Annotated in this window: 52 protein-coding genes, 6 tRNA genes, 2 rRNA genes and 2 pseudogenes (1 of these 62 only partly in view); 22 read left to right on the top strand and 40 right to left on the bottom strand. The window is 59.4% G+C overall.

The window, feature by feature from the left end; translation table 11 throughout:
- Positions 1-1,414: 1,414 nt before the first annotated feature.
- A complete protein-coding gene (locus AB5975_13590) occupies positions 1,415-2,605 on the top strand; it encodes a reverse transcriptase family protein (protein XDR22729.1) in 1,191 nt (396 codons plus the stop codon).
- A 189-nt stretch (positions 2,606-2,794) separates the two neighbouring features.
- Positions 2,795-3,328, top strand: a complete 534-nt coding sequence (locus tag AB5975_13585; GenBank protein XDR22967.1) for a retron Ec48 family effector membrane protein — start codon at positions 2,795-2,797, stop codon at positions 3,326-3,328.
- A gap of 281 nt (positions 3,329-3,609) precedes the next feature.
- Here the strand turns inward: AB5975_13585 and AB5975_13580 are convergent, their stop codons facing one another.
- Complete coding sequence (locus tag AB5975_13580) at positions 3,610-4,386, bottom strand: hypothetical protein (protein ID XDR22728.1); 777 nt, start codon at positions 4,384-4,386, stop codon at positions 3,610-3,612.
- Between the two features lie 89 nt (positions 4,387-4,475).
- Positions 4,476-6,245 (bottom strand): hypothetical protein, encoded by a 1,770-nt coding sequence (locus AB5975_13575; protein ID XDR22727.1) that lies wholly within the window; start codon positions 6,243-6,245, stop codon positions 4,476-4,478.
- A 517-nt stretch (positions 6,246-6,762) separates the two neighbouring features.
- Between AB5975_13575 and AB5975_13570 the strand changes: the two genes are divergently transcribed.
- The gene (locus AB5975_13570; protein XDR22726.1) at positions 6,763-7,383 is read left to right on the top strand and encodes a hypothetical protein; all 621 of its coding nucleotides are present in this window, start codon (positions 6,763-6,765) and stop codon (positions 7,381-7,383) included.
- Positions 7,384-7,466: 83 nt separating this feature from the next.
- Here the strand turns inward: AB5975_13570 and AB5975_13565 are convergent, their stop codons facing one another.
- From AB5975_13565 to AB5975_13505, 13 genes are all read right to left on the bottom strand, one after another.
- On the bottom strand, positions 7,467-8,321 hold the full coding sequence (locus AB5975_13565) for a hypothetical protein (GenBank protein ID XDR22725.1): 855 nt from the start codon (positions 8,319-8,321) through the stop codon (positions 7,467-7,469).
- A 95-nt stretch (positions 8,322-8,416) separates the two neighbouring features.
- Entirely contained in the window at positions 8,417-11,293 is a 2,877-nt protein-coding gene (locus AB5975_13560) for a DUF927 domain-containing protein (GenBank protein ID XDR22724.1), read from the bottom strand.
- Positions 11,290-11,574 carry a DUF3077 domain-containing protein gene (locus AB5975_13555; GenBank protein ID XDR22723.1) on the bottom strand — a complete coding sequence of 95 codons (285 nt, stop codon included), beginning with the start codon at positions 11,572-11,574 and terminating at the stop codon, positions 11,290-11,292. The genes AB5975_13560 and AB5975_13555 overlap by 4 nt, the downstream gene beginning before the upstream one ends.
- Positions 11,571-11,858, bottom strand: a complete 288-nt coding sequence (locus tag AB5975_13550) for a hypothetical protein (protein ID XDR22722.1) — start codon at positions 11,856-11,858, stop codon at positions 11,571-11,573. Before AB5975_13550 ends, AB5975_13555 begins: the two co-directional genes overlap by 4 nt.
- On the bottom strand, positions 11,855-12,019 hold the full coding sequence (locus tag AB5975_13545; GenBank protein XDR22721.1) for a hypothetical protein: 165 nt from the start codon (positions 12,017-12,019) through the stop codon (positions 11,855-11,857). Before AB5975_13545 ends, AB5975_13550 begins: the two co-directional genes overlap by 4 nt.
- A gap of 379 nt (positions 12,020-12,398) precedes the next feature.
- Positions 12,399-12,731 (bottom strand): hypothetical protein, encoded by a 333-nt coding sequence (locus AB5975_13540; GenBank protein ID XDR22720.1) that lies wholly within the window; start codon positions 12,729-12,731, stop codon positions 12,399-12,401.
- Positions 12,728-13,324, bottom strand: a complete 597-nt coding sequence (locus AB5975_13535) for a hypothetical protein (protein XDR22719.1) — start codon at positions 13,322-13,324, stop codon at positions 12,728-12,730. The genes AB5975_13540 and AB5975_13535 overlap by 4 nt, the downstream gene beginning before the upstream one ends.
- Positions 13,321-13,650: a helix-turn-helix transcriptional regulator gene (locus tag AB5975_13530; GenBank protein XDR22718.1), complete on the bottom strand. Its 330-nt coding sequence runs from the start codon at positions 13,648-13,650 to the stop codon at positions 13,321-13,323. Before AB5975_13530 ends, AB5975_13535 begins: the two co-directional genes overlap by 4 nt.
- The gene (locus tag AB5975_13525) at positions 13,650-13,883 is read right to left on the bottom strand and encodes a helix-turn-helix domain-containing protein (protein ID XDR22717.1); all 234 of its coding nucleotides are present in this window, start codon (positions 13,881-13,883) and stop codon (positions 13,650-13,652) included. Before AB5975_13525 ends, AB5975_13530 begins: the two co-directional genes overlap by 1 nt.
- 740 nt (positions 13,884-14,623) lie before the next feature.
- Complete coding sequence (locus tag AB5975_13520) at positions 14,624-14,821, bottom strand: hypothetical protein (protein XDR22716.1); 198 nt, start codon at positions 14,819-14,821, stop codon at positions 14,624-14,626.
- A gap of 313 nt (positions 14,822-15,134) precedes the next feature.
- The gene (locus AB5975_13515; GenBank protein XDR22715.1) at positions 15,135-16,463 is read right to left on the bottom strand and encodes a tyrosine-type recombinase/integrase; all 1,329 of its coding nucleotides are present in this window, start codon (positions 16,461-16,463) and stop codon (positions 15,135-15,137) included.
- 161 nt (positions 16,464-16,624) lie between these two features.
- Positions 16,625-16,700 (bottom strand) — tRNA-Thr (locus AB5975_13510).
- 71 nt (positions 16,701-16,771) lie between these two features.
- Positions 16,772-17,182 (bottom strand): pilin, encoded by a 411-nt coding sequence (locus AB5975_13505; GenBank protein ID XDR22714.1) that lies wholly within the window; start codon positions 17,180-17,182, stop codon positions 16,772-16,774.
- A gap of 215 nt (positions 17,183-17,397) precedes the next feature.
- Here AB5975_13505 and AB5975_13500 point away from each other — a divergent pair, with 215 nt between their 5' ends.
- The 4 genes from AB5975_13500 to yacG are packed head-to-tail and all read left to right on the top strand — an operon-like array spanning position 17,398 to position 20,295.
- Positions 17,398-18,606, top strand: coding sequence for a type II secretion system F family protein (locus AB5975_13500; GenBank protein XDR22713.1), 1,209 nt, complete (start codon positions 17,398-17,400; stop codon positions 18,604-18,606).
- Positions 18,607-18,608: 2 nt separating this feature from the next.
- On the top strand, positions 18,609-19,475 hold the full coding sequence (locus AB5975_13495) for an A24 family peptidase (GenBank protein ID XDR22712.1): 867 nt from the start codon (positions 18,609-18,611) through the stop codon (positions 19,473-19,475).
- Positions 19,475-20,098 (top strand): dephospho-CoA kinase, encoded by a 624-nt coding sequence (gene coaE, locus AB5975_13490; protein ID XDR22711.1) that lies wholly within the window; start codon positions 19,475-19,477, stop codon positions 20,096-20,098. The genes AB5975_13495 and coaE overlap by 1 nt, the downstream gene beginning before the upstream one ends.
- Complete coding sequence (yacG, locus tag AB5975_13485; GenBank protein XDR22710.1) at positions 20,095-20,295, top strand: DNA gyrase inhibitor YacG; 201 nt, start codon at positions 20,095-20,097, stop codon at positions 20,293-20,295. Before coaE ends, yacG begins: the two co-directional genes overlap by 4 nt.
- A gap of 211 nt (positions 20,296-20,506) precedes the next feature.
- On the opposite strand, the gene AB5975_13480 is transcribed toward yacG, so the two are convergent.
- The gene (locus tag AB5975_13480; protein XDR22709.1) at positions 20,507-21,190 is read right to left on the bottom strand and encodes an energy-coupling factor ABC transporter permease; all 684 of its coding nucleotides are present in this window, start codon (positions 21,188-21,190) and stop codon (positions 20,507-20,509) included.
- A 97-nt stretch (positions 21,191-21,287) separates the two neighbouring features.
- Between AB5975_13480 and AB5975_13475 the strand changes: the two genes are divergently transcribed.
- From AB5975_13475 to AB5975_13465, 3 genes are all read left to right on the top strand, one after another.
- Complete coding sequence (locus AB5975_13475; protein XDR22708.1) at positions 21,288-21,917, top strand: DUF1780 domain-containing protein; 630 nt, start codon at positions 21,288-21,290, stop codon at positions 21,915-21,917.
- Between the two features lie 132 nt (positions 21,918-22,049).
- The gene (locus AB5975_13470; GenBank protein ID XDR22707.1) at positions 22,050-22,223 is read left to right on the top strand and encodes a DUF3094 domain-containing protein; all 174 of its coding nucleotides are present in this window, start codon (positions 22,050-22,052) and stop codon (positions 22,221-22,223) included.
- A gap of 84 nt (positions 22,224-22,307) precedes the next feature.
- Positions 22,308-23,603 carry an NAD(P)/FAD-dependent oxidoreductase gene (locus tag AB5975_13465; GenBank protein XDR22706.1) on the top strand — a complete coding sequence of 432 codons (1,296 nt, stop codon included), beginning with the start codon at positions 22,308-22,310 and terminating at the stop codon, positions 23,601-23,603.
- A 111-nt stretch (positions 23,604-23,714) separates the two neighbouring features.
- On the opposite strand, the gene AB5975_13460 is transcribed toward AB5975_13465, so the two are convergent.
- The 8 genes and pseudogenes from AB5975_13460 to rluD all read right to left on the bottom strand — a co-directional run bounded on the left by AB5975_13460 (position 23,715) and on the right by rluD (position 28,961).
- Positions 23,715-23,790, bottom strand: a tRNA-Lys gene (locus AB5975_13460).
- A gap of 5 nt (positions 23,791-23,795) precedes the next feature.
- A tRNA-Pro gene (locus AB5975_13455) sits at positions 23,796-23,872 on the bottom strand.
- 46 nt (positions 23,873-23,918) lie between these two features.
- Positions 23,919-23,994: transfer RNA gene (locus tag AB5975_13450), tRNA-Lys, on the bottom strand.
- Between the two features lie 5 nt (positions 23,995-23,999).
- Positions 24,000-24,076 (bottom strand) — tRNA-Pro (locus tag AB5975_13445).
- Positions 24,077-24,080: 4 nt separating this feature from the next.
- A tRNA-Asn gene (locus tag AB5975_13440) sits at positions 24,081-24,156 on the bottom strand.
- 402 nt (positions 24,157-24,558) lie between these two features.
- Positions 24,559-27,123 carry an ATP-dependent chaperone ClpB gene (gene clpB / locus AB5975_13435; GenBank protein XDR22705.1) on the bottom strand — a complete coding sequence of 855 codons (2,565 nt, stop codon included), beginning with the start codon at positions 27,121-27,123 and terminating at the stop codon, positions 24,559-24,561.
- Between the two features lie 139 nt (positions 27,124-27,262).
- Positions 27,263-28,002, bottom strand: a pseudogene (pgeF, locus tag AB5975_13430) (peptidoglycan editing factor PgeF).
- A complete protein-coding gene (gene rluD / locus AB5975_13425; GenBank protein XDR22704.1) occupies positions 27,999-28,961 on the bottom strand; it encodes a 23S rRNA pseudouridine(1911/1915/1917) synthase RluD in 963 nt (320 codons plus the stop codon). The pseudogene pgeF and the gene rluD overlap by 4 nt, the downstream one beginning before the upstream one ends.
- Before the next feature lie 147 nt (positions 28,962-29,108).
- Here rluD and AB5975_13420 point away from each other — a divergent pair, with 147 nt between their 5' ends.
- The 10 genes from AB5975_13420 (at position 29,109) to AB5975_13375 (ending at position 38,790) form a co-directional block, all read left to right on the top strand.
- Complete coding sequence (locus tag AB5975_13420) at positions 29,109-30,128, top strand: outer membrane protein assembly factor BamD (protein XDR22703.1); 1,020 nt, start codon at positions 29,109-29,111, stop codon at positions 30,126-30,128.
- A 93-nt stretch (positions 30,129-30,221) separates the two neighbouring features.
- Positions 30,222-30,452, top strand: coding sequence for a PP0621 family protein (locus AB5975_13415; protein XDR22702.1), 231 nt, complete (start codon positions 30,222-30,224; stop codon positions 30,450-30,452).
- 184 nt (positions 30,453-30,636) lie between these two features.
- Positions 30,637-31,401: a FadR/GntR family transcriptional regulator gene (locus tag AB5975_13410; protein XDR22701.1), complete on the top strand. Its 765-nt coding sequence runs from the start codon at positions 30,637-30,639 to the stop codon at positions 31,399-31,401.
- Between the two features lie 90 nt (positions 31,402-31,491).
- Positions 31,492-32,694, top strand: a complete 1,203-nt coding sequence (locus AB5975_13405) for an ABC transporter substrate-binding protein (GenBank protein XDR22700.1) — start codon at positions 31,492-31,494, stop codon at positions 32,692-32,694.
- A gap of 65 nt (positions 32,695-32,759) precedes the next feature.
- Positions 32,760-33,620 (top strand): branched-chain amino acid ABC transporter permease, encoded by an 861-nt coding sequence (locus AB5975_13400; GenBank protein ID XDR22699.1) that lies wholly within the window; start codon positions 32,760-32,762, stop codon positions 33,618-33,620.
- Between the two features lies 1 nt (position 33,621).
- On the top strand, positions 33,622-34,641 hold the full coding sequence (locus AB5975_13395; protein XDR22698.1) for a branched-chain amino acid ABC transporter permease: 1,020 nt from the start codon (positions 33,622-33,624) through the stop codon (positions 34,639-34,641).
- Positions 34,641-35,393 carry an ABC transporter ATP-binding protein gene (locus AB5975_13390; protein ID XDR22697.1) on the top strand — a complete coding sequence of 251 codons (753 nt, stop codon included), beginning with the start codon at positions 34,641-34,643 and terminating at the stop codon, positions 35,391-35,393. Before AB5975_13395 ends, AB5975_13390 begins: the two co-directional genes overlap by 1 nt.
- Entirely contained in the window at positions 35,393-36,088 is a 696-nt protein-coding gene (locus tag AB5975_13385; protein XDR22696.1) for an ABC transporter ATP-binding protein, read from the top strand. Before AB5975_13390 ends, AB5975_13385 begins: the two co-directional genes overlap by 1 nt.
- 13 nt (positions 36,089-36,101) lie before the next feature.
- Positions 36,102-37,379, top strand: coding sequence for a Zn-dependent hydrolase (locus AB5975_13380; GenBank protein ID XDR22695.1), 1,278 nt, complete (start codon positions 36,102-36,104; stop codon positions 37,377-37,379).
- A 1-nt stretch (position 37,380) separates the two neighbouring features.
- Positions 37,381-38,790, top strand: coding sequence for an amidase (locus tag AB5975_13375; GenBank protein ID XDR22694.1), 1,410 nt, complete (start codon positions 37,381-37,383; stop codon positions 38,788-38,790).
- A 113-nt stretch (positions 38,791-38,903) separates the two neighbouring features.
- On the opposite strand, the gene thiO is transcribed toward AB5975_13375, so the two are convergent.
- Genes thiO through AB5975_13350 form a run of 5 tightly spaced genes read right to left on the bottom strand, consistent with a single transcriptional unit; the run spans position 38,904 to position 41,707 of the window.
- On the bottom strand, positions 38,904-40,001 hold the full coding sequence (thiO, locus tag AB5975_13370) for a glycine oxidase ThiO (protein XDR22693.1): 1,098 nt from the start codon (positions 39,999-40,001) through the stop codon (positions 38,904-38,906).
- A 54-nt stretch (positions 40,002-40,055) separates the two neighbouring features.
- A complete protein-coding gene (locus AB5975_13365) occupies positions 40,056-40,445 on the bottom strand; it encodes a type IV pilin protein (protein ID XDR22692.1) in 390 nt (129 codons plus the stop codon).
- 1 nt (position 40,446) lies between these two features.
- On the bottom strand, positions 40,447-40,890 hold the full coding sequence (locus tag AB5975_13360; protein XDR22691.1) for a hypothetical protein: 444 nt from the start codon (positions 40,888-40,890) through the stop codon (positions 40,447-40,449).
- Complete coding sequence (locus AB5975_13355) at positions 40,887-41,528, bottom strand: PilW family protein (GenBank protein ID XDR22690.1); 642 nt, start codon at positions 41,526-41,528, stop codon at positions 40,887-40,889. The genes AB5975_13360 and AB5975_13355 overlap by 4 nt, the downstream gene beginning before the upstream one ends.
- Positions 41,525-41,707, bottom strand: a complete 183-nt coding sequence (locus tag AB5975_13350; protein XDR22689.1) for a prepilin-type N-terminal cleavage/methylation domain-containing protein — start codon at positions 41,705-41,707, stop codon at positions 41,525-41,527. The genes AB5975_13355 and AB5975_13350 overlap by 4 nt, the downstream gene beginning before the upstream one ends.
- A gap of 109 nt (positions 41,708-41,816) precedes the next feature.
- Between AB5975_13350 and AB5975_13345 the strand changes: the two are divergent.
- Positions 41,817-42,301: pseudogene (locus AB5975_13345) on the top strand (GspH/FimT family pseudopilin).
- On the opposite strand, the gene ispH reads toward AB5975_13345, so the two are convergent.
- The 6 genes from ispH to murJ form a co-directional block, all read right to left on the bottom strand.
- On the bottom strand, positions 42,302-43,249 hold the full coding sequence (ispH, locus tag AB5975_13340; protein ID XDR22688.1) for a 4-hydroxy-3-methylbut-2-enyl diphosphate reductase: 948 nt from the start codon (positions 43,247-43,249) through the stop codon (positions 42,302-42,304).
- Positions 43,250-43,263: 14 nt separating this feature from the next.
- Positions 43,264-43,701: an FKBP-type peptidyl-prolyl cis-trans isomerase gene (gene fkpB / locus AB5975_13335; protein ID XDR22687.1), complete on the bottom strand. Its 438-nt coding sequence runs from the start codon at positions 43,699-43,701 to the stop codon at positions 43,264-43,266.
- Positions 43,694-44,209: a signal peptidase II gene (lspA, locus tag AB5975_13330; GenBank protein ID XDR22686.1), complete on the bottom strand. Its 516-nt coding sequence runs from the start codon at positions 44,207-44,209 to the stop codon at positions 43,694-43,696. The genes fkpB and lspA overlap by 8 nt, the downstream gene beginning before the upstream one ends.
- The gene (gene ileS, locus AB5975_13325) at positions 44,202-47,033 is read right to left on the bottom strand and encodes an isoleucine--tRNA ligase (GenBank protein XDR22685.1); all 2,832 of its coding nucleotides are present in this window, start codon (positions 47,031-47,033) and stop codon (positions 44,202-44,204) included. The genes lspA and ileS overlap by 8 nt, the downstream gene beginning before the upstream one ends.
- Positions 47,030-47,980 carry a bifunctional riboflavin kinase/FAD synthetase gene (gene ribF, locus AB5975_13320; protein ID XDR22684.1) on the bottom strand — a complete coding sequence of 317 codons (951 nt, stop codon included), beginning with the start codon at positions 47,978-47,980 and terminating at the stop codon, positions 47,030-47,032. The genes ileS and ribF overlap by 4 nt, the downstream gene beginning before the upstream one ends.
- Before the next feature lie 118 nt (positions 47,981-48,098).
- On the bottom strand, positions 48,099-49,637 hold the full coding sequence (gene murJ, locus AB5975_13315) for a murein biosynthesis integral membrane protein MurJ (protein XDR22683.1): 1,539 nt from the start codon (positions 49,635-49,637) through the stop codon (positions 48,099-48,101).
- Positions 49,638-49,887: 250 nt separating this feature from the next.
- Here murJ and rpsT point away from each other — a divergent pair, with 250 nt between their 5' ends.
- Positions 49,888-50,166 (top strand): 30S ribosomal protein S20, encoded by a 279-nt coding sequence (rpsT, locus tag AB5975_13310; protein ID XDR22682.1) that lies wholly within the window; start codon positions 49,888-49,890, stop codon positions 50,164-50,166.
- Between the two features lie 153 nt (positions 50,167-50,319).
- On the opposite strand, the gene AB5975_13305 is transcribed toward rpsT, so the two are convergent.
- From AB5975_13305 to AB5975_13285, 5 genes are all read right to left on the bottom strand, one after another.
- Complete coding sequence (locus tag AB5975_13305; protein ID XDR22681.1) at positions 50,320-52,620, bottom strand: MlaD family protein; 2,301 nt, start codon at positions 52,618-52,620, stop codon at positions 50,320-50,322.
- Complete coding sequence (locus AB5975_13300; GenBank protein XDR22680.1) at positions 52,613-53,236, bottom strand: paraquat-inducible protein A; 624 nt, start codon at positions 53,234-53,236, stop codon at positions 52,613-52,615. The genes AB5975_13305 and AB5975_13300 overlap by 8 nt, the downstream gene beginning before the upstream one ends.
- On the bottom strand, positions 53,223-53,882 hold the full coding sequence (locus tag AB5975_13295; protein ID XDR22679.1) for a paraquat-inducible protein A: 660 nt from the start codon (positions 53,880-53,882) through the stop codon (positions 53,223-53,225). The genes AB5975_13300 and AB5975_13295 overlap by 14 nt, the downstream gene beginning before the upstream one ends.
- A 168-nt stretch (positions 53,883-54,050) precedes the next feature.
- Positions 54,051-54,166: ribosomal RNA gene (rrf, locus tag AB5975_13290) — 5S ribosomal RNA — on the bottom strand.
- 136 nt (positions 54,167-54,302) lie between these two features.
- Positions 54,303-56,030: ribosomal RNA gene (locus tag AB5975_13285) — 23S ribosomal RNA — on the bottom strand (it continues 1,165 nt past the right edge of the window).

Here is a 56,030-nt window from a genome sequence, read left to right as displayed (position 1 = left end):
TGCCATTTTCAACGCTGTCAGAACGGGAGGCCGATGACTGGCAAGCCATTCCCGAAAAATGCGCGTATGCAGTCCTCGAGATAGATTTTCGAAGATTTGCCCTGAAAGGTCAAACCACCTGTTTTCGCAAAGTCGTTTCAGTAGGCGGCCAAGACCATCAATGTTTTCCAGGCACAAAAAAGGCCTGCATCGCTGCAAGCCTTGATGTGTGGTGCAAGGACAGAGATTTTGGTAGCCGTCACTGGAACCTGAACTGGTGCGGAGACAGGAGTCGAATAAGGCACACATAGACCCCGTATTTATTGACCTCTAGCCTCTATATTTCCAAACCGTATACCTAACCATATACCTAAAACCCAAATCACCCTCCCCCACCTCGGCGGCATCGCAAGGCACAACCCGCCGAGCAGCAACTCTGCCTGCCTTCTGACCGTTTAGCTGGCCGGCCGGCTAACGGCTGAGATGCAGCCGCGCCCTGGCAACAAGCGGCAGGTCAAGTTTTCGGGATCGTTTGAGCATCAGCCGAATGAAACAGAAGACGGACATCCCAAGGAAAATCTCAGCTGCAGGGAAACCGCGAGTCCCCGTACCCGTGTAGGGAGGGGGTATGGGGAGGACCCAAAAACGGCAAATGCACGACGCCCCACCCTGCTATCTAGTCAGTGAGGGGGCGCAACGATGAGCTACAGACTTCGTGGTCCCTAACCCGGCAAAGCGGTCAGTTCGGGAAGTCTAGGGGGTTGCCTCGCTGCTGGCTTCAGCCCTTTTTGGGGCGTGGGGAGTGTGACCATTAAGAACTGGTGTTCTTGGTGTTCTTGGTGTTCCAAAAACGCTGGAAGCCAGCAAACAAGGGACCTATAGCTAGGGAACACCATTGAGAAATATGTGGAACACGAAGGCTCAGTAACACAAAAGGTGTTCCGTACCTCCAAGACTCGAGTGGAGCAATCTGGATGGGCTTGAGGTAGATCTAGGGCATGCCAGAGTGGTACACCGCGACGGTGCAAAGCCCGATGAGCAGGTGAGGGGCTGGAATCTTTACCCCTAGGAAAAAGTGAAAAAAACGGCCTTAGACCATAGATTTTCCGGATGGTTCAGCACGCCTTCTCAGCAGGCATTGCATTTAATTTTTGGCGTATGTAGATTAGCGTTGCGTAAGCGTACCGCTTATGTGCTGCAATCGATTGCTTATAGATCCTGGGTTTTGCTCGTACGAGCGTCTGAAGTTTTTGACTTTGGACTTGTCCGGAGGCTCGCACCTCCGATCCCCTCCGAGAAACGTGGAGGAGACAGGGACGGTAGGTTTGGCCATGTGAAGGATGGCAGCTGCCAGCGATCTGATCGATGAATGCATCATCCTTCACTGCACCCTTGAGTATGGGTTGGTCAAACCTATTTTTAATAGGATTTAAAAATGGCGCTACTCAATCCTAGAAAAGTTTCAACGGGCTCGATTTCAAGTATTGAGAATCTTTGTAGCGCGCTTTCTGTATCGCTCGCCGAAATTTACGCGGCGCTGTCTCTTCCTGATGAGGAAAAATACGCTGTTTCCCAAGTGTTCAAGAGCGATGGCAGCGTTCGACTGGTCCACAATCCGCATTTCTTGCTCAGGAAAATTCAGCGAAGAATAAACAAGCGTATATTTTCCAGACTCAGCATTATTGAGTGGCCAGACCATCTTTATGGTTCCGTACCAAATCAACGAGAGCAAGATACTCAACGGCTGATTAACAAAGACTATGTGTCGTGTGCCGCCAAACACTGTGGCGCGAAGAGCTTATTGAAAGTCGATGTCAAGGATTTCTTTGATAACATACACAAAGACTTAGTGCTCGATATATTTAGCAATTTCATGAAATTTGACAGAGAAGTTTCTGAATTGCTTGCAGAGATTTGCTGTTTTAGGTCCCATGTAATCCAGGGAGCCCTGACCTCAAGCTATCTGGCCAGTTTGTGCCTCCATGATATTGAGGGCGCCGTGGTTCATAGATTGTCGCGAAAAGGTCTTGTATATACGCGCCTCGTAGATGACATAACGGTTTCGTCAAAGATATCAAACTACGACTTCAGTTATGCTCTGGACATTATTAGGGCGATGCTTACTAGTAAGGACCTCCCGCTTAACGTTGTTAAAACCCGATCTATTTATGTTTCCAGCGAGCCTTTGACTGTCCATGGTCTAAGGGTCGCATTTCCTCAGCCTCGCCTTCCATCTGGAGAGATCGCTAGGATCAGGGCAGCCGTAAAAAATATAGAAAATTTAGCATCAGAGCGTGGCTATAGAACAACTCACGCTTACCGACACGATTTCAATCGCTGTATGGGGCGAGTAAACAAATTAGTTAGGGTGGGTCATGATCGATACGACTCGCTGCTCGCTCGACTCAAGAAAATATTTCCTTTACCTTCTAAAAAAGATATCGAGCGTGCGCGTGCAATGCTGGACCGCCTGGCTCGTGACTGTGCTACTAAACGTAGCACCTATTGGTACGCAAAGCGATATTATAAGCTTCAAGAAAGATTGATTATCCTAAAACGTTCATTTCCAGCTGTCACGAAAGAAATCAGAAAGTCGCTAAAGGGTTTGAAGCCTGATTATGAATAAAAAACTTGGCGAAATTTGGCACGACTACCCATATCTAAACTATCTTGTCGCCGGACTATTATTGGTCGCCGCAACAGGCATAATACTGAGCACTATAACCATAATTATCACCGGCATTGACGGTGAGTTTGCCAGGCCTCTTTGCTTTAACAACGAATGCATTAAGAAGTTTTTACAAATATATGACCAATCCTTTTTGATACTCATAGCAACTCTGAATTTGCTTGTAGGGCTTGCGACGATTGGGGGATAATAGTTGCGCTCATGAGTTTTTTAAACAGCGCAAACGCCACAGCACTATCAAACCATATCTCACATTTCTCTATATTTCAAAACTACGTAGCATTAGAGATCTCCAAGCGCACCCGTATATCTCCTTCATCTGTAGATACATTTGTTTGGTATAATTTAATTTTCTCCAATTCGCGAAATGGGAAAACTTCAATTTCCGATGATTACTGCGCCGTCATCTCAGCTTTAAATAGCGAAATACTTTTTTCTAATGAACAAGCAAGGACTGCGCTTCAAGGCTCATTTCGATACATGCCACATCAGAAAAGAATCATCGACGCTCTAAACTGTATGGGGGTCGCGTTAGGCCATCAGCCTAGAAATGAATTTTACGAGATTGAAGATCAAATTTTTTCTTTGATATCTAGCTTAAATAAATCTTTTTGTTTCTCGGACAAAGTACCTGAGCTAGTGAAGAGGCAATACGTTTAATTTATCGAAATGTAGTATTTATCTTTCCGCCTCCATGGCAATTTCAGCGGAATTTCCACGTTCACTATGCCTCAGAGAAAACATTTCAATATTTCCGCTGCTGGGGGGTACCGGGTTATCTCGAATGACTGAAATTGGCAGTTAACTTCCCTCCGCCAAGGGCCGCTCTGGGTCGAAAGCCCCATGGTGATCGTCCGTAAACCCATAGGAGCCCTTGGCGGAGGATAGCTAACGGCCAAAAGCAGATATTCAATCCATCAGCAAAACTAGAGACAACTCAATTAACCTTCATCCAACTTCAGCTCAAATGCTATAGGAGCACTTCTTAGCAACTGACCTGGTCCTGGACCAAAGCGTCTGGGTACTGTTTCTTTTTCCAATGATGTCGCCCAAATATCGCAAACTTTGGCAGAATCAAGTTGCTGACTGTTTTCGGCAATCGTGATAAATCTTTTGATCAATGCTGCGATTATTGCATACGAAAGCGATATGACGTGCGGAAGCACTCTGAAACCGGTCTCAGAAAATCCATCATAAGCAATTTTGTTACCCCTACCCAGCAGGTAGCTTTTGGTTATCGCACTATATGTCCGATGTGTATACTTGCTGAGATCACTATAAAGATTGCTTAAGTTTTGGGCTTTATCTTGGCACTCAAATTTTCTTATGAATTCTCTAAAAACCCTATGCGGAATGACTTCGTTATTATACCATTTAGCGAGATCTTTCCTGGCCCCATCACCAGCCAAATAAAAGTAGGCCGAAATATCCATTGTTTCAACTGCATCACGAAATAAGCGCGAGGCAATTCGATGCCTCTTTTCCTCTGTTAATTTTAAGGCATCTATTAGCGCCTCTAAGGCATCTATCTGTATTAGCCAGATCGCCTTGTCGAGAGTTCGTTCATCTCGATCAAAGTGCATGTCCTTTTCTGCATAATGAAGCTTTATTGACGATAGAACCTTATGAGCTTCTCGATGAAATTGCTCTTGCCCACCATACTCATACGGCTCATTCCACGCATCTTCTGTGTCTCTGTCCCATACAAAACTTGGCATAAGTCTCGCCCATAAATTCAACTGTCATTGATACGTCATGTCGCAATTTCCATTGCGATGGCGTGCCGCATAATGGTCTTGTCGATATCTTACTCGTCTTGACCATCAGGCTCGCCGAACAAGTACTTACCTGTATACCAAATTGACCGCCCAACGTTGTGAATTAGCTGCTCTCCTTGCCGTATGGGCGAGCTATCTTCATTGACGCCCGCGAGCTTGATCGCATCTGCAACCTTTGAACCTGTAGGATGCGCATCTCCCAATCGCATGTCATAAGCACCGGCAATTTCAGCAAATATCCGTTGGGCGCCGTCGATTCCAATACTTTGAGCCAGGATACTTTGTAGCAATTTATTCGAACCAAGCTTATCCTTCTCCGCGTGCGTAGAAAGCTTGCGTAGTTCGCGCACGTTGAGTCTGTCCGAGAACACTCGAATAATATCTTTGGCCAATCTGAGTAGAGTTGGTCTATCCTTGCTCGAAAATCTAGATACTTGTTGCCCTGCCTCGGCGTCATCAATGTCATGGGTGAATAAGGATATATTGTATTTTTCCCGAAACCCATCTTCTAGAAGCCTCATGCTTCCAAAGAATAGTTCTTCAACTGCATATGTAGATGCTGGTTTTGCCTTAACCTGCGATTCTAGCAACTCGCTTGAAACTTTACCTTCTGGAGCAGTGTTATGTGCGGCCCAAACATGTTGTTCCCAGGAGGCCAAGCGTGCGACGTCATAGGCGTAGACAGTAATCAGGTCAGAGCTATTGATCCCAAAGTGAGTTTTATACCCTGATGTGGACTGTATGGCCCCAGTTTCGCCAGTGTACCAGGTCAACTTAAAGCCGCGATTATTCAGAAGCTCAGTGACAACGCTCGCCCGAAACCATAACCAACGACCGATGTCCTCGTTCCTAAGTGCCCGTGATGGCATTCGAGTACCATCAGTTTCCACGATGAATTGAGGGAGGTTCGGATCAGTATCTCCACGAACCCGCTGGCTTTTTGATTGGTGGTCGACCCACTCCTCCCGCCAAAACTCACCCTCGACCCGAACACCTGCATAGCCTCCTCGTTGCCCATTGGAGCTTTCATGGCCTGTGTTAGTATCATTTTCCGGCCCCATTACCGGAGCGTCTTCTTCCTCATCGACGTCCGTCCTCCAAGCACGAAACATCGCCCAGCTTCCTCCGAACACGTCATTGAGATCCCTAACGATTAGCTCGAACCTGCCGTTATCTCTTTCCTCACTTCGTGTTTGCAAATTTGAATAAGCACTATGCTGCAAAGCGGCAACATTTTCCACTCTCTGTCGATAATACGACAGACGAAGCGACAAATTTCTAGCTGCTAAATAATCTATTAGAAACTCCCTTTTTATTTCAATAAGACGATGTTCGCCGTTCGCGTCGAAGGTTTCGCGAGCTACTACTACGAAGTTTTCTTCAGGTCTAACCCAGTTATCACCTTCTTTGATGAGACCCAGCGCCACGATGAGATCCGGACTCAATATCCATTTGTTGCCACCTATGACGGGCTGCGGCTGCACATAAACTAAGTTAAAGCCTATCGGCTCTTTATCGTTATATTGATATTGATCGATTGACGAATAATATCCATCTTCGTACGCATACGGGGCGACGGTATGCCCTATTCCTATGTCGCTCCACCCAAGGCGCTCTTCGACAAAGACTCGATGTTCTGGCGGGAATGCAACGGAGCCACATCCAAAATACTCACTGACATGACCTATCTCTTTCAAATCTCCTTTCTTGTCTTCTACAGACGCTCCCAAAGGAATCCATGCCGCGTTAGAAAATACTCTGCGAGTTTCCTTGGTTTGGAGAATCCACTCTTCATTCATGGTTGAACTTCCGGTATTCATGATAGCGCTTGGTAATAAAGGACTGCCCTTCGTCCTGTTTACCATATTAGCTCGCGATTGGGCGGCGTCGGTGCACAGGCTACTCAGGATGCCAGGGCTGAGGATGGAGTAGCAACGCGCCTAGCTTTCGAGGGCTAACGGCTGTATGCATCTGCTGGTGCTCAAACGGGGGAGGAACCGCGTTCAACGGTAGCCCGCTTTTGGCCGCTTTCTGCCTGTCGCGAAAGGCAGAAAACGGCCGAAAGCGGTCTTTCAGGAGCCTCAGCCGGTCGCTCGTCCAAACCGTCCTGTGGGTAGCACTACTGATAGGGTGTCTTACAGGAATTGTCATGAAAGACATCAGCTAAGGTTGATGCCTAATAGCCATCAAGCCTAAGATGGGCTTCCCTTACCCCCAATGGACGAGCCGTAGATGAAGCCAAAATCTACCTAACAAAAAATTGGTCAAGAACTGCGAATGCCGCATCGGCAGATACCAGACCCAGGAGAGTCACTATTGACCATTGCAGCGCGAATTCAGGAATGCACAGCTAAGCTCGCTCTAGGGGATGCCGAAAATGCGTTCATCCAACTTGCAATTGCCATCGACGGCACAGCCAAGCTGCTTTATCCAGGAAAGAAGACATCTGAGCGCTGTAAAAAATTCTTGAAAGACAGCCTGCCGTTCATTCTCTGGTCACTAAGCAATGGAACACCAGCTAAAACAACTAGCCTATCATTCGAAGTTTCGAGTTCCAGCGATTCAGGGACATGTATTGAATTCGAAGATCTTGTCTACAAAGTCATGCGCTGCTCCATACTCCATGAAGGCGAACTCTCGGAGAAAGTGGAATTTGTCAACGCCCCCTACGTTGGCACGCTCAATGGCAGAGTACAGTTCCCTTTGGCATTACTTGGATCGTTGCTCTTCGCAGTAATCGCCAGCCCCGTGAACGAGCGTCAAATAGTTCATGAATCAACTTCATTCATCTTTGGCAGCACCAAGGTCCCTGTAAATGACATGCTTGGAAATTTGGAAAAGACCAAAAAAGCAATCCGAAACGGTTTCCTATATGACGTAGAGCACTTGCTTCAGAATTTTAATACCGAAGACAATCATGAACGACAAAAAAATTAATACACATACATCAAAACACCACCACCTATTACTCTGAGATGGTGTTTTGACAATTTGATAATGACGGATTCGGCAAGCTGGAATTAAATGTCTGTCAGCTGCTCCAGCTGGATAGTGCTGCGTCGTTCCAAAACCCTACGATGTGAAATGAAATATCCCTTTTGGGGAGAAATAGCTGGAACGTAGAAATCGCTCAGGCTATCACCGTACCCAAGTAGTTTTTCAGCTGCTGCAACATGGGCCGCCAGGGTTGCCAGTTCTTGTGCAGCCCTCTCAAAGCGGTCTGCCCAATAAAATCGAGCAGCCTGAAGAACTTTTGAGCTCAGACTGTCAAGCTCTGATTGCTTCTGCTGAATAACAGCATCAAGCTCCGAGAGCTGTGTGCAAAGTGCAGACGAGACTGTATTAGCACCTTGAAGCGTCTGTTTGATTATCGCCAACGCGTGGGACGCCTTCTGCAACAATCCCTCTGCCTTGCGCTCAACCCCGCTATCGTTCTCCCCCATCGCCTGGGCATAAGCTTGGGCGGCTTGATGTTCATCGCGTTCTGCAGCTTCAAATTCACGCTCGTGCTTCGTAACAAGACCTGCCCTTTTGAACTCCAGCATCTCTCGCTTTTCGCGTAGGCTTTTAATTTCGCTTTGAATCTTGGCTATATCTTTTTTTGCCTGCCGCACGTTTTCAGAGGCAAACTTTACACCATCTTCCCAGCTAACCAAGCCCTGAAGTCTTGGAATCTCTCGAGATAGCTCATCAATTTTAGCTTTAGCATTGGAGTAAGGCGCGATCTGATCCCGAGGATAAACAGGCCTTCCCTGACGGCTATTAGCGAATGTTTTCTCTGCCTCGTCAGCGACGGCTTTTAGCCGAGGAAGATCTTTCTTCAAGCTTGCGAGTTCAGCTTGGCATTGTTTTAGCATAGACGAATTTGTGCTCATTTTGGACTCCAATAATCAAATTTATGAAAGCGCAGGCGTAGGCAGGCCGAGCCTATAAGTGGCCATTAATCTCCCGGCTAGTTTAGTGCTACTAGTTATTCGCCAAGCAATACGTTTGAATTCACAACATAAACCCGTCCTTTCGGCATTCCGGGTAGTGTTACGGATTGGGCGGCTTTTCCGTCTCCGCTCGGCTCAAGTATTCCGCGCGCGACCAGCTCTCTATTTACATTTCGCAAGTTCATACCTTTAAAAACCTCATCACGCCAAGTCGTGCCGAGGAAGTAATAGGTCACCGACGTATATAAAGAGTCGCCAATGCCATGATCCATAGTCCTGCGAAAGCCAAGCCGGTCTGCTGTACGCGGCGCATGCTCATCGGTCTTTGCGGCAATAGAATCCCACCGCGTGAAGCGACTTTCTCCATAACGCTCCACCATGCCGCGCAGCCTGGCCACGATAGCGTCACCTTCCAGGTTTCCGGCACCGCCACGTTCAGCCAACCAAGCATCCAAGCACACGCGCGCGGATTGCAGCGCTATTCCGTCTGGCCATCCTGTAACGCCCAAGGCTGTAGCCAACTCACCTGCCGCCGCTGCCAGTCCGAAGCGAGTTGCGGCACGCTGTGCCTGGCCGCTGGCGCTGGCAGGTAATGCCTCAGTGGTAAACCGCTCCAGAGTGCTGCGCACCATGGCCGCATATGCCCGCAACTTACCGGGCTCACAGAGGGCCGACAGGAAAGCCTGGGCAGGCGTGCCATAGCATCGGCTAACCCGGGCCTTGAGCGCATCCGACAGCGCGGCGGCATCGTCGAAGCTATGCAGCTCTTCAAACAACCCTAGCCCTTTGCTCGCGTCAGCCGGTACAGCAAGCAGTCGCACCTCCATACCGGCTTTCAGGTCCTTGTTTGCCTCGGCCATGTGTTGCGCCAAGGTCTTTTCCCCGGTGGAGAGAAACAGCAAGCGCCATTCCTGAACTTGGCGCCCACTCATGCCACGATCATTGGCCCGCGCCTTACCGGTGCCGTTACCCAGCATGTAGACCGTTTCCCCAATGATCCGTGGGTCGCACATCCCGATCTCATCGAGCACCAGCAACCCGTCCGAGTGCGCCGCTGCGATACTTTCCAGGGCGTTGTCTGTCGAGCGCCAGGAACGCACCAGACGTGGCCCACCCCAAACCGAGGCAGCCACCTGCAGGTGGGTGGTCTTCCCGCCCGAGCTATCGCCGTACAGGTGGAAACCGCCCGACTCGTGCCCGAGTAGATGCAACACCGCACCAGCGAAAGCCACGCATACGACGAACGCCAGGCGGTTATTGCCCACGCAAAGCGCACCGATTTGCTGCTGCCATTGTTCCAGTGTCCCCGCCTGAGTGATCGACGGAAGCTGAGCACCGGCTTCGTAGAAGTGCAGATATTCGGCGGTGGCACCTATCTGCCGATCTGGCAGCAAGTAGGCATCCCCGTGCCAGCCCAGACGAGTGACCAGGCGAGCCCGCTCAGCACCGTCATAGCCCTGCAAGTAGCTCTGTAGATCGTTGCGCGAATTGCGAGCAGTGCGCACGGGCGCCAGGCGCAGCCCCATATCGACCAGTGGCGCGAGCACTTCCTTGCCAAAGTCGCCGGCCATTGCCCTGGCCGGAATGTTGAGGCGCTTGTTGGCCCCATCCGGGTCATCGAACTCCACCAGCAACCCCCAGCCGTGGCCCTTTTCGTCACGGGTCCGAGCCAATACCTCTAGCCGTGAACAAACCGGGCGTGCTTCACCATCCTCACCGGCATAGAACACCCCATCTTTCGTGACACGGAAGCCGCTCGGGGCTGGGGCGGTTTTCTTCTCAGGTTGCGGCTTGGCCTGGCCAGTGGTCTTGTTCTGCTTGGTGGGGGTGGGTGTGGCGGCAGGTACGAGGGCGAATAGCTTCCCGGTGCGCTGCAGCTCTGCTAAGTGTTGAGCCGTCCAGCCTTTGGACAGGGCATCCGCCGCATCGTCACCTTCGCGCCACTCACCGCCTGGGGCGAAAGTGGGGCGCTCGCCCTCCATGCCAGGGAGTAGCCCGAACGCCGTCAAGGCTACCGTCTGGACCGAGGCAGCTCCAAGCTTTCGCAGGTGGTCGGCCAAGGCATCCATGCACTTAATGCCGGGGGCATCGTTGTCAGGCCAAAGCAATACGTCACGCCCGACTAGCGCCGCGAAATCAGCCTTCTGCCAAGAGTTCGTCCCGTTGGGCCAGCAGGTGGCAACATGCTCGGGCAACAGATCGGCAGCGGCATCGGAGGCCTTCTCGCCCTCGCACAGCACTACTGGCGCCAAGGGGCGTTTAGCCAGATCATCAAGTCGCAGCAGCGGGCGAGGCTCCGATAAACCCTGCCAGCGCCAAGCTAGCGAGTCATTTGCAGAGTTTTTGCACCAGGTGAGGGGCGCGAACACTTTGCGCGGCGTGCCGCTCTCATCCGGCCCGAGGTCGAAGCGGTACAGCACCATAAGTGGCTGACCGTTGGCGTCACGGTAAATCCAAACCTTGGAAGGTTTACCGTGCTGCCGGTGCGCTTGCAGCACCTTCAGCATTGCCTGCTCAGGAATGGGCAGCACGGGCACCCACTCTGGTTTTTTAGCCTGACTGGCGGGAGCTGTGACGTCGGATTTGCTCATCGCCTCGACACCGAGGAAGGCAGCCAGTTTGTTACACGCCTCCACATCTGTGCCGCGATCGAGGTAGCGCACCAGGTCAATCAAATCACCGCCTTTATCACCGGTGGCGAAGTCGCACCAGGTGGCTTTGGCCAAGTTCACCTTGAGCGAGCCTGAATGCTTGTCCGCTCTCGTTGGGTTGGGGGCGGTGTATTCCTTGCCACCGTCTACGCGCTTGCCACCGGGAAGCCAATGGGCCAGCACGCGCTCAATCGCCGCGCAGGAGGCGGCCTTGACCTGCGCAAAGGTCGGATGCCTGGAGTTGGGCATCTTCCTGCTCATGCCTGGCCACTCTCGGCAATCTGAATCCCAGTGGTCACATCATCGACAAGAGCCTTAGCCTGCTCACCCAAATAGTGCGCAGCCCACACAAGCGCATTGTTGTCGTCGCTCACGCCTGCTAGCTGCGTCAATTTGTTCACACAGCTCATGAGTACCGACGCCTGCTCCAATGCTTCCTCACCGGAGATATCGGGGCATACCCGGAAAAATGGTAGATTCGACGAGTTGTGCTTAGAGAAGGTGGCACCGCCCGCTGTATTAACCTGAATGCGCCCGCTCATTTCCGCCCCCTTTCCGCGACATGGCGGGTCGAATCGTCGGCATGCACGACCAAGATACGAATCTGCTCCAGCGTCCCACGTACGTCCCACAGAGCGCCGAGAATCACACGGTTAGTCAGGCGCTGCCCCTGCTCCGCCTCGAACTGATCCTCCAGCAAACACAGCACCGCCTGGGCTCGCTCAACGGCACAGGTGATCGCATCTATTGGGACGCCAGCGGGCGCCTGTGCGGTAACGCACAGCAGATCTTCGGGTTGAGAGCAGTGCTGTAGTTGAGTAGTCATTGGGCGCCCCCGTTTGCTTCCAGGGCGCGGGCACGGGCCATCGCCGCGTTGTAACGCGCCAAGCGGACGGAGAGGGATGAATTGGCGTGCAGTGCCGCAATAGCACGGGCCTTCAGGGCGGCAATGTGGCTCTGGAGAGCAGACGGATTGAGGGTGTGCATGGGGTGACGCTCCTTATGTGTGGAGCTGCCACGGTCCGTCGCCAAACGAATTAGGGTGGCAGCTGTGCGCAGGTTGGCGAACCGGTACATAAGGAAACCGGCAGACCCGAAGGTCTCCCACGCACAGCCGCCATAACACGGACGTACGGGCACAAAAAAAGCGCCTGCAATCGTGATGGGGGCGCCTGTGCGCCTTATGTTGATCGGGTCGCCAAACCCGGTCGCTGAATTTGCAGCGACAGGCGCAGAGTAACGTGTGACCCGACGAAGCGCAAGCTGAGTGGTGCGGGCAGGTTGCATGGCTCCTGGCCATGGCATAGAGTGAGCGGGCAAAGTGAAGATCCTCAGACGCCCTCGGTTGCAGCCGGGGGCGTTTTCGTTAGTGGATAATGGCCGGGCGACGCTCAAGCTTTAGCCAGGTGAGATTGCGGCCTTGCCTGGCCTTCTCATACATCTGTCCCAACGCATTGGGATTGGCGAGCACGTTGGGCACCAACTGCGCTGCATCCCGAATTACTACGTCCTCAGGCGCCTCGACAGCGAGCAGCATCCAATCAAGGGTCGGCCAAATCAGCAGCAGAACGTGCGCCCCTTTGCCTAGTGCTTCGTCGCGGAGTTTTTGCAGTCGCTCCAGTCGCCCAGGCGTAGGTGCCTTTGGACCCAGCTCGTCTATGGCATCAAGGGCAGCGGCGGGCAGGAAAATAGGTTTCATGCGGCGCACCCTCGCAACCAGGCCGCAACTCGCTGATCCTCCGCACATTCGCGCTCATACTCAGCACGCAGCATGCGGCGGCAATCCTCAGTGTTTACACGGACCCATTCGGACAGACCATCACAGGTCGGCTCATGCTCTGCGCGTTGGCTGATACGGCGGGCATCAACGTAGTTGTGCTCGGCCGCTTTGCGCTCAGCCGCTACTTGAGATTCCACATAGCCAGTCCACACCTCTGGGCAATTTGCATAGGCCGCATCACTCCCTACGAGCCAGTAAGTGACCCAATGGTTTGATTCGCTCGACTCTCCAGCGGGATGGGTCATAGCAAATGCGCCTGCCCCCACCACCTGTGCTGGCTCCATGCGCGTCCTATGCTGGCGCAATAGGGTAGGCAGTTCCCAAGGGGAAGGAACCAGCGGAAGCACCAGGCCATCTGGGTTGAAAAAGTGCGCTTTTCCATCCAGGCCGTTCCAACTTACACCTGCGACGGTACGTTGCTTCCAGTTGTTGCGGCCCGGCTGGTACAGGGCAAAGCCAATTCCGTATGTGTCGAAGAAGGGGCCAGTAAACGGCATGCGAGCGAGTCTCATGCAGTAATCCCCCGAGCTTCAATACGTTCACGCGCCCAGCGCTGCACTTCTGCGAGAACAAAGCCCACTGGCGCTCCCCGTGACGTGCTGCCGCTCAACGGCACGGGGCGGGGAAAGGTCGGATCGTCCTTGAGCCGCTTGTAGATAGTTGCGCGAGCTAGGCCGGTCATAGCCACCACATCGGGGAAGCGAATCAGCGTGGCGGCAGGATCAAAGCCTGGAACTTGACCAATACCCTGGCGCAGATTGCGCACCGAACCGCCGCCACCACGTGCATGGACAGCGGTCGATGGAGAGGGGTTGTTTGTGGATTGACGCGAGGACATTAGCTTTTCCCCCGAGGCGCCGTAGAAGTTTGGTGCCGCTTGGCTAGCCAGGCGTCCAGCTCGGCCCGCTGATAGCGGATGCGTGCGCCACAGCGGATGAAGGGGAGAGCGTGCCTACCAGTGCTGCGCCAGGTGGCCAGGGTCTTGACCGATAGGCCCAAGAATTTGGCTGCCTGCTCAGGCGTGAGGAGGTTAGCGGGCGAAACAGTTGTTACAGATCGGATGAGTTGCATGTGATGCCCCCGGATTTGATGAAACCAACGGGGGGGAAGATAAAGGGAGAGGGAAGTGAACTAGGTTCACTTCCCTGGAGTTCAGGCTGGAGGCAGAACACCTCCCTCGCGTAGTATTTCCCGTATGCGTTTTGACACAAGGCCTTCCGCAACCGGCCGCCTAGAAAGGATCCCTGAAATTTCACTGGGCTGCCTACCAGACGCGCGTAGCTCTCGGCCCGCATCACAGATGGCCTTATCGCGCTTGGCATTATTCTCTTGCCTGGCGGCACCGCTTCTCGCCCCGGCTTTCCTGCCTGTCGCTGCGCGAGACTTCTTCAATGCTTGCGCCAGCGCTTCGGGTGGAATACTTGGATTCCGATAAAGCTCCGCGAAGATGATGGAGTTGCGTGCGCGCCCTAGCATATCGACAGCCGACTCCCGTGCCTCGATCTCGGCTATCGAACATTCAATGCGGCAATCATTAACGATGGTGACGTAAAACTCAGGGTCATTCACCCTTAAGTCATCAACACGCGCGCGCCCAAATGCCTCCACCACATTGTCAGCCAATTGCGCTTGCCATTTGCGAAGAGCATGTATCGCTCGGCAGCCATAAGCCATAGCGAGGGCTGCCGCAAGCTGCGAATCGGTGGCACGCCTTTCCCATGCCCCCGCGTTACGCACCGCCCAAGCCAAGCCTAGTGCTGGAGACCGATCCAGCGCTTGCTCAATGTTGTAGAGCTTTCGGCTTATCTCTGCTACCGCCTCAATCGCCCACTCTTCAGGCGCCACTCTTCGCGTTCTTCTGGACGCCACATTTCGACACCAGCCGCCACTAGATCAAGCCCTTCATCGAAGCGCTCCGCGAATTCGCGATAAAGCGGCAACCACTCCAACTCCAATTCAAGCTCGTCGAGGTCGAGGTTCAAAGGACTAATTAATTTGCCAAGAGTCATAGCAATACGCCGTTAGCTATTTGACGATCCCCACGCCCCGGTTGGCGCAGACAAAGCCGCGCCGGGCCGTGATTGAGTGCTTGGGCGCATCGGAGGAGCGGCCAGCAGGAAGGGGAGGAGGCTTGCGTTGGCGTAGAGGGGCGCACGGGCCGAGTCGCCTCGTTCAAGGAACACCGTGTGTGTTCCGGCGCCTTCGTGTTCCGCCGCTTAGGCAAAGGTGTTCCTTGGCTACAGACCTCGTGTTTTTTGGCTTCCAGCGTTTTTGGAACACCAAGAACACCAAGAACACCGGCTTTTAATCGAATACTTGTTTTCATTGCTGTCCAATCGTGCCGAATGCTCCACGCACCACATTGCTTACTCCCTCCCCCACGCGAGCAAAGTCATAAGGCGTGATGTGCTTCTCTCGATTGGCATCCAGATAGTCGGCCCACCACTGAACCATGAGCCGGCGTTCTTCAATGTACTCAGCCTTGTGGATGTATGCCGCCCGCACACTGTTACGCTCTTGGTGGCTCATCTGACGCTCTACCGCGTCCTTGCTCCACAGTCCCGATTCGACGAGCGCGGAACAGGCCATGGCTCTGAACCCATGCCCACACACCTCGGTCTTTGTGTCGTAGCCCATGCGTCGAAGCGCCTTGTTCACCGTGTTTTCACTCATGGGCTTCCAGTGGTTGCTGTCACCCGCAAACACCAGGTCGAAGCGCCCGGTGAGCTGGCGCACCTGCTCGAGCGTGGCCAGTGCCTGGCGACTCAGAGGCACCAGGTGGGGCGTGCTCATCTTGGAGCCGCGATGCGAGTTCTTCACGCCCTCGATCTGCTGGCGCTCGCCGGGGATCTCCCACATAGAACGACCGGTGTCGATCTCTGGCCAGCGAGCAAACCGCAACTCACTGGACCGGATGAAAACCAGAAGGGTGAGCTGGGTGGCCAGCCGGGTCAGCGGCCGGCCGGTGTCGCCGTCGATTCTCTGCAGCAGCTCAGGCAGCCGATCCAGCGCCAGCGCAGGACGGTGAACGGTCTTGCGTGTGGCGGTTGCGCCCTGTAGGTCCACCGCTGGGTTGGTGTCGATGTGCCCGTGCTGTACGGCCATACGCATAATTCCGGTCATGTACTGCCGTAGCCGGCCAGCGGTATCCAGAACCTCGCGCTTCTCTACCGCCTTGAGCGGCGCCAGCAGGTCGCGAGTCTTCAGGCCGGCCACCGGACGCTGGCCTAAGGCCGGGAGCAGGTAAGTTTCGATCCGCCGCCACACCGTCGCGGCATGACCTGGTGACCATTTCTTGGAACAGGCCTCATGCCAGTCCTTGGCCAGCACGCCGAAGGTGTTGGCCCTAGCATTCGCCGCTTCGACCTTCCCCTGCCGGGCGCTCTCAATCGGGTCCTTACCATGCACCAACAACTCCAGCGCTTCGGCTCGGCGGGCGCGGGCGGCTTTGAGTGTCAGCGCTGGGTAGTTGCCGAAGGTGGCCAGCCCCTCTCTGCCATCCGGCCGCTTGAACTTCATGCGCCAGATCTTGCTGCCGTTCTTCTTGACCAGCAGGAACAGGCCCTGACCGTCGAACAGGGTGTAGTCCTTGTCCCGCGGCTTGGCGGCCTCGCATTTGGGGTCTGAGAGGGGTGTAACGGTGCGTGCCATAGGTATACGTTTTCTCGTCGAACCGGCGTATACCCTAACGTATACCTAAAATCGGTATATGCCTAGAGACAGAATGAGACAGCCAGATACAAGAAAGCCCGCACTTGGCGGGCTTTTCAGGGGATTCCGTGTACAAGAAGAGACGTATCGGAACAGTAGAATGGTGCCGGAGACAGGAATCGAACCTGCGACCTTCGCGTTACGAGTGCGCTGCTCTACCGACTGAGCTACACCGGCGTGTAGCGCAACGTACCACTGCTCACACCCGCAACGCAAACCCCTGTTTCCGCTAGTTTATTACCCTACCCTCAAGCCCCCTTGCAGCCCTTGGGCGCCAGGTCGTCCTCGATGTCGGTGGTGCACGCCCATCCAGTTGCCGAACGCTTCAAAGTCAGTGACTTGCCCACCACATTGGCCGGCGCATCCACCAGCGTGCAAGCAATGCTGCCGCTGCCATCCGTCGCCTTGCCATCGGCTGCGATCGCACAATGCGCCGTCGCCGGCTGGCCACCCAGCTCGGTTACGCCCGTCACATCTTTCCCGTCATTCAAGCGTAGATCCATCGCCGTCTTCAGCGCGCTGATCTCCAGCAACCCGGCCGCAGCCTTGGAGCGGGCCTGGTGGTTGGTGTACATCGGTAAGGCGATGGTCGCCAGAATGCCGATGATCGCGACGACGATCATCAGTTCGATCAGGGTGATACCGCGTTGCCCTTTCATGAACGTATTTCCTTTTTGATTCGCTAACACGTTGAGGTCCGTGGCGCCCAACCGGCAGCGGCGCAGTAGGCCTGAACAGACACCTTTTGTCACCCCTGCCCGCTTGGGCGTCATCTTCGCTGAACTACTCTAGTGAGCATCACGGACGCATGCCTTTGCATGGACGCGGCAAGCTGTTTCCAGCCTTGTCGCTGGAGCAGAAAAAGGACCTTCGAATGACTTCATCTTCACTCCTTTACAGCTGGCACGGCACCGACGCCAGCGGCACGCCGGTCAGCGGCCAGACACCTGGCCGCAGCCCGGCTTATGTGCGCGCTGCGCTGATCCGCCAGGGCATCACGGTGGCCAGTTTGCGGCCGGCCAGCGGGCTGACGTTCCGTTTGCCGAAGCGGCGCGAAAAGGCTGACCCGGCAGGGTTCAGCCGGCAGTTGGCGACATTGCTCAGGGCCGGGGTGCCGCTGCTGCAGGCGTTCGAGGTGATGGGGCGCAGTGGTTGCGATGCGGCGCAGGCTGCGTTGCTGGGTAGATTGAAACAGGATGTGGCCTCGGGCCTGGGGCTGGCGGATGCGTTGCAGCGTCACCCGGCATGGTTCGATGCGTTGTACTGCAACCTGGTGCGGGTGGGTGAGCATTCCGGCACGCTTGACCGGCAGCTCGAGCAGCTGGCGGGCATGCTGGAGCAGCGACGGGTGCTGCACAAGAAGGTGCGCAAGGCAATGATCTACCCGCTGCTGCTGTTGCTGATCGGGCTGGGGGTGTCAGCGATTTTGTTGCTGGAGGTGATTCCGAAGTTCGAGAGCATGTTCTCGGGCATGGGTACGACCTTGCCGGCATTTACCCAGTGGGTGATCGACTTGTCCACAGGGCTGAGTCGGTTTGCCCCGCTACTGCTGGTGATGGGCGTGGTGCTGGGTTTTGCCTTGCGCCAGCTTTACCGGCAGCACACGCCTGCGCGCCTGTGGATATCTCGGCGGGTGCTGGGCTTGCCGGTGTTTGGCAAATTGCTGGGGCAGGCGGCGCTAGCACGGTTTGCGCGTAGCCTGGCAACATCCTACGGCGCTGGCGTGGCGTTGCTGGATGCGCTTGTAACGGTGGCTGGAGTGACTGGGGGCGAACTGCACGAGCAAGCGGTGCTGCGGTTGCGCCAGGGCATGGCCAATGGGCAGGGGCTGAACCAGGCGATGGCCAGTGAACCGCTGTTTCCGCCTTTGCTGGTGCAACTGACGGCCATCGGTGAATCCAGCGGCACGCTGGACCAGATGCTGGAAAAAGCCGCCAGCCATTACGAGGAACAGGTCAGCCAGGCGCTGGACCAGTTGACCAGCCTGCTGGAGCCCGCCATCGTGCTGATCCTGGGCCTGCTGGTGGGGGGCCTGGTGGTGGCGATGTACTTGCCGATCTTCCAGTTGGGTAGCTTGATCTGAACATGACTTCATGGACTCTGCTGGCTGAACAGCCGGCGTACTTCCTCACCCTGGCCACGCTGCTCGGCCTGCTGGTGGGCAGCTTTCTCAACGTGCTGGTGTATCGCCTGCCGATCATGCTGGAGCGGCAATGGCAGCGTGAAGCACAGGAGATGTTGGGGCAGCCGATTGCGCAACACGAACGGTTCGACCTGTGCCTACCGGCCTCCCGCTGCCCACATTGCGCGCATCCGGTTCGCGCGTGGGAGAACATCCCGGTGATCAGCTATCTGGCCTTGCGCGGGCGGTGTTCATCCTGCAAAACCCGCATCAGCCCGCGCTACCCGCTGGTGGAAGTGGCCAGCGCGCTGCTTTCGCTGGTGGTGGCCTGGCGCTTTGGCGCTTCGGTCGAAGCCTTGCTGGCATTACCGCTCACCTGGTGCCTGCTGGCCCTGAGCCTGATCGATGCGGACCACCAGTTGCTGCCGGATGCGCTGGTGCTGCCGATGCTGTGGCTGGGGCTTATCGTCAATGCCTTTGGCATCTATGCCCCACTGACCGACGCGCTGTGGGGCGCGGTGGCCGGATACCTCAGCTTGTGGACCGTGTACTGGCTGTTCAAGCTGATCACCGGCAAGGAAGGCATGGGCTATGGCGATTTCAAGCTGATGGCGCTGATCGGGGCCTGGGGTGGCTGGCAGGTGCTGCCGTTGACGCTGCTGCTGTCGTCGGTGGTGGGGGCGCTGGTTGGCCTGTGCTTGCTGCGTTTGCGCCGGCATGCGATGGGGACAGCGATACCGTTTGGCCCTTATCTGGCGATTGCGGGGTGGATTGCTGTGCTCTGGGGTGATGAAATGTACGCCTCTTACATGCAACTGCTTGGATACTGATGGCCACTGCAGCCTTTACCCCCTGGATTCTCGGCCTGACCGGCGGCATTGGTAGCGGCAAGAGCGCCGCTGCCGAACGCTTCGTCGAGCTTGGCGTGCACCTGGTCGATGCCGACCAGGCAGCGCGCTGGGTGGTCGAACCTGGCCGCCCGGCCTTGGCCAGCATCGTCGAGCGCTTCGGCCCGGGTGTGCTGCAGGCGGACGGCCAACTCGACCGCGCCGCTCTGCGCCAACTGATCTTCGCCGACCCGGCGCAGCGCAAATGGCTGGAGCAACTGCTGCACCCGCTGATCGGGCAGGAGATTTTCAGCTACCTGGCAAAGGCGCAGTCGCCTTATGCAATCTACGTGTCGCCGCTGCTGATCGAGTCGGGCCAGTACCACAAAACCCAGCGTGTGCTGGTGATCGATGCACCGCAAGAACTGCAAATAGCCCGTACTCTGGCGCGCGACAACACCAGTGCCGAGCAGGTGCAAGCGATTCTGCAGGCCCAACTGGCCCGCGAGGAACGCCTGCGCCATGCCGATGATGTGCTGGTCAACGACGGCGACCTGGCCGCACTGCATGAGCAGATTGACCGCCTGCACCACTTTTACCTGACTTTGAAAGGAGGCCAGCCATGAGCCAGCCGTTGACCGTCGATTGCCCGACCTGTGGCGCACCTGTGGAATGGACCGAAAAAAGCGCGTTCCGGCCGTTTTGCTCGGACCGCTGCAAACTGATCGACCTGGGGGCCTGGGCGGCCGAGGAGCACAAGATTGCGGGGTCGGAAGAGTCCGAAGATGAGCTGTATTCGGGGGACCTGGAGCCGCGGCACTGAGCTGATTGCAAGGCGGTTGTGCCGGGCCCCTTGCCCCAGACCAAATCCTTGAGACTGGCGCGGTACCTGTAGGAGCGGCCTTGTGTCGCGATGGGCTGCAAAGCAGCCCCAGCAATTGTTGCTCTAACGCCAAAAACGGGGGCTGCTTTGCAGCCCATCGCGACACAAGGCCGCTCCTACAGGGTCCCCCACTATTTTCTAGACCGCATGATCACCGCTCATCTTCCTTCCAGGGCGCCTGCAGGTACCGTGTGCGGTTGAAGGTTTCCAGCCATTCCGGGCAGAACACCACCAGCGCACTGATGACCATGCCGTTGATGAACGCTTCGGGGAACATCATCAGCCACAGGTAGCCGACAAAGTCGCTGAGCCACTCCGGCAGGGCAAAGCGCCCATCCAGCCACAACACCCCCAGCGCCGCAGGCACACAAACCAGCACGGTCAGCGCGGCCGGGAAGAACCCCGAACAGAAGATATAAACGAACAGGTTGCGCGGCTGGGCACGTTCGACCAAGACCGCGCACACTTCGGTAATCAGCACCGGCAAGCCCACCAGCAACAAGCCATTCACCCCCAACGCTGCCAAGTCCTGACGCCCCAACACGAGCAAACCAAGCTGGGCCATGACCCCGCCCAGCACCGCCAGCGGCCAGTCCAGCAACAGGGTGACCGCCGTCATGCCAATGAAGTGGTAAGACACCCCGGTATCGAAATCGCGCCTCACCAGCCACAGTGCGAACAGGCAAAAGACTGTGCCAAACAGCAAATGCTGACGGCGCCGGTCGGTGAACAGCTCAACCCAGCGAACCCGGCTTACCGCCCAGATCAGCAATGGCACATAACCCAGCCAACCAAGGGTAACGGTGGTGCCGGACAACACCTGCGCGCTGATCACCTGACAAATACCCCTATCGATGCTATGGACAATCCCAGTCTACACCCATTCAAATTCAGCATCTTATCGTCATGGTTTAACGGCTAAGCTTGTCTGCATGGATGACTCAGACTACCTGCGCCTGCTTACCATCCAGGCCGAACAAGCCAATGCCTTTCTCTCCAACGCCCGCAAGTGGGAGCGGGAGCGTTGGGTGTGCCAGCGCCTGTTGCAGGGGTTGAACATTCCCTATCGCAGCGAGGACTTCACCCCAGCCGGCCAGGAGCCGCCGGACGTGTTGTTCCGCGACGCGGCCTTCGAGGTATTTTTCGTGCTCGACGAGGGCCGCCGACTGAACGATGAATGGCGCGAAGAGCTGCAGCGCAGGCGCAGTGCGTTTTCCTTGGCGCAGCTGGTGCGGCGTGAAGCACGCCCACGGCGCATCAGTGCCACCGAATTGCTGGGGCGCCTGGCGCCGACCTTGCGCAAGAAGGCGCACAATTACCGGGAACGCGGGCTGGAGCTGAACGAGCTGGACATCATCGCGTTCTCCAGCCTCAAGCGCGAAGTGCTCGACCTCAACACCCACTTCCCGCCGCCCACCGAGTACCTGCGCCAGGGCTGGCGCTCACTGTCGCTGGTCGGGCCAACCTTTGCCCGGGTGCTGTTCGCCCACCCTGACGCGCCAGACTTCCTGCGCGGCAACCTGGGCCGCAGCATCGTCTTCGACGTAGGCATCAGTCTTTGATCCAGTGCAGCGAATGTTTGCGATGGCGTACACTCGGCGCCAGGGATAGAAAGCATTATCATTTGTTTCAAGCGCTTGCGCGAACGCTGTAGCGTTTGCGCAGTCACAAACGTCTACCTGACGAGGCCCACCATGACCAGCCGCCTGAACCCGGAAGATCAGCGTCGTGTCGATGAGTATCTGCGAGCCCCCCAGCACCAAGTCGAGCGCAGGCCCTTCCGGCCGTGGCTGCTCCTTGTGCTGGTGCTGGCCGTGACCATCGGGTTGGGTCTCATCAGCCGCCTGCTGAGTGGACTGGTGCTATGAGCTGCTTCGCGCTCGCCCTTCCCTCGTGCAGTTTGCGGCCGCCCCTCTGGGGCACGAATTCCGTAAACCTTATGAGATATTCCCATGACTCATCGCATCGTGATTGTCGGCGGCGGCGCCGGCGGCCTGGAACTGGCGACCCGCCTGGGTAAAAGCCTGGGCAAGCGCAAGCAGGCCGACATCACCCTGGTCGACGCCAACCTCACGCACATCTGGAAGCCATTGCTGCACGAAGTGGCCGCTGGCTCGCTGAACTCCTCGGAAGACGAACTGAACTACGTGGCCCAGGCCAAGTGGAACCACTTCAATTTCCAGTTGGGGCGCATGAGCGGCCTGGACCGTGAAGGCAAACAGATTCAACTGGCCGCCACCCTCGATGAAGAGGGCCGCGAGCTGTTGCCTGCGCGCACCCTGGGCTACGACACCCTGGTCATCGCCGTGGGTTCCAACACCAACGACTTCGGCACCCTGGGCGCAGCGCAACATTGCCTGTTCCTGGATACCCGCAAGCAGGCCGAGCGCTTCCACCAGCAACTGCTCAACCACTACCTGCGCGCCCACGCCGGCGACGTGGCCAGCGAAAAAATCAGCGTAGCCATTGTGGGCGCCGGTGCCACCGGTGTGGAGCTGGCGGCCGAGCTGCACCATGCTGCCCACGAGCTGGCGGCCTATGGCCTTGACCGCATCCAGCCCAAAGACATGCACATCACCCTGATCGAGGCCGGCCCGCGCGTACTGCCGGCGCTGCCGGAGCGCATCAGCGTGCCGGTGCACAAGACCCTGGAGAAACTCGGGGTGAAGGTGATGACCAACGCCGCGGTCAGTGAAGTGACCGAGGACGGCCTGAAAACCAAGGACGGCGAAGTGATCCAGGCCAGCCTCAAAGTGTGGGCGGCGGGTATCCGTGCGCCAGGCTTCCTCAAGGACATCGATGGCCTGGAAACCAATCGCATCAACCAGCTGGTCGTGCGCCCTACCCTGCAAACTACCCGCGACGACAACATCTTCGCCTTCGGTGACTGCGCCGCCTGCCCGCAACCCGGCAGCGACCGCAACGTACCGCCACGGGCCCAGGCTGCGCACCAACAGGCTTCGATGCTGGCGCAAAGCCTGAAGGCGCGGCTGGAGAACAAGGCGCTGCCGACCTACGAGTACAAGGACTACGGCTCGCTGGTGTCGCTGTCGCGCTTCTCGGCGGTGGGCAACCTGATGGGTAACCTGATGGGCAGTGTGAAGCTGGAAGGCTGGCTGGCGCGGATGTTCTACGTGTCGCTGTACCGCATGCACCAGATGGCGTTGTACGGGTTCTTCCGCACGGCGTTGATGATGCTGGGTAGCAAGATTGGCCGGGGTACAGAACCGCGCTTGAAGCTGCACTGACAGTTGCCGGGGGCGCTTAGCGCCCCTCTCGCGGCGCAAGGCCTGCAAGGCAGGCCCAACATTCTGACAGGCAAAGAAAAAGGGCATCTCTTGCGAGATGCCCTTTGTTCATGGTGGGTCGTGTAGGATTCGAACCTACGACCAATTGGTTAAAAGCCAACTGCTCTACCAACTGAGCTAACGACCCAAAAATGGTCGGGGTGAGGGGATTCGAACTCCTGACATCCTGCTCCCAAAGCAGGCGCGCTACCGGACTGCGCTACACCCCGGGTCTTTCAAAAAAAAGGGCATCTCTTTGAGATGCCCTTCTTTACATGGTGGGTCGTGTAGGATTCGAACCTACGACCAATTGGTTAAAAGCCAACTGCTCTACCAACTGAGCTAACGACCCAAAAATGGTCGGGGTGAGGGGATTCGAACTCCTGACATCCTGCTCCCAAAGCAGGCGCGCTACCGGACTGCGCTACACCCCGAGATTGGCTCCGCGACCTGGACTCGAACCAGGGACCCAATGATTAACAGTCATTTGCTCTACCGACTGAGCTATCGCGGAACTGAACTTCGGTACAACTCCGAAGACTGTGTTCGCTTCGGACTCTTTAGCTGCTTCGCTTTCGCGTTGTCGCTGCTGAGGCCGGCTATTCTACATTCTTCGTTTTGCTTGTCAACCACTTTTTTTCATTCAACTTACTGATTTGTAAGTTGTTTTGCGGTCACCGTTGTTGCTGGTGATTCGCTTAGTGCCTGACAACGCGGCGTATATTAGGGGCACTCTAAATATGATGCAAGCAAAAATTTCAAAAATTTCAGCAAGTTATCCAAAGCGGCCGGAAAGCCCCGGTTTTACTGGGCTGTGCCGGCTTCTTCGCTGGCAAACCCGCCCCTCTCGGTATCCACAGCGCCTGTAAAGAAGCAAAAAAAAGCCCCGCAGGTGCGGGGCTCATGAGGATGCAAATTAGCCAAAGACGATTTCGTCGCCTTCCACCTTGGCGGTAATCGCCGCACCCGGCACAAACTTGCCTGCCAGGATCAGCTGCGCCAATGGGTTTTCGATCCAGCGCTGGATTGCCCGCTTCAGCGGCCGTGCGCCGTATACAGGGTCGTAACCCACGGCAATCAGCTTGTCCAACGCGTCCGGGCTCAAGCTCAGCGACAGTTCGCGCTCCAGCAGACGGCTGCGCAGGCGGCCCAGCTGAATCTCGGTAATGCCAGCGATCTGCTCACGGCCCAGTGGCTCGAACACCACCACTTCGTCGATGCGGTTGATGAACTCCGGACGGAAGTGCGCACCCACCGCATCCATCACCGCCGCACGTTGCGCCTCGCGGTCACCCACCAGCTCCTGAATCTGCGCCGAGCCCAGGTTGGAAGTCATCACGATCACGGTGTTGCGGAAGTCCACGGTGCGCCCATGACTGTCAGTCAGGCGGCCGTCTTCCAGCACCTGCAGCAGTACGTTGAACACATCCGGGTGGGCCTTCTCCACCTCGTCCAGCAGCACCACCGAGTATGGCTTGCGCCGTACAGCCTCGGTCAGGTAGCCGCCCTCTTCATAACCTACATAGCCTGGCGGTGCACCAATCAGGCGAGCCACGGAGTGCTTCTCCATGAACTCGGACATGTCGATGCGCACCATCGCCTCTTCGGTGTCGAACAGGAACTCGGCCAGCGCCTTGCACAGTTCGGTCTTGCCCACGCCGGTAGGGCCGAGGAACAGGAACGAACCACTTGGCCGGTTCGGGTCGGACAGCCCGGCACGCGAGCGGCGCACGGCGTTGGCCACGGCGGTTACCGCCTCGCCCTGACCGATCACGCGCTGGTGCAGCAACGCTTCCATCTTCAGCAGCTTCTCACGCTCGCCTTCGAGCATCTTGGCCACGGGAATACCGGTCCACTTCGACACCACTTCGGCAATTTCTTCCTCGGTCACCTTGTTGCGCAGCAACTGGTTCTCGGTCTTGCCGTGCTGGTCGACCATCTGCAGGCTGCGCTCCAAGTCCGGGATCACCCCGTACTGCAGTTCGGCCATGCGGCTCAGGTCGCCTTTGCGACGGGCGGTTTCCAGCTCCTGGCGAGCCTGCTCGATCTTTTGCTGGATCTGCGCCGAGCCCTGCACTTCGGCTTTTTCCGAGGCCCAGATTTCCTCCAGGTCGGAATACTCACGCTCCAGCCGCTCGATTTCCTCGGTCAGCTTCTCCAGGCGTTTTTTTGCCGCTTCGTCTTCTTCTTTCTTCAGTGCCTGCGACTCCACCTTCAACTGGATCAGGCGGCGATCAAGGCGGTCGAGCACTTCCGGCTTGGAGTCGATCTCCATACGGATACGGCTGGCCGCTTCGTCGATCAGGTCAATGGCCTTGTCCGGCAGCTGGCGGTCAGTGATGTAGCGATGGCTGAGCTTGGCCGCAGCGATAATTGCACCGTCGGTGATGGCCACCTTGTGGTGCACTTCATAGCGCTCTTTCAGGCCACGCAGGATAGCGATGGTGTCTTCCTCGCTCGGCTCCTCTACCAGCACCTTCTGGAAACGGCGCTCCAGGGCGGCGTCCTTCTCGATGAACTGGCGATACTCGTTCAGCGTAGTGGCACCGACGCAGTGCAGCTCGCCGCGGGCCAGGGCCGGCTTGAGCATGTTGCCGGCGTCCATGGCGCCCTCGCCTTTGCCAGCGCCGACCATGGTGTGCAGTTCGTCGATGAACAGGATGATCTGGCCTTCCTGCTTGGACAGCTCGTTCAGCAGGCCTTTCAGACGCTCTTCGAACTCGCCGCGGTATTTGGCACCGGCAATCAGCGCCCCCATGTCCAGCGCCAGCAGGCGCTTGCCCTTGAGGCCGTCTGGCACTTCACCATTGATGATGCGCTGGGCCAGGCCCTCGGCGATGGCGGTTTTACCCACGCCAGGCTCACCGATCAGCACCGGGTTGTTCTTGGTACGGCGTTGCAGTACCTGCACGGTACGGCGGATTTCATCGTCACGGCCGATCACCGGGTCCAGCTTGCCTTCTTCGGCACGCTTGGTCAGGTCGACGGTGTACTTGTCCAGGGCCTGGCGCGATTCCTCGGCGTTGGCGTCATTCACTGCCGCGCCGCCGCGCAGGTTGTTGATGGCGTTTTCCAAGGCTTTCTTGGTCACGCCCTGGCTCAGCAGCAGTTTGCCGAGTTTGCTGTTCTCGTCCATGGCGGCCAGCAGTACCAGTTCGCTGGAAATGAACTGGTCACCCTTCTGCTGGGCCAGGCGGTCGGCCTGGTTGAGCAGGCGCGCCAGGTCCTGCGACATGTTCACATCGCCGGTGGGGTTCTGGATTTTCGGCAGTTGGTCGAGTTCTTTCACCAGCCCTTGGCGCAGGCTGTTGATGTCGAAGCCTACCTGCATCAGCAGAGGCTTGATGGAGCCGCCCTGTTGTTCAAGCAGCGCCTGTACCAGGTGCACGGGCTCGATGGCAGGGTGGTCCATGCCAACGGCCAGGGACTGGGCATCGGATATTGCAAGTTGCAGCTTGCTGGTCAAACGGTCTATTCGCATGGTGTACCTTCCTTTAAAGGGCAGGTCGGAGCGATGGACAGCGCCTGTTTATGAAGAACCTGCCTGAGATGACCTTATAGATAAGGTTGATTCTGGAAGATTCAAGCGTAGCGGGGTTGACCGAAGTCAACCTGTTGGATTAGCGAGGCTCCAGCCACACCAAGGATGCAAACCGCCCACCCTGCGGGGTACGGCGATAGGAGAAGAACCGCTGATCGCTGACCGTGCAAAAGCCACCGCCATAAACGGCAGTGACGCCACGAGCAGCCAGGCGAATACGCGCCAGCTCATAGATGTCGGCCATCAGCTTGCCCGGCCGCTCGCCCTCGACAAACGCCCGGGCGGCTTCTGGATGCACGGCAGTGAAGGCATCGCGCACTTCCAGCCCTACCTCGAACGCCTGCGGGCCAATGGCCGGCCCCAGCCACACCAGCACCTCTTCCGCCGGCAGTGCCAGGCGGTCCAAGGTGGCTTCCAGCACACCGCCAGCCAGCCCACGCCAGCCTGCATGTGCCGCGGCCACACGGGTGCCCGCGCGGTCACAGAACAGCGCAGGCAGGCAATCGGCAGTCATCACGGTGCAGGCAATGCCAGGCTGGTCGGTCCAGCTGGCGTCGGCCTCGGCCACCACGGCTGGGTCGGCAGCCGCCACCACCAGGCCATGTACCTGCTTCAGCCAGGCCGGCTGAATGGCGAACGGGGCGCTGAGGCGACGGCGGTTCTCGGCGACGGCGGCAGGGTCGTCCCCACGTGGTCGCCAAGGTTGAAGGTTTCATAAGGCGGCAGGCTGACGCCGCCCTGACGGGTGGTGACACAGGCGCGAACCGAGGCCGGGGCCGGCCAGTCGGGGATCAGCAGCGACTGCGCCAGGCCACTCATCCGATGAAGCTCTCGCGGTCCTGGTTCAAAAGCGACAACAACCAGACGAAGTCATCCGGCAGTGGCGACTCCCACTTCATGATTTCACCGGTAATCGGGTGGGCCAAGGCGAGGAAACGCGCATGCAGCGCCTGGCGCGGGAAGGTCTTGACCGCCTCGACCATGGTTGGGCTGGCAGCCGGCGGAATACGGAAGCGCCCGCCGTACGTCTGGTCGCCAACCAGAGGGAAACCTACATGGGCCATGTGCACGCGTATCTGGTGGGTGCGGCCGGTTTCCAGCTTCACTCGTACATGGGTGTGCGAGCGGAAGCGCTTGAGCACACGGTAATGGCTGACCGCCGGCTTGCCGCCGTCGGTTACCGCCATGCGCTGGCGCATGCCGCCATGGCGGCCAATGGGCGCGTCGATCTTGCCACCGGCTGTCACCACACCAATCACGATGCACTCGTAGATACGGCTGACCTTGCGGGCCTGCATCTGCTCGACCAGCTTGGTCTGCGCCTGCAAGGTCTTGGCCACCACCATCAAGCCGGTGGTGTCCTTGTCCAGGCGGTGAACGATACCGGCGCGCGGCACGTTGACGATGTCTGGCACGTGGTGCAGCAGCGCATTGAGCAGCGTACCGCTGGCATGCCCGGCGGCCGGGTGCACGACCAGCCCGGCAGGCTTGTTGATCACCATGATATGGTCGTCTTCGTAGACGATATCCAGTTCGATATCTTCTGCGATCCACTCACCCTGGGCCTCTTGCTCGGCCTCCAAGGCAAGCAGCGAACCGCCATAGACGAGGTCTCGAGGGCGCACGACTGCACCATCGACCGTCAGGCGGCCCTCTTTGATCCACGAAGTTAGCCGCGAACGCGAGTACTCGGCGAACAATTGGGCGGCGACCTGGTCGAGGCGTTGGCCGCCCAGTTCGGACGGTACCTCTGCGCTAAGTTGAATGATCTCGGACATGCTCGATTCGGCGGGCGCACAGCCTTTGGTTTCGGCTGCGAGCTTGTGGTTAAATACGGCTTCTTTTGTCCCGGGGTTGGCCGGGGCGCTCATCATAACAGGACGGCACCGCCCAAGACAGCGGCCGTCAAAGGGACGCAAGCCGCCATGCAAGTGAAACACCTGCTGCTGATCGCCATCCTCGGGCTTACCGCGGCCTGTTCCTCTAATAAAGAGGTCATTGACGAGAACCTCAGCGAGGCCGAGCTGTACCAGCAGGCCCAGGCTGATCTGGACAACTCCAGCTACACCAGCGCCGTGAACAAGCTCAAGGCCCTGGAATCGCGCTACCCGTTCGGCCGCTATGCCGACCAGGCGCAGCTCGAGCTGATCTACGCCAACTACAAGAACTCCGAGCCTGAGGCCGCCAAGTCGGCCGCCGAGCGCTTCATCCGTCTGCACCCGCAGCACCCGAACGTCGATTACGCCTACTACCTCAAGGGCCTGACCTCGTTCGACCAGGACCGTGGCCTGCTGGCGCGCTTCCTGCCACTGGACATGACCAAGCGTGACCCGGGCGCCGCCCGCGACTCGTACAACGAGTTCGCCCAGCTGACCAGTCGCTTCCCCAACAGCCGCTACGCGCCAGACGCCAAGCAGCGCATGATCTACCTGCGCAACCTGCTGGCCTCGTACGAAATCCACGTGGCCGATTACTACCTGAGCCGCCAGGCTTACGTAGCTGCCGCCAACCGGGGCCGCTACGTGGTCGAGAACTTCCAGGAAACCCCATCGGTCGGTGACGGCCTTGCAGTGATGGTCGAGTCGTACCAGAAAATGCACCTGGACGAACTGGCCGCCAGCAGCCTGGAAACCCTCAAGCTCAACTACCCGGACCACCCGAGCCTGGTCGATGGCGAGTTCCAACCCAAGCAGACCGAGTCTGACGGCCGTGGCTGGCTGTCCAAGGCCACCCTGGGCCTGATCGAGACCGACGCCCCGCTGCCGCCGGGCGAAACCCGCGCCAACCAGGACGTGGTCAAGCAGTTCCAGGACGCGCGTGACGAGATGCCGCAAGAGCTGCTGCCTAAAGACGAAAACGGCGACCCGATCGTGCCGGAAGGCCCGAAAGAGGCCGAGAAAGACCGCTCCTGGTTCAGCTACATGACCTTTGGTCTGTTCGACTGACCCACAGCGGTAAATGAAAGGGAAGCCTTGGGCCTCCCTTTTTATTGGCCGCGTCCTAGACTGTCGGCTTCTTCAATCGACAAGCTGGACACCATGGTTCGCCTACTTTTCTGGATTGCCCTGATCGCCGCCGCGTTCTGGCTGTGGCGCAAGTTCAAAGTCAGCCAACAGTCGCACCCCGAGGCGAAGCTGGATGCGCCGCTGAAGATGGTGCGCTGCGCCCATTGCGGTGTGCACCTGCCCAACGACCGGGCACTGCAGCAAGGCAACGATTGGTATTGCAGCCAGGCACACTTGCAGCAAGGCCCTGGCCGCCAGAACTGAACACAAAGCCCGCTGTGGAGCGACCTTGCGTCGCTCCTACACTCGCTACGCATACTCCTGCCGATACTTATCCCTCCCCGACCCTTTCACACCATTTACGACCCCTCCCCCGCCGCCAGCATTGACCCACCCCAGTAAAATTCGCTAAATCCTATTTATCCGCATAAATATGAAAAATAGCGAAATGCTCAAACCCAAACGCAAGCGCCAGAAGCTGTCCGATGTGATCGTCGAATCGGTCAAGCGCTCGATCGTCACCGAAGCGCTGCACCCAGGCGATCGCCTGCCCACCGAACGTGAGCTGATGGAGCATTTCGAGTGTTCCAAGGGCACCGCCCGCGAAGCGCTCAAGGCGTTGGAGGTCGAAGGCCTGGTGAGCACCCGTACCGGGCCGACCGGCGGCGCCTACCTGAACGAAGTGGGCACCGAACCGGCCAGCCGTGCGTTGCGCAACTACCTGCACTTTCAACACCTGGACGGCGAGCAGGTGTACCAGCTGCGCAAAGTCATCGAGGTGGAGCTGGCGGTCTCGGTGATGGGCAAGCTGAGCGAAGCGGACTATGCCGTGCTGCAGGCCAACATCGATTTCTGCAGCGCGCCGGAAGACAGCGAAGAAGGCCAGCGCGAGCAGCGCCTGGCCGAGCTGGAGTTCCACACCTTGCTGGCCGACCGCTGCCCCAACCCGTTGCTGCGTTTCATGGCGGTGTTCCTCAATGACCTGTTGCGCGACCTGGTAGTGCTGAAAAAAGCCTACCTGCCCAAGCGCCAACAGTTCGCCGCCGCCAATATCGACTACCACAAGCAACTGCTGACCGCCCTGCGCGCCAGCGACGAACCCGCTGTACGCCGGCTGATGCACGAACACATGTGCGACGCCGAGCACCACATGACCGCGCTGGAAGGCGAGGTTGCCCGTAACTTCCTGCTGGAGTTCAACCACAACCACTGATGCGCCTGGAAAGAGGCCTGCACACAGGCCCGGCCGTACCCGCTTTGTCATTGCCACTCCTGCCTAATAACCACAACCAAGGAGTTACTCATGCAAAGACGTACCCTGCTCAAGGCAGGCCTTGCCCTGGGTGCCTTAGGTAGCCTCCCCTTGGGGGCGCACCGGGCATTCGCCGACCAACCGTTGACCTTCTATGGGCTCAAGTCCATGTCGGGCGCCTTCGCCAGCTACGGCAAGTACGCCGACATGGGCTCGCGCCTGGCCATTGCCGAATACCCCCAGCTGCTCGGCCACCCGCTCAAGTACAAAGTCATCGACACCGAAGGCAACGCCGGCAAGGCGGTGCGCAAGGTACAGGAAGCCATCGGCCAGGATGGCGCACGCTTCTTCCAGGGCTGCACCCTGTCCTCCTCGGCACTGGCGGTGTCGAAGGAAATCCACAAAGCCGGCGGCGTGTTCATGACGCCTGTGGGCGCCGACGAAATCACCGGCAAAGACTGCAACGCCTCGACCTTCCGCTGGTCGGTGCCCACCTACGGCGCCATTCGCGAAACCTTGGTGCCGATGATCCGCCAACTACCACAGGCCAAGCGCTGGTACACCATCACCCCGCAATACGTGTTCGGTGACGCGTTGCTGGACAATGCCCGCAAGGTGTTCGCCGAGCTTGGGGTGGAACACATCGGTAACAGCTACCACTCGCTGCAGGAGCAGGAATTCTCTGGCTACCTGACCAACGCCATCGCCGCAAAACCCGACGTGCTGGTGTTGCTCAACTTCGGCAGCCAGGCCTCCAACGCCCTGCGCCAGGCGGTCAACTTCGGCATCAAGGACCGCATGAAAGTGCTGATGGTGTGGTCTGCCGGCCTCGACCAGTTCCAGGAGCTGGGCAGCGACGTGCTCGAGGGCGTGTACCTGGGCGCGCAGTACTGGCACCAGGTCGATACCCCGTTGAACAAGCAGTTGGTCGCCGCCACCCGCAAGGCTTACGGCATCAACCCCAACTACCCACTGGCCGCTGACTACATCGGCACCAAGGTCATGCTCGAGGCCATCGTCAAGGCTGGCAGCCTGGACGGTGCCGCCGTGTCTGCGGCATTGCAGGGCATGCGCTTCCAAGGCCCGACCGGCGAAGAACTGATCCGCCCGGGTGACCATCAGGTGCTCAAGGATTACTACCTGCTGCGCGGCAAGCCCCAGGGGCAGATGCGCGACGAGGACGACCTGGCCGAAGTCATCAGTTCGGGCCGCTCGTTCGTCGAGGTCGACCACACCGGTTGCGCCCTGGCCTGAAGCCGCGGCGTTAGTCACAAACACTTGTACAGGCAGCCGCCTCGCGCGCTGTCGAGGGCACGCTCATGCTCGATTTGTACCTGTTCCAACTGCTCAACGGCCTGGGCCTGGGGATGATCTACTTCCTCATCGCCGTGGGCCTGACGATCATTTTCGGCCTGCTCAACTTCGTCAACTTCGCCCACGGTGCGTTCTTCTTGCTGGGCGCCTACCTGTGCTACACCGCCGTAGCGATAACCGGCAACTTCTGGCTGGCGCTGCTGATTGCGCCGCTGGTAGTGGCCGCACTGGCGTGGGCGGTCGAGCGCCTGTTGATCAAGCGCATCTACCACCTGCCGCACACCTTCCAGATCCTCGTCACCCTCGGCATCGCACTGATCATCCAGGAAGCCTCGGTGCTGATCTGGGGCCCGGTGGGCAAGAACATTGCCGTACCGCCGGAGCTGCGCGGCGTGCTGATCCTCGGTGACTTCATCTACCCCTACTACCGCCTGTTCCTGATCGGCTTCGCCGCGCTGATCGGCGTTGGCTTGTGGTTGCTGCTGGAGCGCACCCGCTTCGGCGCACTGGTGCGCGCGGGTAGCGAAAGCACCGAAACCGTATCGCTGCTGGGCACCAATATCTTTCGCCTGTTCTCCCTGACCTTCGCCCTGGGCGTGGGCCTGGCCGGCGTGGCGGGTGTGCTGTTCGCACCACTACGCGGGGCCCAGCCTTTCGTCGGGCCGGAGATCCTCGGCATTGCCTTCGTGGTGGTGGTGATCGGCGGCATGGGCTCGTTCGGCGGTGCGCTGGTTGGCGGCCTGCTGGTGGGTGTGGTGCAAAGCATGATGACCAGCCTCTGGCCGCAAGGCGCCAGCCTGATGATCTACGGCGCCATGGCCGCAGTGATCCTGGTCCGTCCCTATGGCCTGTTTGGGAGAGCCTGACATGAGCGAGAAAAACCCATTGCCAGTCGCCAAGGGCCGCGCCCCGGCACTGCTGTTGCTGGTGGTTGCCAGCCTGGTGGCGCTGCCGTTGCTGCTGCCTTCGGCCACCCTGGCCACCGAAATCCTGATCTTTGCCCTGGCCGCCCTGGCCTGCAACCTGCTGCTCGGCTACACCGGCCTGCTGTCGTTCGGCCAGGGCATCTTCTTTGGCGTGGGCGCCTATGGCGCGGCGCTGCTGATGATTCACCTGCACTGGGGCATGTTCGCCGCGCTGCTTGGCGCAGCCGTGTTCGGCGCCTTCCTGGCACTGCTGGTGGGCGCATTGGCGATCCGCCGCACGGGCATCTACTTCGTCATGCTGACCCTGGCCTTCAGCCAGATGGCCTATTTCCTGGCTTATACCCTAAGCGGCTGGACCGGCGGCGACAACGGCCTGCTCGATGTGCCCCGGCCCAACATCGAAATCGCCGGCCATGTGCTGGTCGACCTGGCTGACCCTCGGCATTTCTATGTGTTCGTCGCCGTGCTGTTCCTGTTGATTTTCGCCGCTGCCTTGCGGGTGATCCGCTCGCCATTCGGCAGCACCCTGCTGGCTATCCGCGAGAACGAGACCCGCGCTGCCGCCATTGGCTACGACACCCGCCACTTCAAGATCCTGGTGTTCATGCTGTCGGGGGCCATCACCGGCATCGCCGGCGCGCTGTACGCCATGCTGCTGCACTTTGCGCCGCTGTCGAACATCGACCTGATGATGAGCGAGAACATCCTGATCATGACCATCGTCGGCGGCACCGGCTCGTTGTTCGGCTCACTGCTGGGGGCCGGCGCCATCGTGCTGCTGGGTGACGTGCTGTCGGAGCTGTGGCCACGCTGGCTGATGCTGCTGGGGGTCATCCTGATTCTGGTGGTGGTGTTCATGCGGGGCGGCCTGTGGGGTGGACTGGCCGAACTGGGCAAGCGCCTGCTGGCCACCCGCAGTGCCAATGACAAATCCCAGGCCAAGACCAAGGAGACCCTATGATGAGCGACTACCTCCTGGAAACCCGCCAACTGGAGCTGGCCTACGGGCCGTTCAAGGCAGTCGCAGGCGTTGACCTCAAGGTCCGCGCCGGCACCATCCACACCGTCATCGGCCCCAACGGTGCTGGCAAGACCAGCCTGTTCCACTGCTTGACCGGCGAGCGTCAGGCCACGGCGGGCAAGATCCTGTTCAACGGCCAGGACATCATCCGCAAGCCGTCCCACGGGCGGGTGGCGCTGGGCATGGCGCGTTCGTTCCAGCTCACCAGCCTGTTCCAAAACCTGTCCGTGCGCGAAAACCTGCGCTTGGCCGCCCAGGGCCGAGACGGCCTGGGCGCCCTGAATTTCTGGCGCAGTGTGGAGCACAAACGCAGCCACTGGAACACCGCCGACCAGGTGCTGGAACGCCTGAAGCTGAGCGCCCGCGCCGAAACCCTGGCCGGCGAGCTGTCACACGGCCAGCAACGGGTGCTGGAAGTGGGCATGTCGATCTGCGCCAAGCCCACCCTGCTGATGCTCGACGAACCCACCTCGGGCATGGGCATCGACGACATTCCGGTGATGACCGACCTGATCAGCGACCTCGGCCGCGACCACACCGTGCTGCTGATCGAGCACAACATGAGCATCGTCATGTCGATCAGCCAGCGCATCACTGTGATGAGCCACGGCCAGATTCTGGTCGAGGGTACCCCTGAACAGGTGCGCAACGACGAGCGCGTACGCACCGCCTACCTTGGAGAGGCCGCCTGATGCTCAACGTCGATTCGATCCACTCCTATTACGACAAGAGCCATGTGCTCGAAGGTGTCTCGCTCAAGGTTGAAGCAGGCGAACTGGTGACGCTGCTCGGGCGCAATGGTGCCGGCAAGACCACCACCCTGCGCAGCATCCTTGGCATCGTCCGCCCACGGCAGGGGCAGATCAGCTTCAACGGCCAACAGTTGGTCGGCCGTGAAATCTTCGATATCGCCCGGCTTGGTATTGCCCTGGTGCCTGAGCACCGTGGCATCTTCCGCCAGCTCAGTGTGGAAGAGAACCTGAAGATAGCCGTGCGCAAGGCCAGCCGCTGGCAGCTGGAGGACGTCTACAGCATGTTCCCACGGCTCAAGGAGCGGCGCCGCAATGGTGGTTTCGCCCTGTCCGGTGGCGAGCAGCAGATGCTGGCCATCGCCCGCGCCCTGCTCAACGGCCCCAAGCTGCTGATCCTCGACGAACCCACCGAAGGCCTGGCCCCGGTGATCGTCGACGAGCTGGTGAAGATCCTGCGGCGGATCAAGGACGAAGGCCTGTCGATCCTGCTGGTGGAGCAAAACCTGATGGTCTGCGATGCACTCGCCGATCGCCATTACGTGCTTGAACAGGGCCGGGTCGCCTACCAGGGCAGCGCCGCGCAGTTCCGCGAGGACCCAAGCATCAAGAACCGTTACCTGGCCCTGAGCGCCTGAAAGGAGAACGCCCATGAACACCCGCACCGATCCTTCGCAGCACTTGCTTGGCCAAGGTTCACTGGTCAGCCGCGAGCGCCTTTGGCAATCGCTGATGGACCTTGCCCAGCTCGGCGCCACTGCCAAGGGTGGCGTGTGCCGCCTGGCCCTGACCGACCTCGACCGCCAGGCCCGCGACCTGTTCGTACGCTGGTGCGAAGAGGCCGGCTGCACGGTCAGCGTCGACGCCATCGGCAACATCTTTGCCCGTCGCCCCGGCCGCAATCCTTCCCTGCCGCCGGTCATGACCGGTAGCCATATCGATACCCAACCCACCGGCGGCAAGTTCGATGGCTGCTACGGCGTCATGGCAGGCCTTGAGGTGATGCGCACGCTCAACGACTTGAAGCTGACCACCGAAGCCCCACTGGAAGTGGTGGTGTGGACCAACGAAGAAGGCTCGCGCTTCCCGCCCTGCATGATGGGCTCGGGCGTGTTCGCCGGGAAGTTCGGCCTGCAGGAGACCCTGGACAAGGTCGACGAGCAGGGCGTGTCGGTTGGCGCGGAGCTGCAGCGCATCGGTTACGCCGGCCCACGCGTGCCGACCGGGCATGCCGTCGGCGCCTACTTCGAAGCGCATATCGAACAGGGCCCGGTGCTGGAAGACCAGCGCACCACCATTGGCGTGGTTCAGGGCTGTCTGGGACAAAAGTGGTTCGACCTGGTGCTGACCGGCGTCGAGGCACATGCCGGGCCCACCCCCATGCACCTGCGCAAGGACGCCCTGGTCGGCGCCGCCGACGTGGTGGCTGCGGTCAACCGCACGGCCCACGCCCACCAGCCACATGCCTGCGGCACAGTGGGCTGCCTGACCCTGCACCCAGGCTCGCGCAACGTCATCCCAGGCCAGGTGCAGATGACCATCGACCTGCGCCACCTCGACCCCAAGCACCTCGCCGCCATGGTCAGCGAAGTACAGGCCGCCATCGAAAGCAGCACGGCCAAGCACGGGCTGAGCTACACGCTGACCCCGACCGCCGACTTCCCGCCGCTGTATTTCGCCGAGCAGTGCGTGGACGCCGTGCGCCAGGGCGCGCGCGAGCTGGGCTTGAGCCACATGGATATCGTCAGCGGCGCCGGCCACGATGCCATCTTCCTCGCCGAGCTGGGCCCGGCCGGGATGATCTTCGTGCCGTGCGAGGGCGGCATCAGCCACAACGAAATCGAAAATGCCGCACCGCAGGACCTGGCCGACGGCTGTGACGTACTGTTGCGCGCCATGTTCCAGGCCGCCAACCCGGGAGCCCGTTGAGATGACCCAGAAAACCGCGATTGGCGAGTTCACTGCCGTCGAACTGCTCGAGCTGTACCAGCGCCGCCAACTGTCCCCAGTCGAGGTAGTCGACGATGTGCTGGCGCGCATCGACCTGCACAACCCGGCAGTCAACGCCTACTGCCATGTCGACGGCGAAGGGGCCCGCGCCGCCGCCCGCGCCAGCGAACAGCGCTGGCAACGTGGCGAACCCTGTGGCCGGCTGGATGGCGTACCCGCTTCGATCAAGGACCTGACCCTGACCCGTGGCATGCCCACCCGCAAAGGCTCGCGCACCACCTCGAGCGCCGGGCCATGGGACATCGATGCGCCCTTCTCCGCGTTCATGCGTGAGGCCGGGGCGGTGCTGGTGGGCAAGACCACCACGCCGGAGTTCGGCTGGAAAGGGGTAACAGACAATCCGCTGTACGGCATCACCCGCAACCCCTGGGATACCAGGCTGACTGCCGGCGGCTCGTCGGGTGGTGCCGCGGCAGCCGCGGCGCTGAACCTGGGTGTGCTGCACCAGGGCAGCGATGCCGGTGGCTCGATTCGTATTCCCTGCGCCTTTACCGGCACCTTCGGCATCAAGCCAACCTTCGGCTATGTGCCGCAGTGGCCAGCCAGCGCCATGACCGTGCTGTCGCACTTGGGGCCGATGACGCGCACCGTGGACGACGCGGTGCTGATGCTCGATTGTGTCGCTCGCCCCGATGCCCGTGATGGCCTGGCCGGTGCACCACGGCAGACACCGTGGCTGGGCCAGCAGCAAGACCTGAGCGGCCTGCGCATCGCCTACAGCGCGAATTTCGGTTACGTGCAGGTCGACCCGCAGGTCCAGGCGCTGGTGGCACAAGCGGTGCAACGCCTGGCGCGGCTGGGTGCGCAGGTAGAGGAAGTGGACCCTGGCTTCAGCGACCCGCTGGAAACCTTCAACACCTTGTGGTTCGCCGGCGCGGCCCGCCTGGCCGGCGCGCTCAGCGAAGAGCAACGGGCGCTGCTGGACCCTGGGCTGCGCTGGATTGCCGAGCAAGGGGCGCAGATCAACCTGCGCGAATACACCCAGGCGCTTGAGGCGCGGGCAGCGTTGATAGCGAAGATGAATGCCTTCCACCAGCGCTATGACGTGCTGCTATCCCCCATGCTGCCGCTGGTGGCATTCGAGGCTGGGCACAACGTGCCGCCTGGGTCGGGGATGGCGCAGTGGATGGAGTGGACGCCGTTCAGCTACCCCTTCAACCTGACGCAACAGCCGGCGGCATCGGTGCCTTGCGGGTTTACCCGCGAAGGGTTGCCGGTGGGCCTGCAGGTGGTGGCCGGGCGCTTCGCCGATGAGCAGGTGCTGCGGGTGTGCAAGGTGTATGAACAGCATTACCCAAGCCGGCACTTGCAGGCTCCTATTACCGGTTGAGCGCTCTAACAGGCTCGCTGGCCCTTTCGCGGGTAAACCCGCTCCCACAGGGATCACACGGTTTTCAAACCTGTGCTGCACCTGTGGGAGCGGGTTTACCCGCGAAGAAGCCCTCAGCCCAAACGACCTTCTGGCGCATAAGGCGCCGGGTCGATAATCGGCTCGGCCCCGGTCAGCAAGTCGGTAAACAATTGGCACGAAGCCGGTGCCAGCACCAGCCCATTACGGTAATGCCCGCAGTTCAGCCACAACCCCGCATGCCCCGGCACCGGCCCGATATACGGAATACCTTCCGGCGAGCCCGGCCGCAGCCCAGCCCAGTGCGCCACCACCGTGGCCCCCTCAAGCTCAGGCAGCAACTCCACCGCCGATGACTTCAGGCTGTCCAGCGCATCCCCGGTCGGGGTCTTGTCATAACCGGCATGCTCCAGCGTACTGCCCACCAGAATGTGCCCATCACGCCGTGGGATCGCATAGCGCCCCTTGGCCAGCACCATACTCGGCAAGAAGTCGTCGGCGCACTTGAACAGGATCATCTGGCCCTTCACCGGCTCTACCGGCAGTTCGAGGCCAAGGGTACGCAGCAGGTCACCACTCCAGGCGCCAGCGCTGAGCACCACTTCATCCGCCACCAGCACGCCGTCGGCGGTCTGCACCCCGGTCACGCGCCCGTCCTGCTGCACGAAACCGGTGATCTGGCAGTGTTCGCGCAAGGTCACGTTAGGCAGCGCCAGCAGCGCCGCCTTCAGCGATTTGACCAACCGTGGGTTGCGCACATTGGCCACCCCAGCCATGTAGATGGCGCGCTTGAAGCCCGGGCCCAGCACCGGCACCGCGTCATAGGCCGCCGAGATATCCACGGCGCTAAGCGGTCGCTGCTCGCGCTCGGCCCAGGCCAACGCTTCGGCCTCGTCGTCCAGATCGAGCCAGTACAGCCCAGTGGTGTGCACTTCGGGGTCGACGCCGGTGCTGGCGAACAAGCGCTCGCCCAGCTGTGGATAAAAGTCTTGCGACCAGTGCGCCAGGGCGGTCACCGCCGGGCTGTAGCGCCATGGGTACAACGGCGAAACAATGCCACCGCCAGCCCAGGACGACTCGCGGCCAACCTCGCCCTGATCACACACCACCACCTGGCCGACCTTTGCCGCCAGGTTGAACGCCGTCAGCAGGCCAATCACCCCGCCGCCGACCACCACTACTTGCTTGTTCATCTGTCGATCCAACACCTGAAGTAAAACCGCGATGCACCGGGCATCATTCAACCTTCAGCTTCCCCAGCAGTGCTCGCTGCCACCAACGGCACCGGGGTTGCTGCGCGCGCCAGCCTGGTCGAGCTGGAAATCGCCACAGCCATCCTGTGCCATCAGCCCATTCGGCAGCCGCCGGGCGTGCAGCGTGAAGGTGTCGCTGCCGCGCTGGGCCTGCAGGCTGTAGTAGCGGGTACCGTCGGGCAAGGCCGGGTCGCCCTCGGCATACTCGCCGGTGCGCACGCGGTGGCGCTCCAGACGCAGGGCGGCATCATGCAGCAGGCCAACCACTTCGCTGCGCGCGGCTCGCCGAAGCTGGTCGCTGTAACTGGGGTAGGCAATGGCTGCCAGAATGCCGGTCACGGCCAGCACAATCAACAACTCGATCAGGCTCAAGCCTTGCTGCATGTCAGTCTCCTCTGAGTCTTTGTCGCCAGGCCATGCGTTGCATCTTGTCGTCGGCCACGGCGTAGACGGCTTCCAGTACCTGTCGTGACTGGGTTTGTTTGCTCACGGCGGTTATCCGAAACAGGGTGGCCTGCGCGCGCTTACTCGGGCCAAGATTCTGCAGGTGGAAATAGCCCTCTTGCGTGCTGTGCCACTGCCCGGCCAGGTCGTGCGGTCGAGCTGGCGGCATGCACGCGGAACACGGATCAGGAGGTGCACGCTTGATCTCGGCCTCCCCTGCTTGCAAGGTGGCCTCCGCTTCTTCGAGCGCCAGCAGACCATCGCGCAGGTGACCGGCCATTCGCGTTTCCACCAAGGCATCACTCAGGGCTGAGGCCGCCAGCAAGCCGAGCAGCAGGCTCAGTACCAACGCCAACAGCAGCACGACACCGCGTTGACGCTTCATGGCCCCGGCACCGAGTTGCGCAGCGCCACGCTAAGCTCATGGCGCTGTTCGAGTTTGAGCGTGGGCTCGTACAACGTGAGCGCGATATCCACTCTCACTCCTTCGGGTGTTTGCACACGTTCGAAGCGCGCCTCTCGTACATTCTCGACCAGCGGCTGAAAGCTTCTTCCTCGCTTGAACTTCAGTTGGTTGCCCTGGAGCTGGTAGACGTATCTGCTGATAGGAAACGCCAGTGGATAGCCCTCTTTGGGATCCACATCCACGCTCACTTTCTCGATGCAGTCTGTGTGCAAGAGCCAGTCAGACTTGCCAGCCTGTCCGGGCAACTCCGCTACAACCAGGCTGAGGGTAGTGGAATCAACTTCCAATGGTCGGGCGAAAGCCAACTGTGAGCCCGGGGCGTTGAAGTCGCCTGGACCGAGCTGAAGACAGCCAAACATCCCCGTCATGCGGATGTCCTGCGCCATACGCAGTAATGCCTGACGTGCTTCATCCTGCATACGCACTGCCGTGCTTTGCAGGCGCCAAGCCTGGTGTGCGGAGGTAAAGAGCTGGCTGGCCGCCGCCAGCAGCAGCAACCCGATGGCCAGTGCCATCACAACTTCAAGCAAACCGAACCCAATCTGGCGGCGCCTCATCGCCGCCTCCGCTCAAGCTCGCTATGCGCCGCCATCGCCGCCCGCCCATCACGGCGTGCGCTTTCCGTCGCCTGCAATGCCTGCAACTGCATCGCTGCGGTTGCGAACATGCCCACGGCCACAACCGCGACAACCAACAGCACTTCCAGGAGCGTCATGCCCCGTTGCCTTACGTGCATCCTTGCACCTCCCGTGACTTTTCCTGCAACAGCCTTGGAACCGGCCGACTAGAACGCTTGGCCAGCGAACGTGAAGCTATAGCCAAGCACTTCCAGGGAGGAATGCACGGTGAGGCAACGCGGCGTAACACTGATTCAAATGTTGTCGGCCTTGGCGGTGGCTGTCTTGCTGACACAGCTGGGTATTCCGGCCTACGCCAGGATGAGTGACGACCTACACCGGGCGGCAGCGGCCCGAGATCTGGCCCAGGCACTGCGCAGTGCGCGCAGCCATGCCGTGCTGCAGGGCCAACCGGTAGTTGTAGTGGCGCTGGACGGTAATTGGGGAATGGCTGGCGTGCAGTGTTAGAGCACAATCAGCAAGTGCTGCGTGAACATCGGCTTTCTCGACCCATGTACATCGCAGCGAATACGGGGGGGCAGGTGAAATTCAGTGCACAGGGTGTGCCGATGCAGCCAAACAACGCTCAGCTGAGTGGCCGGCTTGTAGTCTGCGAAAAAACCAACAGCCCTTATCATGTGGTTCTGGCAAGCACTGGCAGAGTAGCCTTGCGCACAGGCGAACCGAATCATCCGCTGTGCGCAAGGCCCTGATCAGATCAGCGACCGAACCCGCAGCTCTTTAGGCATCGAGAAGGTGATGTTCTCCTCCCGCCCATCCAGCTCTTCAGCGCCCGTGGCGCCCCAAGCTTTGAGTTGCTCGATCACGCCACGCACCAGCACTTCGGGGGCCGAAGCACCGGCAGTGATGCCGATACGCGCGGCCTGGTCGAACCAGCCGCGTTGCAGGTCCTCGGCACCATCAATCAGGTAAGCCGGAGTGCCCATGCGCTCGGCCAGCTCGCGCAGGCGGTTGGAGTTGGAGCTGTTCGGGCTGCCGACCACCAGCACCACGTCACTCTCGCCTGCCAGTTGCTTGACGGCGTCCTGGCGGTTTTGGGTGGCGTAGCAGATGTCGTCCTTGCGCGGGCCACCGATGTTCGGAAAGCGTGCACGCAGGGCGTCGATGACGCGACTGGTGTCGTCCATCGACAGCGTGGTCTGGGTGACGAAGGCCAGGTGGTCCGGGTCGCGCACCTGCAGGTTGGCAACATCTTCCTCGTCCTCGACAAGGTAGATGGCGCCACCGTTGCTGGCGTCGTACTGGCCCATGGTGCCTTCGACTTCCGGGTGCCCTTCGTGGCCGATGAGAATGCACTCACGGCCATCGCGGCTGTACTTGGCCACTTCGATGTGCACCTTGGTCACCAGCGGGCAGGTGGCATCGAACACTTTCAGGCCACGGCCAGCTGCTTCCTGGCGCACGGCCTGGGAAACACCGTGGGCACTGAAGATGACGATGACATCGTCCGGTACCTGGTCCAGCTCTTCGACAAAGATGGCGCCACGGTTGCGCAGGTCTTCCACCACGAACTTGTTGTGCACCACTTCGTGGCGCACATAGATCGGCGGGCCGAAGACTTCCAGCGCGCGGTTGACGATCTCGATCGCCCGGTCGACCCCCGCGCAAAAGCCGCGAGGGTTGGCGAGTTTGATTTGCATGCTCGGCTCCAGGCTTACAGGGCCTTCACCTCGAGGATCTCCACCTCGAAGGTCAGGGTCTTGCCAGCCAGTGGGTGATTGAAGTCGATGGTCACCTGGTCGTCATCGAACGCTTTGACCACACCTGGCAGCTCGGTGTTGGCGGCGTCGTTGAAGATGATCAGCAGGCCTTCGGACAGCTCCATGCCTTCGAAGTTGGAGCGCGGCATAACCTGCACGTTCTGCGGGTTAGGCTGGCCGAAAGCGTTCTCCGGGGCCACTACCACAGTGCGCTTGTCACCGGCCTTGAAGCCGAACAGGGCGCTTTCAAAGCCCGGCAGCAGGTTGCCATCGCCAACCTTGAAGGTGGCCGGGGCTTTGTCGAACGTGCTGTCGACGGTGTCGCCGTTTTCCAGGTGCAGCGCGAAGTGCAAGGTGACTTCGGTGTTCTGGCCGATACGGGTGTCAGTCATGGACCGGATCCTCGGACTTCTTGCTCTTGAACATATCCAGCGCCAGCATCACCGCACCAACGGTGATGGCGCTGTCGGCCACGTTGAAGGCCGGGAAGTAGTGGCGGTTCTGCCAGTGCACCAGGATGAAGTCGACCACATGGCCCAGCACGATGCGATCGTACAGGTTACCGATGGCGCCACCCAGCACCAGCGCCAGTGCCACGGCCAGCCAGGTCTCGTTGCGCCCCAGGCGCTTGAGCCATACCACCAGCACGGCACTGACCACCACGGCGATCAGGGCGAACAGCCAGCGCTGCCAGCCAGCGCCATCAGCGAGGAAGCTGAACGCGGCACCGGTGTTGTAGGCCAACGTCCAGCTGAAGTAGTCAGGGATGACCACAATCTGCTGGTACATGGTCAGGGCGTTGTTGAAGTACAGCTTGGTGGCCTGGTCGAGGACCAGGACCAGCAAGCTCAGCCAAAGCCATGCAAGGCGCCCGAAGCGCCCCGCTGCAGGGTTAGGCATAGTGGCGCACCTCACCCGAACCGCTCAGGTTGTCGACGCAACGGCTGCAGATTTCCGGGTGCTCCGGGTGGCTGCCAACGTCGGCGCGGAAGTGCCAGCAACGGCCGCACTTGGCGTGGCCGGACTTGACCACCTTCAGCTTGAGGCCTTCGACTTCGGTGGCCACGGCTTCGGCCGGCGCCTGAGCGAACGGCACCACGCTGGCGGCCGAGGTGATCAGCACGAAGCGCAGTTCGTCGCCCAGCTTGCCCAGGTCGGCGCTCAGGCCTTCGTCGGCGTACAGGGTCACTTCGGCCTGCAGGTTGCCACCGATCACCTTGGCGGTACGCTGGTTCTCCAGCTCTTTGTTCACCGAGGCCTTCACCGCCATCACGCGGTCCCAGTAGGCGCGGTCCAGCTCGGTGCCTTCCGGCAGCTCGCTCAGGCCCTGGTACCAGCCGTTGAGCATTACCGACTCGTTGCGCTCGCCCGGCAGGTACTGCCAGATTTCGTCGGCGGTGAACGCCAGGATTGGCGCGATCCAGCGCACCAGCGCCTCGCTGATGTGGTATAGCGCGGTCTGGCAGGAGCGGCGGGCGACACTGTTGGCACCAGTGGTGTACTGGCGGTCCTTGATGATGTCGAGGTAGAAGCCGCCCAGTTCCTGTACGCAGAAGTTGTGCACCTTGGAGTAGACGTTCCAGAAACGGTACTCGCTGTAGTGCTCTTCCAGCTCGCGCTGCAGCAGCAGGGTGCGGTCCACGGCCCAGCGGTCCAGTGCCAGCATGTCTTCCGGGGCCAGCAGGTCGCGGGCCGGGTCGAAGCCGGACAGGTTGGACAGCAAGAAGCGCGCGGTATTGCGAATACGGCGATAGGCGTCGGCGCTGCGCTGCAGGATCTGCTCGGAAACCGCCATTTCACCGGAGTAGTCGGTGGCCGAAACCCACAGGCGCAGGATGTCGGCACCCAAGGTGTTGTTGACCTTCTCCGGTTCGATGGTGTTGCCCAGCGATTTGGACATCTTGCGGCCGTTTTCGTCCACGGTGAAGCCATGGGTCAGCAGCTCGCGGTATGGCGCGTGGTTGTCGATGGCGCAACCGGTCAGCAACGACGAGTGGAACCAGCCACGGTGCTGGTCAGAGCCTTCCAGGTACAGGTCGGCGACCGGGCCGGTGGTGTGGCCGATGTCGTGCGAGCCACGCAGCACGTGCCAATGGGTGGTACCCGAGTCGAACCACACGTCGAGGGTGTCGGTGATCTTGTCGTACTGGTCGGCTTCAACGCCCAGCAGCTCGGCGGCGTCCAGCTTGAACCAAGCCTCGATGCCCTCCTGCTCGACGCGTTTGGCCACTTGCTCCATCAGCTCGACAGTGCGCGGGTGCAGTTCGCCGGTCTGCTTGTGCAGGAAGAACGGGATTGGCACGCCCCAGTTGCGCTGACGCGAAATGCACCAGTCCGGGCGGTTGGCGATCATCGAATGCAAGCGCGCCTGGCCCCAGGCCGGCACGAACTTGGTGTCTTCGATGGCTTTCAGCGCGCGCTCACGCAGCGGCTCGCCGGTGGTTGGCTGCTTGTCCATGCCCACGAACCACTGCGCAGTAGCACGGTAGATCAGCGGGGTCTTGTGGCGCCAGCAGTGCATGTAGCTGTGGCTGATGGTTTCGGTGTGCATCAGCGCACCGACTTCGCTCAGCTTCTCGACGATGGCCGGGTTGGCCTTCCAGATGAACTGGCCGCCGAAGAATGGCAGCGACTCGACATATACACCGTTGCTCTGCACCGGGGTGAGGATGTCGTCGTTGACCATGCCGTAGCGCTTGCAGGTAACGAAGTCGTCTTCACCGTATGCAGGTGCCGAATGCACCACGCCGGTACCCGCGCCCAGCTCGACGTAGTCGGCCAGGTAGATTGGCGACAGGCGATCATAGAACGGGTGACGGAAGTTGATCAGCTCCAGCGCCGAACCTTGGGCGGTGGCGATGATCGAGCCTTCCAGGTTGTAGCGCTTGAGGCACGATTCGACCAGCTCCTCAGCCAGTACCAGCAGGCGCTCGCCGGTGTCGACCAGGGCGTACTTGAACTCCGGGTGGATGTTCAGCGCCTGGTTGGCCGGGATGGTCCACGGGGTGGTGGTCCAGATCACGATGGCGGCCGGTTTGGCCAGCGACGCCAGGCCGAAAGCAGCGGCCAGCTTGGTTTCATCGGCAACCGGGAAGGCCACGTCGATGGTCTGGGATTTCTTGTCGGCGTACTCGACTTCCGCTTCAGCCAGGGCCGAACCGCAATCGAAGCACCAGTTCACAGGCTTGAGGCCCTTGAACACGAAGCCTTGCTTGACCATCTCGGCCAGGGCGCGGATTTCACCGGCCTCGTTGGCGAAGTTCATGGTCTTGTACGGGTTGTCCCAGTCACCCAGCACGCCCAGGCGAATGAACTCGGTCTTCTGCCCTTCGATCTGCTCGGCGGCGTATTCGCGGCACAGCTCGCGGGTGCGGTCGGCGGACAGGTGCTTGCCGTGGGTAACCTCGACCTTGTGCTCGATCGGCAGGCCATGGCAGTCCCAGCCCGGTACATACGGCGCATCGAAGCCGGCCAGGGTCTTGGAGCGGACGATCATGTCCTTGAGGATCTTGTTCAGCGCATGACCGATGTGAATCTTGCCGTTGGCATAGGGCGGGCCGTCGTGCAGGACGAACTTGGGACGATCCTTGCCAATTTCGCGCAGCTTCTGGTACAGGCCAATGCTGTCCCAGCGCTGCAGGATCTGCGGTTCGCGCTGAGGCAGGCCGGCCTTCATGGGGAAGGCGGTGTCCGGAAGGTTAAGCGTGGCTTTGTAGTCGGTCATTTCAGGCTCTTCGTTAGCGGTTGAGCGTGCCAATGTGCACGTGCGGCGGCGATATCCGCATCGATCGCCGACTTCAGCGCCTCCAGGGAGGCGAATCGCTGCTCTTCACGCAGCTTGTGGTGGAACTCCACCGTCAGGCGCCGGCCATACAGGTCACCGGCATAATCCAGTAGATGAATTTCCAGGTGCGGGCGCCCATCACCGGCAACGGTGGGACGCACGCCAATATTGCCGACACCCGGCCAGGCCTTGCCGTCGATTTCGATGCTGGCCAGGTAGACCCCGGACAGCGGCACGCGGCGGCGCTTGAGCTGGATATTGGCGGTAGGTGTGCCGAGCTGGCGGGCCAGCTTCTGGCCATGCAGTACGCGGCCAGTGATGCTGTACGGGCGACCCAGCAGGTGCTCGGCCAGTTCGAAGTTGCCCTCGGACAGGGCCTTGCGCACTTCGGTGCTGCTGACCCGCAGGCCGTCCTGGATTACCGTGTTGGCGGCCTCGACGGTAAAGCCGTACTGCTTGCCGGCCTCGATCAGGAAGGCGAAATCGCCAGCACGGTCGCAGCCAAAGCGGAAGTCATCGCCCACTTCGAGATGACGCACACCCAAGCCGTCGACCAGGATGGCCTTGACGAAGGCATCGGCGCTGAGCTTGCTCAGGCGCTGATTGAACGCCAGGCACAAAACCCGGTCAATGCCCTCGGCGGCCAGCAGCTCGACCTTGTCGCGCAGGCGGGCCAGGCGCGCCGGCGCGGTTTCAGGGGCGAAGTACTCGCGTGGTTGCGGTTCGAAGATCACCACGCAGGTCGGCAGGCCCAAGGCCTGGCCGCGCTCGCGCAGACGCGCCAGGATTGCCTGGTGGCCGCGGTGAACCCCGTCGAAGTTGCCAATGGTGGCGACACAGCCCCGGTGCTCGGGGCGCAGGTTGTGAAGACCTCGAACCAGCTGCATAACGCGCTTCTTGCTCATAAAGTGGCCGATTATAACCACACCCGGGCGCTGGTGACAGGCAGCAGCGCCCAAGGGCGGCGTGGAATGCGAAAAACCGACGTTTGACCCGCCCCAAGCCTTAGTGCAAGGCCTTGCGGGCGAAATGCCGAGGCCGGAAGCCGCACAGGTACAGGCAGCCGAAATACGTCACGACGCCCGCCAGGATCAACGCCCCCAGGCGCAGGAAGCGCTCGAGCATGATGCCCTGCTCCCAGGCCGGCATATAGTGCATGCCCGCCAACAGTACCGCCGACATGAGTGCCACTGCCAAAACAAGCTTGAGCAGGAACATTGCCCAGCCTGGCTGAGGTTCGAACAACTGCTGACTGCGCAGCTTCCAGAACAGCAAGCCGGCATTCAGGCAGGCACCGAGGCTGATCGCCAATGCCAGGCCGGCATGTGCGAGCGGCCCGACCAGGGCAAGGTTGAACAGCTGAGTGCAAACCAGCGTGAAGATCGCGATTTTCACCGGCGTGCGGATATTCTGCTGCGCATAGAAGCCGGGTGCCAGTACCTTGACCAGAATGATCGCCAGCAAGCCCACGGAATAGGCCATCAGCGCCCGCTGGGTCATGGCCGCATCGAACGCACTGAATTTGCCGTATTGAAACAACGCAACGGTCAGTGGCTCGGCAAGAATGGCCAGCGCCAGGGTGCAGGGCAGCACCAGCAGGAAGCACAGGCGCAGGCCCCAGTCGAGAATCCGCGAGTACTCCTCGCGGTCCTTGTTGGCGTAGGTCTTGGCCAGGGTCGGCAGCAGGATCGTGCCCAATGCCACGCCCAGCACACCCGAAGGCAACTCCATGAGGCGGTCGGCGTAGTACATCCACGACACCGAGCCGGCCACCAGGAAGGAAGCGAAGATGGTGTTGATGATCAACGAGATCTGGCTCACCGACACCCCGAGAATCGCCGGCAGCATCTGCTTCAGTACCCGCCACACACCGGCGTCCTTTAAGTTCAGGCGCGGCAGCACGAGCATGCCGATCTTCTTCAGTGCCGGCAGCTGGTACAGCAACTGCGCCAGGCCACCGGCCAGCACGCCCCAGGCCAAGGCCATGATCGGCGGGTCGAAGTACGGTGTCAGCAGCACGGCGAAGGCGATCATCGCCACGTTCAGCAAGGTCGGGGTGAAGGCCGGTACCGAGAAACGGTTCCAGGTATTGAGGATCGCACCGGCCAGGGAAGACAGCGAGATCAGCAATATATAAGGAAAGGTCACTCGCAACAGGGCGGTGGTCAGCTCGTATTTTTCGGCGCTGTCAACAAAACCCGGGGCCGTCGCCCACACCACCCAGGGCGCCGCCAGGATACCGATGGCGGTCACCAGGGCCAGGACCAGGGTCAGCAGGCCGCTGACGTAGGCAATGAAGGTGCGTGTCGCCTCCTCGCCCTGCTGGGTCTTGTATTCGGCCAGGATCGGCACGAAGGCCTGGGAGAATGCACCTTCAGCGAAGATCCGCCGCAACAGGTTGGGCAACTTGAACGCGATGAAGAAGGCGTCGGTGGCGACACCGGCACCGAAGATGCGCGCCAGGATGGTGTCGCGGACGAAGCCCAGCACCCGCGAAATCATGGTGATCGAGCTTACTGCAGCCAGGGATTTGAGCAGGTTCATCGAAAAGATTCACGCCAATGACAGAGGACGCTGCCAGACAGCGTCCGAATGTGCGATACTCCCGCGCCTTCGCAGGGGAGCCAAAAATTCCCGAGTGTACAGGTCGCGCAGCAGAAAGGAATCTTTCCCGCTTGTTGGCGCACCGCTCGGCGGAACCTTGCAGGTGGCCTTGACAATCGATCTACTGATCGGCATGATTCGCGGCCTATTTTGTTTGCTATTTACCTAAAGTCTTTCGAGGAGCTCGACGGTGGCCAACACACCTTCCGCCAAGAAACGTGCAAAACAGGCTGAGAAGCGTCGCAGCCACAACGCCAGCCTGCGTTCCATGGTCCGCACCTACATCAAGAATGTAGTTAAAGCCATTGACGCAAAAGACGCCGAAAAAGCGCAAGCCGCTTACGTTCTGGCTGTACCTGTAATCGACCGTATGGCCGACAAAGGTATCATCCACAAGAACAAGGCTGCTCGTCACAAAGGCCGTCTGAATGGCCACATCAAGGCGCTGAAAGAAGCTGCAGCTGCCTAAGCGACGCGCTAGTCGAAAAACCGACCCTAGGGTCGGTTTTTTGTTGCCTGCAATTTATTGGAATCCTTCGGTCCCAATATTTATGGTCAATTGACACAATTCATCATCAATTGACACCTGCAGGAGCGGGCAAACCCGCCCCTGCAGACACTCTTACCTGGCGATTTGGATCTTCGGCGCCCACTGCATCCATTCATCCTCCGCCTTGTCGAACAAGGCGAATGTCTGCTGCGGTCGTGCTGGGTTGCCCATCTGCTCGCCATCTGGCGTTGCAAAAGCGATACCGCCATCGATCAGGGTCTGCACCGACTCGGTGCGCACCGTGGCGCCCTTGAACAGCCCCCAATCGAAACCGAAGCCACTGCTGTTCCAGAAACGGCTACCGCTGCGTACCAAGGCGGCATAGCGCGGCTCGATGAGGATATGGATCAGCACACGGTCAGCGCTCTGGCCCAGCTCGAAGCCTGTCACCTTGCCCACCGCAACCTCACGGTAGGTCACCGGCACACCCGGTTTGATCGAGCCACGGCGTGGCGCACTGAGTGTCAACGGCAGACCGACCTCTGGCCCCGCCACCTGTGGAGCATCGGCCAAGGCAATGAAATCACGCTGCGGACCACGGTCCTTGGCTGCCGGCTGCACTTCCAGGTACTGGCCGCCAATCAGGGTGTCGAGGTTCTCGGTGCGCACCAGGCCTAATGCTGGCTTGACCACCCAGAACTGCGTACCGGCGCGGGCGATACGGTCCGCCGCTTCGGTAATGCGCGCCCGCAGCAGCACGGCCTGCAAGTCATCGGTGAGGTCGACGCTTTCGATACTGCCCACATCCAGGCCACGGAAGCGGATCGCCGTACCCGGCTTCAGGCCATCTGCACGGTCGACACGGATGGTGATCAACGTGCCGGCACGGTTTACCGCTTCTTGGCTGTCATGCAGGCGGAAGCGCGGAATGTGCCGTTTCAGCGCCACATCGGGCCGCGGCGTGTCGAAGGCGATACCACCGGCCATCAATGTTTGCAGTGATTCACTCTTGATCTTGATGCCAGAAAGGCCGCCGGTCAGGGTGATACCACTGACGTTCCAGAAGCGCGACGAACCATTGACCAGCTTTTCGTACTCCTTCTCGATATGTACACCGATCAGGATGCGGTTGCTGTTGCGAGCGAACTGGTAGCTTTGGACGCTACCCACCTTCACCTGGCGGTACATAACCGGGCTGCCGACTTCCAGCGAACCCAAGGTGTCGGCGAACAACACCATGTGCAGGCCCGGTGCCTTGAGATCGAGTGGCGGCGCCTTGGCACGGGCTTCGAACTCACGCTCTGGCCGTGCGCCCTTCTCACCGGGGCGAATGGCGATGTAGTTACCTTTGACCAGCGCTTCCAGGCCAGTGATACCCGCCAGGGAAATCGACGGTTTGACTACCCAGAACTGAGTCCCGTCCACCAGGTAGTCTTCGGTCAGCGGGTCCAGTGTCAACTCGGCCGACGCGCTGGACAGGTTGTCTTCCATCTTCAGGGCCTTCAGCGAGCCCACCTGAATACCCTTGTACATAACCGGCGTGCGACCCGCCTGCAGGCCTTCATAATCGCTCAGTTTCACTTTGACCCGAATACCGGCCTGGGCTGCATCAAAGTCCTCATACAGGCGGAATGGCAGGCTCGGGTCGGTGGGCGGGCTGTCCTTGCGGTATTCCGGCGTGGCGAAGGCGATACCACCGGCCACGATGCTCGACAGCGACTCGCTGCGCACCTTCACACCTGACAGCGAAGCATCGATGCTGACGCCGCTGGCATTCCAGAAACGCGTGTGTTTACGCACCAGGCTGGCGTAGGCGGGCTCGATGAAGACTTTGACCTCGACGGTGCTCTGGTCCTCGGACAGTCGGTAGCTTTTCACTCGACCCACCTGAATCTGCTTGTAGAACACCGGGCTGTCACGGTTGAGCGAACCCAGCCTGTCGGCCTTGAGGGTCAGATGCAGGCCAGGCTCCGTATCCGAGAGCGGCGGGGCCACCTTCAACGCGGTAAAGCGCTTGGTACGCTCCCCCTCCCCTGGACTGACGGCGATGTAGTTACCCGACACCAGTGTCTCAAGGCCGGTAATACCCGCCAGGCTGACACTGGGCTTAACCAGCCAGAAGCGTGTGCCCTTGGTCAGGTGAGGCTCCGCAGCCTTGTTCATCTCGATGGTGGCGATCACTCCCTGGTTGTCGCCCTCGGCATCGAGCACCAGGTTCTTCACCTTGCCTACCGGCATGCCCTTGTAGATGACTTCGGTCTTGTTGGCGACGATACCTTCACCCGACTCGAAGCGGACTTCAATTTCTACCCCCGCCGAGCTGTAGGCCTGCCACGCGAGCCAGCCACCGATCATCAAGGCGATCAAAGGCAGAATCCAGATGGCCGACCAGTTAGAGGCTGGGCGGGTTTTAGCCGTTGGCAGGTCACTCATGGTCGTCATCCGACTCCGTGTTATCCCAAATCAGTCGGGGATCGAAAGTTAAAGCGGCAAGCATTGTCAGGATCACCACAGTTGCGAAGGCGACAGCGCCCAGATTGGCTTCGACACTGGCTATTCGGCCGAAATTCACCACGGCCACCAGGATGGCGATGACGAAGATATCGAGCATGGACCAGCGCCCAATGAATTCGATGAAGCGGTACATCAATATCCGTTGCCGCGCCGAAAGCGGCTGGTGACGCTGAACGGAGTACAGCAGCAGGCCAATGCCCACCAGCTTGAACGTGGGCACCAGGATACTGGCAATGAACACCACCGCAGCAATGGGCACCATGCCGTGCTTGAGCAGGGTAATGACGCCGGACATGATCGTGTCGGGGCTGCCCTGACCGAGTGTACTCACAGTCATGATCGGCAGCAGGTTGGCCGGGATGTACAAGATCGACGCGGCAATCAGCAGCGCCCAGGTACGCACGATACTGTTTGGGCGGCGAGCATGGACAATGGCGCCGCAGCGTGTACAGGTCTGCGACGTGCTGTCTTGCACTTGCTTGTTCAGTTCATGACATTCATTGCAGACAAGAATGCCTGCATCAATCGCCCGCATGCAGGTCCTCCCCCGAAAGTGCACTCCAAATCTGGTGCGGTGACATCACCACCTCAAGCCATACCTGGATCAACAACAGGCTGATGAAACAGAACAGCCCCAGGCCCACGGTCAACTCGGCCAGGTCCACCAGCTTGACGATAGCCACCAACACCCCCATGAAATAGACCTCGAGCATGCCCCAGTCACGCAGGTGGTGATAGATGCGGTAGAACAACAGGCCGAAGTTACGCCCCACGTTCAAGCGGATACTCAGCAGTACCGCCAGTTGGCAGAGCAGTTTTGCCAAGGGGATGGCCATGCTGCACAGGAACACGACTACCGCTACACCACGCATCTGCGAATTGTACAGGCCCAATACGCCGCTCCAGACAGTATCGTCCGAGGTCTGGCCAAGCAGGTGCAACTGCATGATCGGTAGAAAATTGGCAGGCACGAACAGCAACAGCGCGGTCAGTACCAACGCCAGGCTACGGTTGACCACGTTGTGCCGATGAGCATAAAGCTCGTAACCGCAACGTGGGCATTGGGCTTTCTCACCGTGCTGGAGCACGGGCTTGCGCAGCAGCAGGTCGCATTCGTGGCAGGCGACAAGCTCGTCCAACGGCAATTGGGCCAAGGTTTCAGGTTCGACAGAGTTGGGCATATAGCGCTTCTGAATAGGTGCGTGGAGCTATTCTAGTGTTCTGGCTCGAATTGTGGGAGCTGACCTTGGCCTAGAGGGGGGTGGGGTAATCCCTATGAGACGTGGCTTTTCAGGCTACAAAGACAAAACCCCTACCTGCATGTGCAGATAGGGGTTTTGCGAAATGAATCTTGACGATGACCTACTCTCACATGGGGAAACCCCACACTACCATCGGCGATGCATCGTTTCACTGCTGAGTTCGGGATGGGATCAGGTGGTTCCAATGCTCTATGGTCGTCAAGAAATTCTGTAGCCAGAATGTCCAGATGGACAGCCCAGCGAATTCGGATATGTGATTGTGTGGTTCGTTGCGAACTTTCGGTTCGTATCATCTTCACCACCGCAATTTGGCTGACGCACAAATTGCTTGGGTGTTATATGGTCAAGCCTCACGGGCAATTAGTATTGGTTAGCTCAACGCCTCACAGCGCTTACACACCCAACCTATCAACGTCGTAGTCTTCGACGGCCCTTTAGGGGATTCAAGATCCCAGTGAGATCTCATCTTGAGGCAAGTTTCCCGCTTAGATGCTTTCAGCGGTTATCTCTTCCGAACATAGCTACCCGGCAATGCCACTGGCGTGACAACCGGAACACCAGAGGTTCGTCCACTCCGGTCCTCTCGTACTAGGAGCAGCCCCTCTCAAATCTCAAACGTCCACGGCAGATAGGGACCGAACTGTCTCACGACGTTCTAAACCCAGCTCGCGTACCACTTTAAATGGCGAACAGCCATACCCTTGGGACCGGCTTCAGCCCCAGGATGTGATGAGCCGACATCGAGGTGCCAAACACCGCCGTCGATATGAACTCTTGGGCGGTATCAGCCTGTTATCCCCGGAGTACCTTTTATCCGTTGAGCGATGGCCCTTCCATACAGAACCACCGGATCACTAAGACCTACTTTCGTACCTGCTCGACGTGTGTGTCTCGCAGTCAAGCGCGCTTTTGCCTTTATACTCTACGACCGATTTCCGACCGGTCTGAGCGCACCTTCGTACTCCTCCGTTACTCTTTGGGAGGAGACCGCCCCAGTCAAACTACCCACCATACACTGTCCTCGATCCGGATAACGGACCTGAGTTAGAACCTCAAAGTTGCCAGGGTGGTATTTCAAGGATGGCTCCATGAGAACTGGCGTCCCCACTTCAAAGCCTCCCACCTATCCTACACAAGCAAATTCAAAGTCCAGTGCAAAGCTATAGTAAAGGTTCACGGGGTCTTTCCGTCTAGCCGCGGATACACTGCATCTTCACAGCGATTTCAATTTCACTGAGTCTCGGGTGGAGACAGCGCCGCCATCGTTACGCCATTCGTGCAGGTCGGAACTTACCCGACAAGGAATTTCGCTACCTTAGGACCGTTATAGTTACGGCCGCCGTTTACCGGGGCTTCGATCAAGAGCTTCGCTTGCGCTAACCCCATCAATTAACCTTCCGGCACCGGGCAGGCGTCACACCCTATACGTCCACTTTCGTGTTTGCAGAGTGCTGTGTTTTTAATAAACAGTCGCAGCGGCCTGGTATCTTCGACCGGCATGGGCTTACGGAGCAAGTCCTTAACCCTCGCCGGCGCACCTTCTCCCGAAGTTACGGTGCCATTTTGCCTAGTTCCTTCACCCGAGTTCTCTCAAGCGCCTTGGTATTCTCTACCTAACCACCTGTGTCGGTTTGGGGTACGGTTCCCAGTTATCTGAAGCTTAGGAGCTTTTCTTGGAAGCATGGTATCAACCACTTCGTCGCCTAAAGGCAACTCGTCATCAGCTCTCGGCCTTGAAATCCCGGATTTGCCTAAGATTCCAGCCTACCACCTTAAACCTGGACAACCAACGCCAGGCTGGCCTAACCTTCTCCGTCCCTCCATCGCAATAACTGGAAGTACAGGAATATTAACCTGTTTTCCATCGACTACGCTTTTCAGCCTCGCCTTAGGGACCGACTAACCCTGCGTCGATTAACGTTGCGCAGGAAACCTTGGTCTTTCGGCGTGCGAGTTTTTCACTCGCATTGTCGTTACTCATGTCAGCATTCGCACTTCTGATACCTCCAGCAAGCTTCTCAACTCACCTTCACAGGCTTACAGAACGCTCCTCTACCGCATCACCAA

Source organism: Pseudomonas putida (genome assembly GCA_041071465.1).
Lineage (GTDB): Bacteria > Pseudomonadota > Gammaproteobacteria > Pseudomonadales > Pseudomonadaceae > Aquipseudomonas > Aquipseudomonas putida_P.
The sequence above is the reverse complement of the archived record's forward strand: the minus strand, read 5'-3'. Positions and strand labels throughout refer to the sequence as shown.

What these genes read in the sequence shown, in the direction of transcription:
- AB5975_13590 (XDR22729.1), top strand. Translation starts at nt 1,415, where the DNA reads ATGGCGCTACTCAATCCTAGAAAAGTTTCAACGGGCTCGATTTCAAGT.
- AB5975_13580 (XDR22728.1), bottom strand. Translation starts at nt 4,386, where the DNA reads ATGCCAAGTTTTGTATGGGACAGAGACACAGAAGATGCGTGGAATGAG.
- AB5975_13575 (XDR22727.1), bottom strand. Translation starts at nt 6,245, where the DNA reads ATGAATGAAGAGTGGATTCTCCAAACCAAGGAAACTCGCAGAGTATTT.
- AB5975_13565 (XDR22725.1), bottom strand. Translation starts at nt 8,321, where the DNA reads ATGAGCACAAATTCGTCTATGCTAAAACAATGCCAAGCTGAACTCGCA.
- AB5975_13560 (XDR22724.1), bottom strand. Translation starts at nt 11,293, where the DNA reads ATGAGCAGGAAGATGCCCAACTCCAGGCATCCGACCTTTGCGCAGGTC.
- AB5975_13555 (XDR22723.1), bottom strand. Translation starts at nt 11,574, where the DNA reads ATGAGCGGGCGCATTCAGGTTAATACAGCGGGCGGTGCCACCTTCTCT.
- AB5975_13550 (XDR22722.1), bottom strand. Translation starts at nt 11,858, where the DNA reads ATGACTACTCAACTACAGCACTGCTCTCAACCCGAAGATCTGCTGTGC.
- AB5975_13545 (XDR22721.1), bottom strand. Translation starts at nt 12,019, where the DNA reads ATGCACACCCTCAATCCGTCTGCTCTCCAGAGCCACATTGCCGCCCTG.
- AB5975_13540 (XDR22720.1), bottom strand. Translation starts at nt 12,731, where the DNA reads ATGAAACCTATTTTCCTGCCCGCCGCTGCCCTTGATGCCATAGACGAG.
- AB5975_13535 (XDR22719.1), bottom strand. Translation starts at nt 13,324, where the DNA reads ATGAGACTCGCTCGCATGCCGTTTACTGGCCCCTTCTTCGACACATAC.
- AB5975_13530 (XDR22718.1), bottom strand. Translation starts at nt 13,650, where the DNA reads ATGTCCTCGCGTCAATCCACAAACAACCCCTCTCCATCGACCGCTGTC.
- AB5975_13525 (XDR22717.1), bottom strand. Translation starts at nt 13,883, where the DNA reads ATGCAACTCATCCGATCTGTAACAACTGTTTCGCCCGCTAACCTCCTC.
- AB5975_13520 (XDR22716.1), bottom strand. Translation starts at nt 14,821, where the DNA reads ATGACTCTTGGCAAATTAATTAGTCCTTTGAACCTCGACCTCGACGAG.
- AB5975_13515 (XDR22715.1), bottom strand. Translation starts at nt 16,463, where the DNA reads ATGGCACGCACCGTTACACCCCTCTCAGACCCCAAATGCGAGGCCGCC.
- AB5975_13505 (XDR22714.1), bottom strand. Translation starts at nt 17,182, where the DNA reads ATGAAAGGGCAACGCGGTATCACCCTGATCGAACTGATGATCGTCGTC.
- AB5975_13500 (XDR22713.1), top strand. Translation starts at nt 17,398, where the DNA reads ATGACTTCATCTTCACTCCTTTACAGCTGGCACGGCACCGACGCCAGC.
- AB5975_13495 (XDR22712.1), top strand. Translation starts at nt 18,609, where the DNA reads ATGACTTCATGGACTCTGCTGGCTGAACAGCCGGCGTACTTCCTCACC.
- coaE (XDR22711.1), top strand. Translation starts at nt 19,475, where the DNA reads ATGGCCACTGCAGCCTTTACCCCCTGGATTCTCGGCCTGACCGGCGGC.
- yacG (XDR22710.1), top strand. Translation starts at nt 20,095, where the DNA reads ATGAGCCAGCCGTTGACCGTCGATTGCCCGACCTGTGGCGCACCTGTG.
- AB5975_13475 (XDR22708.1), top strand. Translation starts at nt 21,288, where the DNA reads ATGGATGACTCAGACTACCTGCGCCTGCTTACCATCCAGGCCGAACAA.
- AB5975_13470 (XDR22707.1), top strand. Translation starts at nt 22,050, where the DNA reads ATGACCAGCCGCCTGAACCCGGAAGATCAGCGTCGTGTCGATGAGTAT.
- AB5975_13465 (XDR22706.1), top strand. Translation starts at nt 22,308, where the DNA reads ATGACTCATCGCATCGTGATTGTCGGCGGCGGCGCCGGCGGCCTGGAA.
- clpB (XDR22705.1), bottom strand. Translation starts at nt 27,123, where the DNA reads ATGCGAATAGACCGTTTGACCAGCAAGCTGCAACTTGCAATATCCGAT.
- rluD (XDR22704.1), bottom strand. Translation starts at nt 28,961, where the DNA reads ATGTCCGAGATCATTCAACTTAGCGCAGAGGTACCGTCCGAACTGGGC.
- AB5975_13420 (XDR22703.1), top strand. Translation starts at nt 29,109, where the DNA reads ATGCAAGTGAAACACCTGCTGCTGATCGCCATCCTCGGGCTTACCGCG.
- AB5975_13415 (XDR22702.1), top strand. Translation starts at nt 30,222, where the DNA reads ATGGTTCGCCTACTTTTCTGGATTGCCCTGATCGCCGCCGCGTTCTGG.
- AB5975_13410 (XDR22701.1), top strand. Translation starts at nt 30,637, where the DNA reads ATGCTCAAACCCAAACGCAAGCGCCAGAAGCTGTCCGATGTGATCGTC.
- AB5975_13405 (XDR22700.1), top strand. Translation starts at nt 31,492, where the DNA reads ATGCAAAGACGTACCCTGCTCAAGGCAGGCCTTGCCCTGGGTGCCTTA.
- AB5975_13400 (XDR22699.1), top strand. Translation starts at nt 32,760, where the DNA reads ATGCTCGATTTGTACCTGTTCCAACTGCTCAACGGCCTGGGCCTGGGG.
- AB5975_13395 (XDR22698.1), top strand. Translation starts at nt 33,622, where the DNA reads ATGAGCGAGAAAAACCCATTGCCAGTCGCCAAGGGCCGCGCCCCGGCA.
- AB5975_13390 (XDR22697.1), top strand. Translation starts at nt 34,641, where the DNA reads ATGAGCGACTACCTCCTGGAAACCCGCCAACTGGAGCTGGCCTACGGG.
- AB5975_13385 (XDR22696.1), top strand. Translation starts at nt 35,393, where the DNA reads ATGCTCAACGTCGATTCGATCCACTCCTATTACGACAAGAGCCATGTG.
- AB5975_13380 (XDR22695.1), top strand. Translation starts at nt 36,102, where the DNA reads ATGAACACCCGCACCGATCCTTCGCAGCACTTGCTTGGCCAAGGTTCA.
- AB5975_13375 (XDR22694.1), top strand. Translation starts at nt 37,381, where the DNA reads ATGACCCAGAAAACCGCGATTGGCGAGTTCACTGCCGTCGAACTGCTC.
- thiO (XDR22693.1), bottom strand. Translation starts at nt 40,001, where the DNA reads ATGAACAAGCAAGTAGTGGTGGTCGGCGGCGGGGTGATTGGCCTGCTG.
- AB5975_13365 (XDR22692.1), bottom strand. Translation starts at nt 40,445, where the DNA reads ATGCAGCAAGGCTTGAGCCTGATCGAGTTGTTGATTGTGCTGGCCGTG.
- AB5975_13360 (XDR22691.1), bottom strand. Translation starts at nt 40,890, where the DNA reads ATGAAGCGTCAACGCGGTGTCGTGCTGCTGTTGGCGTTGGTACTGAGC.
- AB5975_13355 (XDR22690.1), bottom strand. Translation starts at nt 41,528, where the DNA reads ATGAGGCGCCGCCAGATTGGGTTCGGTTTGCTTGAAGTTGTGATGGCA.
- AB5975_13350 (XDR22689.1), bottom strand. Translation starts at nt 41,707, where the DNA reads ATGCACGTAAGGCAACGGGGCATGACGCTCCTGGAAGTGCTGTTGGTT.
- ispH (XDR22688.1), bottom strand. Translation starts at nt 43,249, where the DNA reads ATGCAAATCAAACTCGCCAACCCTCGCGGCTTTTGCGCGGGGGTCGAC.
- fkpB (XDR22687.1), bottom strand. Translation starts at nt 43,701, where the DNA reads ATGACTGACACCCGTATCGGCCAGAACACCGAAGTCACCTTGCACTTC.
- lspA (XDR22686.1), bottom strand. Translation starts at nt 44,209, where the DNA reads ATGCCTAACCCTGCAGCGGGGCGCTTCGGGCGCCTTGCATGGCTTTGG.
- ileS (XDR22685.1), bottom strand. Translation starts at nt 47,033, where the DNA reads ATGACCGACTACAAAGCCACGCTTAACCTTCCGGACACCGCCTTCCCC.
- ribF (XDR22684.1), bottom strand. Translation starts at nt 47,980, where the DNA reads ATGCAGCTGGTTCGAGGTCTTCACAACCTGCGCCCCGAGCACCGGGGC.
- murJ (XDR22683.1), bottom strand. Translation starts at nt 49,637, where the DNA reads ATGAACCTGCTCAAATCCCTGGCTGCAGTAAGCTCGATCACCATGATT.
- AB5975_13305 (XDR22681.1), bottom strand. Translation starts at nt 52,620, where the DNA reads ATGAGTGACCTGCCAACGGCTAAAACCCGCCCAGCCTCTAACTGGTCG.
- AB5975_13300 (XDR22680.1), bottom strand. Translation starts at nt 53,236, where the DNA reads ATGCGGGCGATTGATGCAGGCATTCTTGTCTGCAATGAATGTCATGAA.
- AB5975_13295 (XDR22679.1), bottom strand. Translation starts at nt 53,882, where the DNA reads ATGCCCAACTCTGTCGAACCTGAAACCTTGGCCCAATTGCCGTTGGAC.